This is a genomic window from Mycobacterium celatum, assembly GCF_002101595.1.
GTDB lineage: Bacteria > Actinomycetota > Actinomycetes > Mycobacteriales > Mycobacteriaceae > Mycobacterium > Mycobacterium celatum.
On sequence record NZ_LQOM01000022.1, the window covers coordinates 1 to 57501 of the forward strand.

Here is a 57501-nt window from a genome sequence, read left to right on the forward strand (position 1 = left end):
CTCATCACCATCCAGCGTCGCCAACCCCGCCGCCCGCTCGACGCCCTCACGACCCACCGTCCCGGCAAAACCCAACGGCCCGGCACCCTGCTCCGAGGCCACGGTCGGCCCGTCCCAGTCGGGGTCCAGCTCGACATTCATGTCCATGAACTTGTCGCCGCCCTCGGCCTGCTTCGCGCGCCGACGACGACGAGCCCGCGCCTGCTCACGCGACGCCGCCGCCGCGGCCGCCGCCGCGGAATCGGGCTCCGGCGCCTTGCGTTTCGCGCTGGAGCTGGCATTGGTGCTCATCCCCGAGCCGACCCCGATCCCGGGAGGTCCCACCACGTAGGGAGGGAGAAAACCCGTACCGCCGGCGGGCGGCAGTGATCCCGGCAGCGGCGCTGAACTGGCGACGGTGCTCGCCGTGGGTGCCGGCGCGGGTGCCGGCGCGGTCGCCGGGGCGGCGGCAGGTGCGGCCACCGTCGGCGCTATTGCGACCGCCGGCAGTACATTCGGCGCAGCCGCGACGGGCGCCGGCACCGGCGCCGCAGGAGGTTGGGGCAGGCCGGCCAGCCCCGCTAGCCCGGCGAAGCCGCCCACCGCCCCGATCGGGGCGATCGCCAGGCCGACGGCGGCCGCCATCAAGAGCGGTGATTGGCTTAGTGAGCTTGCGATCTCGGCGATGTGTGTCGGCCAGTCGAACAACGCGAGTTGCACAAGGTATTGAAATGCTGCGCCCGGATTGGTCAGCAGGTCTACGCCGAACTGCTGAAAATCCTCGAACAGTTCGAGTGCGCGAACCACCCACCAGATCGGTTGGCTCGCATCCGTATACGAGTCGTACGGGAGACCGTTCACCGTTCCGTTGGCGGGGTTCCAATTCACTCCGAAGTTCTTCAGGATGTTCGCAATGAGGTCATCCAGCGGGTTGTCGACCGTGGGATCGGTGCCATTCCCGGAGTGTTGCACCGAGGCGTCGGACTTCTGAATCTGAGGCGCCGCGGTGGTGTGTGGCGTCGACGCCACCGCAGTGCCGGAGACCGCATGATAGGTGCTCATCGTGGTGGCCGCCTGCACCCACATCCGCGCATAGTCGGCCTCGTTCAACGCGATCGGAATCGTGTTGATACCAAAGAAATTCGTCGCCACCAACACCGCATGCATCGCGTGATTGGCAGCCAGCTCGGCCAACGTCGGCATAGTGGCCAGGGCGGTGGTGTATGCGCCGGCAATGGTCTCGTGCTGGGCGGCCGCCGCGGCGCTGTCGGCGCTGGCTTGCGTCAGCCAAGCCAGGTACGGCGTGTGAGCCATCACGTACGCCTCGGCGGTCGGACCCTCCCACGCCCCGCCTTGTACCGAGGCCAAGAGTGCGCTGAGTTCATCTGCGACAGAAGCGTATTCAGCACTCAGCGACGACCACGTTCCTGCCGCCGCCAGCAGCGGGCCCGGTCCCGGACCGGTGCTCAGCAGCGCCGAATGCACCTCCGGCGGCGACGCCATCCACACAGGTGCCGTCACGATCAGCCGCCGGCGATTCCGTACGACGCCGCAGCGGCCGCGTCGCCGGCGACATAGCCGGCACCGGATTCACCGACACCAAAGCCGGCACGCCCCAACTCCTGCACACCGCCCACCACCACCGCGGAATGCTCGCTGCCCCGCACGCTGAGTTCGGCAGCGCTCTGCAGCGACACCGGGTCAGCGGCAGGAGGCACCACCGCCGAGATCACCGGGGCCGCGCCGGCGTGCGCGGCCGCCAACCGGGCGGTCAACGCTTCGACCGCCGCACTGGCAGCGGCCAGGCCTTCAGGCACCACACGCAACGCCATCCCGGCAACTCCTCCCGGCAACTAATGAACATGATTTTCATTATCTGGTATTGAATACGAAGCCGGCCGCTATTTCAAGCCCAACTCGCCGGGGGTGAGGCTGGTGGAGCCGAGTACTCAGGAGGTAGGCCTTAGGGGCCTTCGCGCCGTTCGTTCGTCTGGTCGCCCTGCTCGGACGCCCAACTGCCCGGCAGCAGCGGCAGGGTCGGGCCGCTGCCGAACCCGTCGCCGGCGAGCGTGGCCAGTCCTGCCGCCGCCGCAGCCGTATCCGTGCGTATCGCGCCCGCAAAACCGACCGGCCCGGCACCTCGATCCGAGGCAACCGTCGACGCGGGCCCGGCCCAGTCCGGCTCGACCTCGATATTCATGTCCATGAACTCGTCGCCGTGCCCGCGCAACCCGGCTTGGCGGCGCCGCCTCGCCCGCCTCTGCTCCCGCGCGGCTCTCGCGGAGGCCGGCGCGACGTCGGGCTCCGGGGCCCTCCTCTTGGCGCCGGCCCTGTCGCTGGCGCTCATCCCGGAATCGAATCCGATGCCGGGAGGGCCGACGACGTAGGGAGCGGCGAAACCAGCGTCGACCGGGACCGGCGGCGCCGCCGGCGAACCGGCCGCGGTGACCGAGCCGGGCGCCGGCGTCGATGCGGTGGTGGTCGCGGACGCCGACACGGTCGGCGCCACCGACGGCGAGAGCCCAGCGGCCGGCAATGCCTTCGACGGAGCCGGCGCGGACACCGCCTCCGGGACAGGCGCCGCGGAGGGTTGAGGCAGACCCGCCAGCCCCGCCAACGCGGCGAAACCCCCTGCGAATCCCGAGTTGGCGGCGGTGAGACCGACTGTGGCCGCGATCAGTTCGGGTTGGAACGCATTGATGAACTCACCCAGGTGACCGAACTCGTCGGCGATAAGGCCCCCGATGTCGCTCCAGAGCTGTGGTATCCCCTGGGACGGGTTGGACAGGATTTCGGGAAAATCTCTGCCGAGGGTGTCGGTGATTTCCGTGACCCGGTTGACGTACCAGCTCGGGTCGTACGGGTTGCCGCTGTCGTTGTCGATGATGTCCTGAGTACCGCCGTCGTTGGTGCTGTCAGATTTCTGGATCTGCGGCGCCGGCGCGGTACTGGGTGTCGACGCCACCGCAGTACCTGCGACGGCCTGGTAGGTGGTCATCGTGGCGGCGGCCTGGACCCACATCCGGGCATAGTCGGCCTCGTTGAGCGCGATCGGAATCGTGTTGATACCAAAGAAATTCGTCGCCACCAATACCGCGTGCATCGCGTGGTTGGCCGCCAACTCGGCCAGGGTCGGCATCGCGGCCAGCGCGGCGGTGTAGGCCGCCGCCGCGGTCTCGTGCTGGGCGGCCGCTGCTGCGCTGTCGGTGCTGGCCTGCGTCAGCCACGCCACGTACGGCACATGGGCTGCCACGTACGATTCCGCGCTGGGCCCCTGCCACGCTGCGGCCTGCACATCGGCGAGCACCGCGGTGAGTTCGTCGGCAACCGAGGCGTACTCAGTACTCAGCGACGACCACGCGGCGGCGGCCGCCAACAACGACCCCGGTCCGGGACCGCTGCTCAGCAAGGCCGAATACACCTCCGGCGGAAAAGCCATCCACACGGGCGCCGTCATACCAAGCCCTCCCCCGGGCACGAATACCTGAGCACTGGTCGGCCGACGGCGGGGAAAAGTTCCGTCCGACGTTCTACAGCAGGGTCGGCAACGCGATCGCCGAGTCCAGCGCCAGCGCGCAGAACACCACGGCCAGGTAGTTGTTCGACTGCAGGAACAACCGCAGCGGCTTGACCGGCTCCCCGCGGCAGACCCCGGCGTAGAGCTGGTGCGCCATCGCCAGGAACCACACCCCTGCCACGACCGCCACCGCCGTGTAGAGCCATCCGGCGGCCAGCGCCAGCACCAGTGTCGCGGCCACGGTCAACCAGGTGTAGACCAGGATCTGCTTGGTGACCTGGCGCTCGGTTGCCACTGCGGGCAGCATCGGCACACCGGCCGCCTGGTAGTCCTCCTTGTAGCGCATGGCCAGCGCCCAGGTGTGCGGTGGCGTCCAGAAGAAGATGATCGCGAACATCACCATGGCGGGCCAGCCGATGGTGCCGGTGACCGCCGACCAGCCGATCATCACCGGCATGCAACCGGCGGCCCCGCCCCACACCACGTTCTGCGAGGTCCGGCGCTTGAGCAGCAACGTGTAGACGAACACATAGAACGCGATCGTGGCGACCGCCAGCAGTCCCGACAACAAGTTCGTCGTCCACCACAGCCAGCAGAACGAGCCGACGCTGCAGGCCAGACCGAACACCAGGGCGTTGCGGGTCGGCACGCTGGCCCGGGCCAGTGGGCGTCGCGCGGTGCGCTTCATCACCTTGTCGATGTCGGCGTCGGCGACGCAGTTCAGGGTGTTGGCGCCGCCGGCGGCCAGCATCCCGCCGATCAGCGTGTTACCGATCAGCAGTGGGTTCACCGTGCCGCGGTCGGCCAGCAGCATCGCCGGTATTGCGGTAACCAGCAACAGCTCGATGACCCGCGGCTTGGTCAGCGCCAGGTACGCCAGCACCGTGGTGCGTACTCTGCTCGGCGCGACGCGCCCGCGAACGCTCACGCAATAACTCCTCGGGTCGCAGCAGCGCGCAGCTTCTACTACAGACGATGGTAGACCGCGCCCTCGCCCCGCCCACACCGCAGGGTCGATTTAGCGCGCCGGTTTACCCTGCGACCGAAAGTGGTACGTCGAAATCTTCACCTGCGTCGACGCAGGATCCCGCACTAGGGTGGGAATGAATTAGCTGCCGACCCGAGGACTTGAGTCGTGACGACATTGGAAGACATCTCTGCGCTCACCCGACCGCACCATCCCGATGACTGGACCGAGCTCGACTCGGCCGCCGTCGACACCATCCGAGTACTGGCTGCCGACGCGGTGCAGAAAGTCGGCAACGGCCATCCCGGCACCGCGATGAGCCTTGCCCCGCTGGCATACACGCTGTTCCAGCGGACCATGCGGCACGATCCCAGCGACACCACCTGGCTGGGCCGCGACCGGTTCGTCCTGTCGTGCGGGCATTCCAGCCTGACCCTCTACATCCAGCTCTACCTCGGCGGTTTCGGCCTCGAGCTCTCCGACATCGAGTCGCTGCGCACTTGGGGATCGAAAACCCCCGGGCATCCCGAGTTCCGGCACACCAAGGGGGTGGAGATCACCACCGGCCCCCTGGGCCAGGGTCTGGCGTCGGCGGTCGGCATGGCGATGGCATCGCGCTACGAGCGCGGCCTGTTCGACCCGGACGCCGCCCCGGGAACCAGTCCGTTCGACCACTACATCTACGTGATCGCCTCCGACGGCGACATCGAAGAGGGCGTGACGTCGGAGGCGTCGTCGCTGGCCGCGGTGCAGCAGCTGGGCAACCTCATCGTGTTCTACGACCACAACCAGATCTCGATCGAGGACGACACCAACATCGCGCTCTGCGAGGACACCGCCGCACGGTATGAGGCCTACGGCTGGCATGTGCAGCGAGTCGAGGGTGGCGAGAACGTGGTCGGCATCGAGGAGGCCATCGCCAACGCGCAGGCGGTCACCGACCGGCCGTCGTTCATCGAGTTGCGCACCATCATCGGCTACCCGGCGCCGAACAAGATGAACACCGGTGATGCCCATGGCGCGGCGCTGGGCGACGACGAGGTGGCCGAGGTCAAGAGGGTTCTCGGCTTCGACCCCGACAAGAAGTTCGAGGTCCGCGACGAGGTGCTGGCGCACACGCGCAAGCTGGTGGACCGCGGCAGGGAAGCGCACCAGAAGTGGCAGCCGGAGTTCGACGCGTGGGCGCAGCGTGAACCGGAACGCAAGGGCCTGCTGGACCGGTTGACCGCCGAAAAGCTGCCCGACGGTTGGGACGCGGACATCCCGAAATGGGAACCCGGGTCCAAGGAGGTGGCCACCCGCAAAGCCTCGGGCGACGTGCTTGCCGCGGTGGGAGCCAAGCTGCCCGAGTTGTGGGGCGGTTCGGCCGACTTGGCCGGCAGCAACAACACCACCATCGAAGGCGCGGATTCCTTTGGGCCGCCGTCGATTTCGACGAAGAAGTTCACCGCCCACTGGTATGGCCGCACGCTGCACTTCGGTGTTCGCGAGCACGCGATGGCCGCGATCCTGTCCGGCATCGTGCTGCACGGCCCCACCCGCGCCTACGGCGGCACGTTCCTGCAGTTCTCCGACTACATGCGCCCGGCGGTGCGGCTGGCGTCGTTGATGGACATCGACACCATCTATGTGTGGACGCACGACTCGATCGGTCTGGGCGAAGACGGGCCGACCCATCAGCCGATCGAGCATCTCTCGGCGCTGCGCGCGATTCCGGGGTTGTCGGTGGTGCGGCCGGCCGACGCCAACGAGACCGCCTACGCGTGGCGCACCATCCTCGCCCGGGGCAACGGCAGCGGTCCGGTCGGGCTCTGCCTGACCCGCCAGGGCGTGCCGGTGCTGGAGGGCACCAGCTATGAGGGTGTCGCCAGGGGCGGCTACATCCTGGGCGACGGGGGCGGCGACCAGCCCGACGTGGTGCTGATCGCCACCGGTTCAGAAGTGCAGATCGCGGTGGCAGCTCAGAAAGAGTTGGCGGACAAGGGTATTGCAGCGCGCGTGGTGTCGATGCCGTGCCTGGAGTGGTTCGAGTCGCAGCCCTACGACTACCGCGACAAGGTGCTGCCGCCGAGCGTGTCGGCCCGGGTCGCCGTCGAAGCGGGTGTCGCGCAATGCTGGCACAAGCTGGTCGGCGACACCGGACAGATCGTCTCGATCGAGCACTACGGCGAATCCGCCGACTACAAGACCCTGTTCCGCGAGTTCGGTTTCACCCACGAAGCCGTCGTCGCCGCCGCTGAACGGGCACTGGACAACTAAAGGAGGAAGTCCAAATGACTCAGAATCCCAACCTTGCCGCGCTGACCGCGGCCGGCGTATCCGTTTGGCTGGACGACTTGTCGCGAGAGCGGTTGCGCTCGGGCAACTTACAGGAACTGATCGACACCAAGTGCGTCGTCGGGGTCACCACCAACCCGACGATCTTCCAGAAAGCGCTCGCGGAGAGCGACGTCTACGACGACCAGGTGGCCGAGCTCGCCGAGCGCGGTGCCGACGTGGACGCCACGGTGCGCACCGTCACCACCGACGATGTGCGCGACGCCTGCGACGTCCTCACGCCCCAGTGGGAGGCCTCCGACGGGGTCGACGGCCGCGTCTCGATCGAGGTCGACCCGCGGCTGGCCCACGACACCGACAAGACCATCGCCCAGGCCGTCGAGCTGTGGAAGATCGTCGACCGGCCGAACCTGTTCATCAAGATCCCGGCCACCGAAGCCGGTCTGCCGGCCATCACTGCCGTACTGGCGGAAGGCATTTCGGTCAACGTCACGCTGATCTTCTCCGTCGAGCGGCACCGGGCGGTGATGGACGCCTACCTGAAGGGGCTGGAGGCGGCCAAGAAGGCAGGGCACGACCTGTCCAAGATCCATTCGGTGGCATCGTTTTTCGTGTCTCGGGTGGACACCGAGATCGACAAGCGGCTGGAAAAGATCGGCACCGAGGGAGCTTTGGCGCTGCGCGGACAGGCTGGTGTGGCCAACGCCCGGCTGGCCTACGCCGCCTACCAGGAGGTGTTCATCGGCGGGGAGGCCTACGAGAAGCTCAAGGCCGACGGCGCGCGGGTGCAGCGGCCGCTGTGGGCGTCGACCGGGGTCAAGAACCCCGACTACTCCGACACCCTCTACGTCACCGAGCTGGTTGCCCCCAACACGGTGAACACCATGCCGGAGAAGACGATCGAGGCCGTCGCCGACCACGGCGTCATCACCGGTGACACCGTCACCGGCACCGCGTCGGCGGCCCAGGAGGTGTTCGACAAGCTCGAAGCGGTCGGCGTCGACCTGACCGACGTGTTCGTGGTGCTGGAGAACGAAGGCGTGCAGAAGTTCGAGGAGTCCTGGAACGAGCTGCTAAAGGAAACCAGAGCCCAGCTCGAGTCCACCGGCAAGTGAGCCCGGCCGGTGCCCGGACCGTCGCCGGGCAGTGGCAAAACCACCGTGGCGATCGCAAGCGCGGCGAAGCCGGGCGCTGGGGGTCGCCACAAAACCCGTTGCGGGACAAGCGCGACAAACGGCTGCCCCGGATCGCCCCATCGTGCGCCTTGGTGATCTTCGGCGTCACCGGTGACCTGGCCCGCAAAAAGGTGATGCCAGCCGTCTACGACCTGGCCAACCGCGGCCTGCTTCCGCCGACCTTCGCGCTGGTCGGGTTCGCCCGCCGGGACTGGGAGGACCAGGACTTCAGCCAGCAGGTGTACGAGGCCGTCAAGGAGCATGCCCGCACACCGTTCCGCCAGGCGATCTGGGATCGGCTGGCCGAGGGAATCCGGTTCGTGCAAGGCACTTTCGACGACGACGCCGCGTTCGCCCGGCTGGCCGAGCGCCTGGACAAGCTCGACGCCGGACGCGGCACCGGCGGCAATCACGCCTTCTATCTGGCCATCCCGCCCAAGTCGTTCCCGACGGTCTGCGAGCAGCTCGACCGGTCCGGGCTGGCCCGGCCGCACAACGGCCGATGGAGCCGGGTGGTGATCGAGAAGCCGTTCGGCCACGACCTGGATAGTGCACGCGAGCTCAACAAGGTGGTCAACAGTGTCTTCCCGGAGGAGTCGGTGTTTCGCATCGACCACTACCTGGGCAAGGAGACCGTGCAGAACATCTTGGCCTTGCGGTTCGCCAACCAGCTGTTCGACCCGATCTGGAACGCGCACTACGTCGACCATGTGCAGATCACCATGGCCGAAGACATCGGTCTGGGCGGGCGCGCCGGATACTACGACGGAATCGGTGCCGCGCGCGACGTGATCCAGAACCACCTGATGCAGCTGCTGGCCCTGACCGCGATGGAGGAGCCGGTGAGCTTCCAGCCCACCGAACTGCAGACCGAGAAGATCAAGGTGCTCTCGGCCACGCAGCTCGCACAGCCGCTGGACGAGACCACCAGCCGCGGCCAGTACACCGCCGGCTGGCAGGGCGGGCAGAAGGTGGTCGGTCTGCTCGACGAGGAGGGGTTTTCCAAGGACTCGGTCACCGAGACGTTCGCCGCCATCACGCTGGAGGTCGACACGCGACGCTGGGCCGGGGTGCCGTTCTACCTGCGCACGGGAAAACGGCTGGGCCGCAGGGTGACTGAGATCGCGTTGGTGTTCAAACGCGCTCCGCATCTGCCGTTCGACGCCACCATGACCGACGAGCTGGGCGCCAATGCCCTGGTGATCCGGGTGCAGCCCGACGAAGGCGTCACGCTGCGGTTCGGGTCCAAGGTGCCGGGCACCGCGATGGAGGTACGCGACGTCAACATGGATTTCTCCTACGGCTCAGCTTTCGCCGAGGATTCGCCCGAGGCGTACGAGCGGTTGATCCTCGACGTGCTGCTCGGCGAGCCGTCGCTGTTTCCGGTCAACGAAGAAGTCGAATTGGCTTGGGAGATACTCGATCCGGTTCTGGACAATTGGGCCGCTCACGGGAAGCCCGAGCCGTATGAAGCCGGCACCTGGGGTCCGGCGTCGTCGTTCGAGATGCTGCGCCGGACCGGCCGGGAATGGCGGCGGCCGTGATTATCGATATGCCGGACACCAGCACCACCGCCATCAACAAGAAGCTCGACGAGTTGCGGGAAAGAGTCGGCGCGGTAACGATGGGCCGGGTTTTGACGTTGGTCATTGCGCCGGATAGTGAAGCGGTACTTGAAGATTCGATCGAGGCGGCCAATGCCGCCAGCCACGAGCATCCCAGCCGGATCATCGTGGTGCGCAACCGCGACGCCGACGCCCCGCAGGCACGGTTGGATGCCCAGCTGCGGGTCGGCGGTGACAGCGGCGCCGGCGAGGTGGTGGTGCTGTGGCTGTCGGGTCCGCTGGCCGGCCACTCCGCCAGCGTCGTCGTGCCGTTCCTGTTGCCCGACATCCCGGTGGTGGCGTGGTGGCCGGACATCGCGCCCGCGGTGCCGGCTCAGGATCCCTTGGGCAAGTTGGCGATTCGGCGCATCACCGACGCCACTAACGGTGTCGACCCGCTGTCGGCGATCAAAAGCCGACTGCCCGGATACACGCCCGGCGACACCGACCTGGCCTGGAGCCGCATCACCTACTGGCGGGCGCTGCTCGCGTCGGCGGTGGATCAGCCGCCGCACGAACCGATCACCTCGGCGCTGGTGTCCGGCCTGAAGACCGAGCCGGCGCTGGACGTGATTGCCGGCTGGCTTGCCAGCCGGATCGACGGTCCGGTGCGCCGCGCTGTCGGCGAGCTCAAAGTCGAGCTGGTGCGCACCACCGAGACGATCACATTGAGCCGCCCGCAGGAGGGAACGACGGCGACATTGAGTCGCACCGCCAAGCCGGACGCGTTGGTTCCGTTGCCGCGCAGAGAAACTCGTGAATGTTTGGCAGAGGACCTGCGGAGGCTGGACCCGGACGTGATCTACCGTTCTGCGCTTGAAGGCATCGATCGGGTGGAGTACATATGAGCACCAGCATTGAGACATTCCCCGACAGCGACGCGCTGGTCGCCGCGGCAGGAGAGCGACTGATCGGTGTCATCGACGCGGCGCTGGCGGCGCGGGGCCGCGCGCTGATCGTGCTGACCGGCGGCGGCAACGGCAACCGGCTGCTGAAATATCTCAAATCCCAGCAGCAGCGCATCGACTGGGCAGGAGTGCACCTGTTCTGGGGGGACGAGCGCTACGTGCCCGAAGACGACGACGAGCGCAACGAGAAGCAGGCGCGGGCGGCCTTGCTCGATCACATCGACATCCCGGCCCGCAACGTGCATGCGATGCCGGCTCGCGACGGCGAATTCGACAGCGACCTGGCGGCCGCGGCGCTCGCTTACGAGCAGGTCCTGGCGGCCAACGCCGAACCAGGCCAGCCCGCACCCGATTTCGACGTCCATTTCCTGGGCGTGGGCCCCGAGGGGCACGTCAATTCGTTGTTCCCCGACACATCCGCCGTGCGGGAAACCACCCGGCTGGTGGTCGCTGTCGACGATTCGCCGAAACCGCCGCCGGAGCGCATCACGTTGACGCTGCCCGCGGTCCGGCGGGCCCGCGAAGTCTGGATGATGGTGTCGGGCGCGGAGAAGGCCGACGCCGTGGCGGCCGCGGTCGGCGGCGCCGACCCGGTGTCGTGCCCGGCCGCCGGCGCCGTCGGGCGGGAGAACACGGTCTGGTTCCTCGACAGCGAAGCGGCCGCCAAGCTGCCGAGTAGCTAGCCTCGCTGCTCGGCCTGACGGTCGGCGTAGCCGGCGGCATACTCCTCGAGTCGCCGGGCGGTGTCGCGTTCCGCGGCGCTGGGCGTCACGAAGTGGCGCCGATCCCCCTCACAGTGTCGCTGGTACATACCGATCAGATGCACTGTCGGCGGCGGCGGTTCCGCAGGGGGCAATAATGAGCGCCATGGCTGACAAAACCGAACGCGCCCCCCGGGAGCGGATCAAGACCCTAGCGCAGGCGGCGATGAACGCCGACGTCACGGTGGCGCAACTCGAGTCGTTGCTGACAGGTCTCGGACCGACCCTGAATGACCTCAACGAGTCGCTGTCGGTTTTGAATGCCACCGTCGAGCGCCTCGACAACGGCCTGGACCACTTTGAAGGCACCCTGACCGGCCTGGACGATCTGGCGCGCCGGCTGGTTGCGCTGATCGAGCCGGTGGAGGCCATCGTCGAGCGGATCGACTACATCCTGAGCGTCGGCGAGACGGTGATGTCGCCGTTGTCAGTGACCGAGCACGCGGTGCGCGGCGTGCTCAACGCGTTGCGGAATCGGACCGTGCGCTGACGTCAGCGGAACTTGATCAGCAGGGCCATCGCGACGATCGACACCAGCCAGATGCCGGTGACGAACAGCGTCAGCCGGTCGAGGTTTTTCTCCACCACGGTCGACCCCGACAGGCTGGACTGCACGCCGCCACCGAACAGCGTGGACAGACCGCCACCCTTGGCGCGGTGTAGCAGGACCAGGAGCACCACCAGCACGCTGGTGACCACCAGGATGATCTGCAAGGCCAATTGCATGGCCGCCACCTTACCGGCTGGTGCTCGGCCGCCCGAACTGGATACGGTCCAGCGCCGCCTGCGCCGCCGCGGGGAAGCGTGGGTCGGGCTGGAGCGCGTTCTCCCTGGCGCAGGCTTCGGTGAACTTGATCACGTGCTCGTCGCCGTTCTCCGCCGCCCGACCGAACAGGTCCTGCCACGACGGCAACCCGTCGCGGGACGCGATCTCGAGGCTCTGCTGTTCGCCGCCGGCGTCGCGGGTGAACCTCGCCAGCAGCGCGACGTGTACACGCCACATGGCGGCCACCGACGGTTGGTGCAACTCGCCGGGTAGCTGGGCCAGCCCGATCCGCATGGCGGCCGGCGCCGTCACGGCGTGAATCATCGGCACCGGCGGCTCGTCCGGGTGAGCGAGGTAGACACCACGTCACGCCACGGCCGCTCGGCGAGTTCCGGCGGAACAACTCCTCCCAATCCCCCGCCCGCGCGAAGCGTCCCAACGCCTCACGCCAGGATTGCTCGTCCGACGGGTCGATCCGGAATCTGGACTCGGGTGGATCATGATGGTCCATCCGACGTTTGTAGTGTTCGACCCAGGACGCCACCTCGTCGCCAAAGCCCAAGGTGCACAACGCTTCAGCGGCCATTGGGCCGTGGTTGGCGAAGTCGTTCTCGCCGCGCTCATAGCCGAGCCCGTCGAGACGCTCGTACGCCTCGGCCATCGCATCGGAATACACGTTGCTGGAGGTCGTCGTCCGCATGGCCCCACGCTATGACCTCAAACGCAGTTGAGGTCAACCGCAGCGCTCTACGGAATTGGGCCGCCCGCGGCGATCGCGCACAACGTCGCGAACTGCTCGCCGTCCAGCGACGCCCCGCCCACGAGGGCGCCGTCGACGTCGTCGCAGGCGATGATGTCGCCGATGTTTTTCGCGGTCACCGAGCCGCCGTAGAGCACTCGCACCGTCTCGGCGACCTGCGGCGACGCCAGCGAGCCCAGCTCCTTGCGGATCGCCGCGCACACCTCCTGCGCGTCGCTGGCGCTGGCGACCCGCCCGGTGCCGATGGCCCACACCGGCTCGTAGGCGATCACCACGCGGCCGATCTGCTCGGCGGACAGCCCGGCCAGCGAGCCCCGCAGCTGCTCGACGTTGTGGCTCACGTGGCCACCGGCTTCACGGACCTCGAGGTGCTCGCCGATGCAGACGATCGGGATCAGGTCGTGCTTGAGCGCAGCGGCGGCCTTGGCGGCCACCAGCGCATCGTCCTCGTTGTGATACGTGCGCCGCTCGGAGTGCCCGACGACGGCGTAGGTGCAGCCCAGCTTGGCGAGGAAGGCCCCGCTGATGTCGCCGGTGTACGCGCCCGAGTCGTGGGGCGACAGGTCCTGGGCGCCGTACGTCAGCCGCAGCTTGTCGCCGTCGACCAGGGTTTGCACGCTGCGCAGGTCGGTGAACGGCGGGATCACCGCCACGTCGACCTTGTCGTAGTACTTGTCCGGCAACGAAAATGCGATCTTCTGCACCAGCGCGATCGCCTCGAAATGGTTGAGGTTCATCTTCCAGTTGCCGGCGATCAGCGGCTTACGGCTCATCGGGATCCTTACCTCAGCTGCTCAATACTTCTAGGCCGGGCAACGCTTTGCCCTCAAGGTATTCCAGCGACGCGCCGCCGCCGGTGGAAATATGCGAGAAGCCGTCCTCGGGCAGCCCGAGCGCGCGCACCGCCGCCGCGGAGTCACCGCCGCCGACCACGCTGAACGCCCCCTTGGTGGTCGCCGCGGCGATCGCCTCGGCGACCCCATTGGTGCCGGCGGCGAAGGCGGGGAACTCGAAGACACCCATCGGGCCGTTCCAGAAGATCGTCTTCGCGTTGGACAGCAAGGTGGTGAACCGCTGCACCGACCCCGGCCCGATATCCAGGCCCATTTTTCCCTCGGGAATTGCGTCCGCCGCGACCACGTCCGGCGTCGCATCGGGGGCGAACTTGTCGGCCACGACGATGTCCACCGGCAGTCGCAGCACGTCGGCGTAGGTGTCCAGCAGCCGTCGGCAGGTGTCGACCATCTCACTCTCGAGCAGCGATGTGCCGACCGAGAGGCCTTGCGCGGCAAGGAATGTGAAGCACATGCCACCGCCGATCACGATGCTGTCGGCCTTGGTCGCCAGTTTCTCGATGACGCCCAGCTTGTCGGAGACCTTCGAGCCACCGAGCACCACGGCATACGGCCGCTCGGTTGAACTGGTCAGGCGCTCAAGGACTTTCACCTCGTCGGCGACCAGTGTTCCGGCGTAGTGCGGCAGCAGGGTGGCGACGTCGTACACCGAGGCCTGTTTGCGGTGCACCACCCCGAACCCGTCGGAGACAAAAGCCCCGTCATCACCGACGAGTTCGGCCAGTTGCCTGGCCATCGCCAGCCGCTCGGCGTCGTCCTTGCTGGTCTCGCGCGGGTCGAAGCGAATGTTCTCCAGCAGCAGGACGTCTCCGTCGGTGAGGCCCTCGGCGCGGGCCAGCGCGTCGCTGCCGACGACATCGCCGGCAAGTTGCACGTGCTGACCGAGTTGCTCGCTCAGCGCGGCGGCGACCGGTGCCAGCGACAGCTTCGGGTCGAGACCGCCCTTCGGGCGGCCCAGATGCGCCGTCACCACCACTTTGGCGCCGGCGTCGACCAGCGCCTTCAGCGTCGGCACCGACGCGCTGATGCGACCGGGGTCGGTGATTGCCCCGTCGTCGTCGAGCGGGACGTTGAGGTCGGAGCGCACCAGCACGCCCCGCCCCGAAACCCCTTGTGCAAGAAGGTCGTCGAGTGTCTGAATGCTCACGGCTTACAGCGACTTACCGACCAGCGCGACGAGGTCGACGAGGCGGTTGGAGTAGCCCCACTCGTTGTCGTACCAGGACACCACCTTGGCCTGGTTGTCGATCACCTTGGTCAGGCCCGCGTCGAAAATCGAGCTGTGCGGGTCGGTGACGATGTCGCTGGAGACGATAGGGACGTCGTAGTACTTGAGGATGCCTTTGAGCCTGCCCTCGGCCGCCGCCTTGAACGCCCCGTTGATCTCCTCGACGCTGGCGGGCTTGGCGAGGTCGGCGGTCAGGTCGGTGACCGAGCCGGTGGGAATCGGGACCCGCAGCGCGTAGCCGTCGAGCTTGCCCTTCAGCTCGGGCAGCACCAGGCCGATCGCCTTGGCCGCGCCCGTGGAGGTCGGGACGATGTTGAGGCCGGCGGCGCGGGCGCGACGCAGATCCTTGTGCGGCCCGTCCTGCAGGTTCTGGTCCTGGGTGTAGGCGTGGATGGTGGTCATCAGACCCTTGACGATCCCGAACTCGTCATTGAGCACCTTGGCCAGCGGGCCCAGGCAGTTCGTCGTACACGATGCGTTGGAGATGATGTTCTGGCTGCCGTCGTACTTGTCGTCGTTGACGCCGAGCACGATGGTGATGTCCTCGTCGGTGGCCGGCGCGGAGATGATCACCTTCTTGGCACCGGCGCTCAGGTGACCCTTGGCCTTGGCGGCGTTGGTGAAAAGACCGGTGGATTCGACGACGACGTCGACGCCAAGGTCGCCCCACGGCATGGCGGCCGGGCCTTCCCTGACCTCCAACGCTTTGATCTTGGCGCTGCCGACGACGATGGTGTCCTCGCCTTCGAGGCTGACGTCTTGGGGCAGCCGGCCCAGGATCGAGTCGAATTTGAGCAGGTGAGCGAGCGTGGCGTTGTCGGTGATGTCGTTGACGGCCACCACCTCGACGTCGGTGATGCCCTGCTCTTGCTGCGCCAGTAGGGCCCGGTAGAAGTTTCGCCCGATTCGACCGAAGCCGTTGATGCCTACCCGGACCGTCACGTCTCTCGTCTCCTTAGTTGCTGGTGTGATCCACCGGCCAGCCTAGTGGTGGTCGCAAGCGCGGCGAAGCCGGGCGTCAGGACGCGGCGAGCGCATCCGCTGCCGAGATCGACGTATTGCAGACAAAGATCGAGTAAGTGCCCGCACAACGTCGATCTCAACGCGCCATCACGTGGTCGGGCGACGGCCAGTTAGGCGTCCTCGAGCAAATCGGGCGTCACCGCCGATTCGGTGTCGGGAATGCCGTCCTGTTTGGCTTTGCGGTCGGCCATCGACAGCAGCCGCCGAATACGCCCCGCCACAGCATCTTTCGTCATCGGCGGATCGGCCAGCCGGCCCAGCTCCTCCAAGGAGGCTTGCCGGTGCTCGACGCGCAGCTTGCCGGCCGCGGCCAGATGGTCGGGCACGGTATCGCCGAGGATTTCCAGCGCACGCTCCACCCGGGCGGCCGCCGCCACCGCTGCGCGCGCCGAGCGCCGCAGGTTGGCATCGTCGAAGTTGGCCAACCGGTTGGCCGTCGCCCGCACCTCGCGGCGCATCCGGCGCTCCTCCCAGATCAGCCGGGTGTCCTGGGCGCCCATCCGGGTCAGCAGCGCGCCGATGGCCTCGCCGTCGCGCACCACGACGCGGTCGGCGCCGCGCACCTCACGCGCCTTGGCGCTGATCCCGAGCCGGCGCGCCGCGCCGACCAGCGCCAGAGCGGCCTCCGGGCCGGGGCAGCTGACCTCCAGGGCCGACGAGCGGCCCGGTTCGGTCAGCGATCCGTGCGCCAGGAAGGCGCCCCGCCACGCGGCCTCGGCGTCGGCGACGCTGCCGCCGACCACCTGGGCCGGCAGCCCCCGCACCGGGCGGCCTCGCAGGTCCAGCAAGCCGGTCTGGCGGGCCAGCGCCTCGCCGTCGTTGGCGACCCGGATCACATACCGGGTCTGCTTGCGAATTCCGCTGGCGGACAACACATGTACCACCGCGTTGTAGCCGTAGAGATCGAAGATGTCCTTGCGCAGCCGCCGGGCGATGCTGCCCAGGTCCACTTCGGCTTCGACAACCACCCGGCCGCCGACGATGTGCAGCCCCCCGGCGAACCGCAGCAGCGAGGTGACCTCGGCACGCCGCGCGCTCACCGAGTTCACCACCAGGCGGCTCAACTCGTCTTTGACTTCGGCCGTCATTGCCACGCGTCGTCACCTCTCGGTCCGTCTGCGCCGGGTTGCTGACGTTCACCTTCGATCGGCATCGGGGCTGTCACCGGGGACGCTGCCTGACCAGTGTCGCGCATGCCCACTCCGTCCAGCGCCGCGGCCAGCTTGCCCGGGTCATGTAAAGGTGTACCAGCCCGCGAGACGTCCGCGAACTGAACCTCGGCGTCCAGCAACTTTGCGGTGCGCCGCAGTTGGTCACGTTCGCGCTCACTGGGCACCCGCTCGGCGTCGATGATGACGTCGTGCACGCTGAAGTCCGGTGCGTGCTGGGCGAGCACGTGCAAGTGGCGTTCCACCGAGAACCCGGCCGTCTCCCCCGGCTCGGCGACCAGGTTGAGCACCAGCGCGCGCCGCGCCGTGGTGGCCCGCAGTGCGGCGGCCAGCCCCGGCACCAGCACGTGCGGGATGACGCTGGTGAACCAGGACCCGGGCCCCAGCACCACCAGGTCGGCGGCCATGATCGCGTCGACGGCCTGCCGGGTGGCCGGCGGGTTGGCGGGCAGCAGCCGCACCCGGCGAACCTTGCCCGGCGTGGTCGCGATCGCCACCTGACCGCGGATCACCCTGAACATCCGCGGGTCGGCCTCCAGGCCGGAGACGTCGGCCTCGATCTGCAGCGCGATCGGGCACATCGGCAACACCCGGCCCTTGACACCGAGGACGCGGCCCATCTCGTCGAGCGCGGCGACCGGGTCGGCCAGCATCTCCGACAGGCCGGCCAGCAGCAGGTTTCCGATCGGATGCCCGGCCAGCGCGCCGCTGCCGCCGAACCGGTGCTGCAGGACGGTCGCCCACAGCCGACCGTGTGGGCTGTCGGATGCCAACGCCGCCAACGCCATTCGCAGGTCACCCGGCGGCACCACATCGAGTTCGCTGCGCAGCCGGCCCGAGGATCCGCCGTCGTCGGCGACGGTGACGACGGCGGTGACGTGCGGGGTCAGCCGCCGGGCCGCGGACAGCGTCGCGTACAGGCCGTGTCCGCCGCCCAGGGCGACAATGCGCAAACTCATTCGCGGCCCAGATCCCGGTGCAACACCCGCACCGACAGTTGGCTATCCGGTTCCAGCAGCCGCGCCAGCGCTTCGGCGATGGCCACACTGCGATGCTTGCCGCCGGTGCAACCGATGGCGACGGTCATGTAGCGCTTCCCCTCCCTGCGATAGCCGTCGACAACCAGGGACAGCAATCGATGGTAGGTGTCGAGGAACTCTGCCGCGCCGGTCTGGCCGAGCACGTAGTCACGAACCATCGGATGTTGTCCGGTGTGCGGCCGCAGTTCGTCGACCCAGTGCGGGTTGGGCAGGAATCGCACGTCCATCACCATGTCGGCGTCCATCGGCAGGCCGTATTTGTAGCCGAAGGATTCGACGGTCACGCTGGTATGCGCGACGGCCTCACCACCGAAGGCGCGTTCGATGCTTTCCCGCAGGCCACGCACCGACAGCGTGGACGTGTCGATGATCAGGTCGGCGGTGGCGCGCACCGGCGCCAGCATCTCGCGCTCGGCGGCGATGCCCTCGGCCAGTGTTTGCTCGCCCTGCAGCGGGTGGCTGCGGCGATTCTGCTCGTAACGCCGCACCAGCATGTCGTCGGAGGCCTCCATGAACAACACCCGCGGGGTGATGTTGCGAGTGGCCAGGTCGTTGCGTACCCAATCCAGGTCGCCGGTGAACCCGCGGGACCGCACGTCCATCACCACCGCCAGCTGGGTGATCCGCGAGCCCGCCGCCAGACCGAAGTCCACCATCCGGGTGATCAGCTGCGGCGGCAGGTTGTCGGCGACATACCAGCCGAGGTCCTCGAGCACCTTGGCCGCGGTGCCGCGCCCAGCCCCGGACAGCCCGGTTACCAGAACGACGTCGATGCCGGATTCGGTTGCGCTGTTGACGTTTTCGGAGCTCGGCATGCTGGTCATCCGGACGCCTGTTCGACGGGTTGTGCATCGCCGCGCAGCGCGTCGCGCACCGCGGTGGCGGTCGCCACACCGATGCCGGGCACCGCGGTGATCTCCTCGACGGTGGCCTGCCGCAGCCGCGCCACCGACCCGAAATGGGTGACCAGCGCCTTGCGCCGGTGCTCACCGAGCCCCGGCACCGCGTCCAGCGCGGACGCCGTCATGCGCTTGGACCGCTTGCTGCGGTGATAGCTGATCGCGAAGCGGTGCGCCTCGTCGCGGATGCGCTGTAGCAGATAGAGGCCTTCGCTGTTGCGCGGCAAGATGATCGGGTCCGGCTCACTGGGCACCCACACCTCCTCGAGCCGCTTGGCCAGCCCGATCACCGCCACGTCGGTGATGCCGAGTTCGTCGAGCACCGCGCTGGCCGCGTTGACCTGTGGCGCGCCGCCGTCGACGACGTACAGATTCGGCGGATAGGCGAACTTACGTGACTTCCCTTCCGGTGCAAGGGTATTCGCCTCCTGCAGGTGGCGGGCGAAGCGGCGCCGCGTCACCTCGGCAATCGAGGCGACGTCGTCGGAGCGGCCCTGTCCGGCGGCTTCCCGGATGGCGAAGTGACGGTAGTCCGACTTGCGCGGCAGACCGTCTTCGAACACCACCAGCGAGCCCACCACGTCGGTGCCCTGCACGTGGCTGATGTCTACGCATTCGATGCGCAGCGGCGCCTCGGCCAGGCCGAGCGACTCCTGAATATTCTGCAGCGCAGCAGATCTGGCGGTGAAGTCGCCGGCCCGCTTCAGTTTGTGTTGTTGCAGCGCCTCTTTGGCGTTTCGCTGCACGGTTTCGGCGAGCGCACGCTTGTCGCCGCGCCGCGGGACGCGCAGCGCCACCCGCGAGCCGCGCAGGTTCGACAGCCAGCTGGCCAGCTCGTCGGAGTTGGGCGGCAGACACGGGACCAGCACCTCGCGAGGCACCGGGTTGCTGGATTCGTCGGCGGCGCCGTCGAGTTCGGCCTGCTCGCCGTAGAACTGGGTGAGGAACTGCTCGACCAGCTGCGCCTCGCCGGAATCCCCTGGATCGCCCGGCTTTTCGACGATCCAGCCGCGCTGGCCTCTCACGCGCCCGCCACGGACATGGAATACCTGCACCGCGGCCTCCAGCTCGTCGTCGGCGAACGCCACCACGTCGGCGTCGGTGCCGTCGCCGAGCACCACGGCCTGCTTCTCCAGTGCCCGCTTCAACGCCGACAGGTCGTCACGCAGCCGCGCTGCCCGTTCGAAGTCGAGATGCTGGGCGGCGGTGTTCATCTGCTGTTCCAGGCTGCGCGCGTACCGGTCGGTTTTGCCGGACAGGAAGTCGCAGAAATCCAACACGATCTGACGATGCTGCTCGGCGGTGACCCGCCCGATGCACGGCGCCGAGCATTTGTCGATGTAGCCGAGCAGGCAGGGCCGGTCGATTTGCTTGTGCCGCTTGAACACTCCGGCCGAGCAGGTACGTGCCGGGAACACCCGGGTCAGCAGGTCGAGGGTTTCCCGGATGGCCCAGGCGTGCGAGTACGGCCCGAAATAGCGCACGCCCTTCTTGCGGGGACCGCGGTAGACCATCAGCCGTGGGAATTCCTCGCCCAGGGTGACGGCCAGCACCGGATAGGACTTGTCGTCGCGGTAGCGGACGTTGAACCGCGGGTCGAACTCCTTGATCCAGTTGTATTCCAGCTGCAGCGCCTCGACCTCGGTCTTCACCACCGTCCACTCGACTTTCGCGGCGGTGGTCACCATCTGGCGGGTGCGCGGGTGCAGGCTCGCGACGTCGGCGAAGTACGACGTCAGCCGGCTGCGCAGGCTTTTGGCTTTGCCCACGTAGATGACGCGCCCGTGCTGGTCCCGGAACCGGTACACGCCCGGCTCGACCGGGATGGACCCGGGCGCGGGGCGATACGTGGCGGGGTCAGGCACGGTTTCCAGGCTAGTCTGCCGCCGCGACAAGACGCAGAATCGCACTGGGACGGCGTCGCGGATGCGACTCTACGTCTGCTCGCGCTGGGTGTAGCGCGCCATCAGTGTCCGCACGGTCTCCATGGCGTCCACCGCGCGGTCCTTGTCGACAGCCTGGATCGCCATCAGCGGGATGTACTCGTCGTCCGGCAGGTCGATGCGCGCCCAGCGGGCACCCACCGGAAACGACACCCCCACGACGTCCGACCAGGGCACCAGCCGGTAGCCCAGCAGGTTGCGCACCGAGAGCCCGGCCGGCCCGATGCGCAGCCGCGGCCGCGCGAACAGCAGCACGAACCCGGCGATGACGAGCCCCAGCGCTGCGATCGCAACCTGGTCGGCGGTCTGGAAGATCACCCCGCTGGAGCGGATCTTGAGCATCAGGCCCACCACGATGTGCGCCGCCGCGATCACGAACGCCGCGCTGTAGGCGAAATACGGTGTCAGGTGCGGACGAATTTCGGCGTCCCAGTCGGGCTGTGAGGTCACGGCTTTGCGCGCAGATCGCGCAGGGTCAGCGCGGTGCTCAGCGCCGCCGCGGTCGCCTGAGCACCCTTGTCCTCGGCAGAATCCGGCAGCCCGGCCCGGTCCAGTGCCTGCTCCTCGGTGTTGGTGGTCAGCACACCGTTGGCGACCGGCGTAGACGCGTCCAGCGACACCCGGGTCAGCCCCTGAGTCACCGCGTCACAGACGTAGTCGAAATGCGGTGTCTGGCCGCGGATCACCACACCCAGTGCGACGACGGCGTCGTGCTCGCGCGCGAGCGCCTGTGCCACCACCGGGATCTCGATTGCGCCGAGCACCCGCACCACCGTGGGGTCGTCCACTCCCCACTCGGCGGCCGTCTTACGAGCACCGCCCAGCAGCGCATCACAGATCGTGGTGTGCCAGGTGCTGGCTACGATCGCCAGCTTCACTGAAGACGCGTCGAGTGCCGGCATGTCCGGCACACCGGCGGCTGGACTCACTGGCGCCGCTCCTCCTCATCGCTCCGCTCTGCATCGTCGCCGGCGCGACTCACAGAGCCCCGCCGAATTCGCCGGGCAGGTGGGCGGATTCGTGATAATCGTCCAGGCCGATCAGGTCGTGACCCATCCTGTCGCGTTTGGTCATCAGGTAGCGGATGTTCTCGGCGTTGGCCCGCACCGGCAGCGGTACCCGCTCGATGATGTGCAGTCCGTAGCCGTCGAGCCCGACCCGCTTGGCCGGATTGTTGGTCAGCAGCCGCATCGACCGGACGCCGAGGTCGACGAGTATCTGCGCGCCGATGCCGTAATCGCGTGCGTCGGCGGGCAATCCGAGTTTGAGGTTGGCGTCGACGGTATCCGCGCCGGCGTCTTGTAACTGGTAGGCCTGCAGTTTGTGCATCAGCCCGATGCCGCGGCCTTCGTGCCCGCGCATGTAGAGCACCACCCCGCGTCCCTCGCGGGCGACCATCGCCATCGCCGCATCGAGCTGCGGGCCGCAGTCGCAGCGGCGCGAACCGAACACGTCACCGGTCAGGCACTCCGAGTGCACCCGGACCAGCACGTCGTGCCCGTCGTAGTTGGGCCCGGCAATCTCACCGCGGACCAGCGCCACGTGTTCGACGTCCTCGTAGATGCTGGTGTAGCCGACCGCGCGGAACTCGCCGTGCCGGGTCGGGATGCGGGCCTCGGCGACGCGCTCGATGTGCTTCTCATGCTTGCGCCGGTACTCGATCAGGTCGGCGATCGCGATCATCGCCAGGTCGTGCTCGTCGGCGAAGACCCGCAGCTCGTCGGTCTGCGCCATCGCGCCTTCGTCCTTTTGGCTGACGATCTCGCAGATTGCGCCCGCGGGTTGCAGCCCGGCCAGCCGGGCCAGGTCGACCGCGGCTTCGGTGTGGCCGGTGCGGCGCAACACGCCACCGTCCTTGGCGCGCAACGGAACAACGTGGCCGGGCCGGGTGAAGTCATCGGCGACGCTGGCCGGATCGGCCAGCAGCCGCATCGTGGTTGCGCGGTCGGAGGCCGAAATCCCGGTCCCGACACCGTTTTTCGCGTCGACGGTGACAGTGTAGGCGGTGCCGTGCTTGTCCTGGTTGACCGCGTACATCGGCAACAGGCCCAGGCGGTCGCAGATGGCGCCGTCGAGCGGGACGCACAGGTAGCCGGAGGTGTAGCGCACCATGAAGGCCACCAATTCGGGGGTGGCCATTTCGGCGGCGAAGATCAGGTCGCCCTCGTTCTCGCGGTTCTCATCGTCGATGACGACAACGGCCTTGCCCGCCGCGATGTCGGCAACCGCCCGCTCGACGGAGTCCAACCGCGTCATCTTTGCCACCTAGTCTCGGACGAGCCCCGTCGCAGGGCTCATGCGTTGCATTCAGTATGAACCACGAGGATGGCGCGGATATTGCGGTGGCCTAATCAGCGGGACGCAGGACCAGCCGTTCGACATATTTGGCCACGACGTCGACCTCGAGGTTTACCGGTGTGCCCACCGCCGCACGGCCCAGCGTGGTCAGCTCCCGAGTGGTCGGGATCAGCGACACCTCAAACCAATCCTCCCCCAGCCCGGAGACGGTCAGCGAGATGCCATCGACCGTGACAGAGCCCTTTTCCACGACGTAGCGGGCCAGCGCGGCAGGCAGCTCGATGCGCACCACCTCCCAATGTTCGGCCGGGGTGCGCGCCAGGATGTGTCCCGTCCCGTCGACGTGGCCCTGCACGATGTGCCCGCCCAGCCGGCTGCCCAGGGCCGCGGCGCGCTCCAGGTTGACCGGACTGCCGACCGTGAGCCGGCCCAGGCTGGACCGGTCGAGTGTCTCGCCCATCACATCGGCGGTGAACTGCCCGCCCGGCAGCACCTCGACCACGGTCAGGCACACGCCGTTGACGGCGATCGAATCGCCGTGGCCGGCATCGGCGGTCACGACCGGGCCGCGGATCGTGAGCCGCGCAGAATCGCCCAGGTCATCCTTGTCGACAACCTCGCCCAACTCTTCAACGATCCCGGTGAACACCGCCTCAGATTAGTGACTCACGCTTCTGCGCGCGACGCCGCCGCTGCGGGCACCCTCTACGATGCAACGTATGCAGACGCCGCGGAAAACCAGCCGCCTCATCGCCATCCTTGCCGCCCTCAGTTTCGCCGCCGCACTGGTCGCCGGCTGCTCGTCGGCGTCCAAGAAGAACAGCAGCCCGCTGCCGGATGCGGCCACGCTGGTCAAGCAGTCCAGCCAGACCACAAAGAACGTCAGGAGCGTGCACGTTGTGCTGTCGACGAGCGGAAAGGTGAAGGGGCTGCCCATCAAAACGCTGACCGGTGACCTCACCACCGCACCCAGCACGGCCGCCAAGGGCAACGCCAAGGTCGTCGTGGGCGGGTCTGACATCGATGCCGACTTCGTGGTGTACGACTCGAACTTGTACGCGACGCTCACCCCGAACGTGTGGACGGACCTCGGTCCGGCCGCCGATATCTACGACGTCTCCACGATCCTGAATCCCGACAACGGGCTGGCAAACGTGCTAGCCAATTTCACCGACGCCAAGGCCGACGGCCGCGAAACGATCGGTGGCCAAGACACTGTCCGCATCACCGGAAAGGTCGCCCCCGACGCGCTGAACAAGCTCGCGCCGTCGGTGAATGCAACCCAACCGCTGCCGGCCACCGTCTGGATCCAGGAGAACGGCGATCACCAGCTGGTGCAGGCCAAGATGGAACCCAGCTCGGGCAACACCATCCAAATGACGCTGTCGAACTGGGGTGAGCAGGTCCAGGTCACGAAACCGCAGGTGAGCTGAGTTCATGCAGGCTGGACGCAGAATCGCGATCAGCGCCGGCAGCCTCGCCGTGCTGCTCGGCGCGTTGGACACGTATGTCGTCGTCACGATCATGCGCGACATCATCAGTACGGTCGGCATCCCGGTTAACCAGCTGCAGCGGATCACCCCGATCATCACCTGGTACCTGCTCGGCTACATCGCCGCGATGCCGCTGCTGGGGCGCGCTTCGGACCGGTTCGGCCGCAAACTCATGCTGCAAGCCAGCCTGGCCGCGTTCGCCGTCGGCTCGGTGGTCACCGCGCTGTCCGGCAACCTGCATATGTTGGTGGTCGGCCGAACCATTCAGGGTCTGGCTGCGGGCGCGTTGCTGCCGATCACCCTGGCGCTCGGCGCCGACCTGTGGTCGCAGCGCAACCGGGCCGGGGTGCTCGGCGGTATCGGTGCATCTCAGGAGCTCGGCAGCGTGCTGGGGCCGCTGTACGGAATTTTCATCGTCTGGCTGACCAGCCGCTGGCAGGACGTGTTCTGGATCAACGTGCCGCTGGCTGGGGTCGCGATGGTGATGATCCACTTCAGCCTGCCGTCGCGGAACCGCACCGCCGAGCCGGAAAAGATCGACCTGGTCGGTGGGGTGCTGCTGGCAATCACGTTGGGCCTGGCTGTGATTGGGCTCTACAACCCGAACCCCAACGGCCACGACGCGCTGCCCAGCTACGGCTGGCCGCTGGTGATCGGGGCGATTGTCGCCGCGGCGGTGTTCGCGGTGTGGGAACGTTTCGCGCGCACCAGGCTGATCGAGCCGGCCGGGGTGCACTTCCGCCCGTTTCTGGCCGCCCTGGGTGCCTCGGGAGCGGCCGGCGCGGCTCTGATGGTGACGCTGGTCGACGTGGAGCTGTTCGCCCAGGGCGTGCTCGGCAAGGACCAGGACGAGGCGGCGATCATGCTGCTGTGGTTCTTCGCCGCATTGCCCATCGGCGCGGTGGTCGGTGGATGGATCGCGACCAAGATCGGCGACCGTGCGATGACGTTCATCGGGCTGCTCATGGCGGCTGGCGGGTATGTGCTGATCTCGCACTGGCGGCTCGACCTGTTGACCGACCGGCACAACATCTTCGGGTTGTTCTCGCTGCCGGCGCTGGACACAGATCTGTTCATCGCCGGGATCGGGCTGGGCCTGGTGATCGGGCCGCTCTCGTCGGCCAGCTTGCGGGTGGTCCCGTCGGCCCAGCACGGCATCGCCGCGGCCCTGGTGGTGGTCGCGCGGATGACCGGCATGCTGATCGGTGTGGCGGCGCTCAGCGCCTGGGGTTTCTACCGGTTCAACGAGATCGTCGCGACCAAGTCAGCGCAGGTTCCGGCCAACGCCAGCCTGGTGGTTCGACTGGCCCTGCAAGGCCGGCTGTATCGGGAGTCGTTCGCGGAGATGTACGGCGGGATCTTCACGGCCACCGCGTTCGTCTGCGTGGTGGGCGCGCTGCTCGGTCTGCTGCTGTCCAGCCGCAGTGTCCACGCCGAGGAGCCGGAGCTGCCGGAGCATGAGGCCGTCGACGCGTAAGGGCTAGCGGGGCACCAGGCTGAGCAGCAGATCCGGGCCGACGCGCTCCACCCCGTCGAAGCGCCACCGCAGCGCCCGCGCGATGCTGGGCACTCCGACGTCGTCGACCGCGGTGATCGGCCCGCCCAGCAGGATCGGCGCGACATAAGCCAGAATCCGGTCGATCGCCCCGGCCCGCAGGAACGCGCCGGCCAGCGTCGGACCGCCCTCGAGCAGGACGTCGGTGCGATCCGACAGCGCCTTGAGCACTTCCGCCGGGTCGTGCGTGCGGATCACCATGGTGTGCGAGTCGTCGTTGAGAACGTTTGCCTCCGAAGGGATTTCGCGCTTTCCGACCACCACGCGCAGCGGCTGCCGATCAGCCAGCGTGCCGTCGGCCAGCCGGGCGGTCAGGGTCGGGTCGTCGGCGAGCACGGTTCCGGTGCCCACCACGATCGCGTCGGCGGCGGCGCGGCGGCGGTGCAGGTCGGCGCGCGCGGCCTCGCTGGTGATCCACTGGCTCGAGCCGTCCGCGGCCGCGCTGCGCCCGTCGATGCTGGTGGCGTACTTCCACGTCACGTGTGGCAGGCCGGTGCGCTGCTTGTGCAGCCACTCGCGCAGCGGTCCCGTGGCTACCAGATCGGCCTCGACGTCGCTGAAAACGCGCACACCGGCTGCCGCGAGCCGGGCCGCGCCGCCGGCGGCCAGTGGGTTGGGATCGGCGACGGCGTAGACCACCGACGCGATGCCGGCGTCGAGCAGGGCGTCGACGCACGGCGGGGTCTTGCCGTGGTGGTTGCACGGCTCGAGGGTGACGACGGCGGTGCCGCCGGCGGCCAGGTTGCCGGCTCTTCGCAGCGCCACCACTTCGGCGTGCGCGCTGCCGGCCGGGCCGGTGCCGCCCACGCCGACGACTCGGCCCCCACGATCCAGAATGACCGCTCCGACAGGAGGATTCGGGTAGGTCGCGCCCTTGACCAGGTCGGCGTGTTCGACGGCGAGGCGCATGGCGGCGTCGTGGCTGATGGCCGCCTGGGCGCTCATCGGCGGAGATGCGGAGCCGCGGCCGCGGCCTGTCGCCGCAGCGCCTCGACCGCGGCCTCCGGGTCGTCGGCGCTGTAGACGGCCGACCCGGCGACGAAGCAGTCGACACCGGCCTCGGCGGCCTGCTCGATGGTGTCGGCGTTGATGCCGCCGTCGATCTCGACCAGGATCCTCAGTTCGCCGGAGTCGACCATCTTGCGCACCGTGCGCACCTTGCTCAAGACCTCGGGGATGAACTCCTGGCCGCCGAACCCGGGCTCGACCGACATGACCAGAAACGTGTCGAAGTCCTTGAGTATCTCCAGATATGGCTCCAGCGGAGTCCCGGGCTTGATGGAGAGGCCGGCCTTGGCGCCGGCGGCCCGGATGTCGCGGGCCACGCCGACCGGGTTGTCGGTGGCCTCGGCGTGGAAGGTGACGTTGTGGGCGCCGGCTTCGGCGTACGGCGGCGCCCAGCGGTCCGGGTCCTCGATCATCAGATGGCAGTCCATCGGGATGTCGGTGTGCTTGAGCAGGCTTTCCACCACCGGCAGCCCGATGGTCAGGTTGGGCACAAAGTGGTTGTCCATCACGTCGACGTGCAGCCAGTCCGCGCCATCGACAGCGGCGGCCTCGTCGGCCAGCCGGGCGAAATCGGCGGCCAGAATCGACGGCGCAATCAGGGGTCGTGCCACGCTGGTCAGCTTACTTGTAGCGCGGCGGCGAACATGGCGTCGGTGCCGTGCCGGTGCGGCCACAGCTGCACATACGGCCCGTCCCCCAGCCCGTCGACGGGGTCGAACAGCGGCCGAGTGTCCAACGCGGACACCGGGTGCCGTCGCAGCGCGTCGGCGACGACGCCGACCGTCTCCGCCAGGTGCGGCGAGCAGGTTGCGTACAGCACCACACCGCCGGGTCGGGTCAGCGCGATCGCGGCGCTCAGCAGTTCGCGTTGCAGCTTTGTGAGTGCCGGAATGTCGGCGGGCTGACGCCGCCAGCGGGCCTCGGGGCGGCGCCGCAGCGCGCCGAGCCCGGTGCACGGCACGTCGACCAGCACCCGGTCGAAGCCGGGCTCCTGCCCTGTTTGGCGTCCGTCGACGCGCAGCACGTCGACCGGCAGCCCGCGGGTGTTCTGCGCGACCAGGTCCGCGCGGTGCGCCGACGGCTCCACGGCGGTCACCCGGGCGCCGGTTTCAGCCCCGATGGCGGCTAGCAGTGCGGTCTTGCCGCCCGGGCCGGCGCACAGGTCCAACCAGCGGCCGGTGTCGCCGTCGACGGGCGCCAGCGTGAGCGCGCGGGCCACCAGCTGGCTGCCCTCGTCCTGGACCAGGGCCTGCCCGTCGCGCACCGCGGGCAACTCCCCCGGGTCGCCGGCCGGCAGGTACACCGCGTACGGCGAATAGCGGCCGACCGTGCCGTGTACGGCCTCGGCCAGTTCCTCGGCGGTCAGCGCCCCCGGACGGGCGGCCAGGTGCACCTGTGGGCGTTCGTCGTCGCTGGCCAGCACCGCGTCGAGTTCGCCAGCGGCCGCGCCGAGCGCGTCGGCGAAGGCCTGCGCGATCCAGCGCGGGTGGGCATGTACGAAAGCGGCATGCCCTATCGCGTCGGCTTGCGGGTCGGGCGCCAGCTCGTCGACCCAGGCCTTTTCGTCGCGGCCGCTGATGGTTCGCAGCACGCCGTTGACGAAACCCGCACGCGCGGAATCGAATTCGATGGCAGCTTGCTCGACGGTGGTGGACACCGCGGCGTGCGCGTCGACCCGGGTGCGAAGTAATTGGTAGGTGCCGAGCCGCAGCAGGTCGAGCAGCACCGGGTCGATGGCCTCCGGTTTTCGTCCGGCGGCCGCGCCGATGACCGCGTCCAGCAGGCCGCGAGTACGGCACGTGCCGTAGGTGAGCTCGGTGGCGAAGGCGGCGTCGCGCCCGGTGATACCGCGTTCGCGTAGCAGCGCGGGCAGCGCCAGGTTGGGGTAGGCGTCGCGCTCGCTGACGGCGCGCAGCACGTCGAAGGCGGCCCGCCGGGCCGGATCCAGCGGTTTGCGTCGCGGCGGGCGGCGCGGCTTGGGGCTCATGTCGCGCGCGTCGCGGAGTCCAGCCGGGCACCGCGGGCCCAGTCGACGGCGTTCATGAATTTCTTTCCGGGCGGCTGGATTTCGCCGAGCTGCACCGGTTGTGAACCGGTACCGATCCGCACGCTACGACGATCGGCCTGAATTTCGCCGGGCTGCAGGGTGTTTGGTGCGTCGGCGTCGATCCGCACCGGGCCGAGTTTGATCCTCTGGTCGCCGATCATGGTCCAGGCGCCCGGATGCGGCGTGACGGCGCGGATGCGCCGTTCGACGACATGGGCCGGCAGGTCCCAGCGCACCCGGGCGTCGTCGACGGTGACCTTGGGCGCGAAGCTGACCCCGTCGGCCGGCTGCGGCACCGGCGTGAGCGTGCCGTCGGCGATGCCGTCGAGGGTGGTTTCCAGCAGCGCCGCACCCGAAACCGCAAGGCGCTCAAGCAGATCGCCAGCGGTGTCGGTGGGCTGGATCGTTTCGGTGACGACGCCGTAGACGGGTCCGGAGTCCAGGCTGGGCTCGATCCGGAAAGTGGTTGCGCCGGTGACCGTGTCGCCGGCGGCGATCGCGGCCTGTACCGGGGCGGCGCCGCGCCAGGCGGGCAGCAGCGAGAAGTGCAGGTTGATCCAGCCGTGCGGCGGCACCGCGAGCAGCTCGTCACGCAGCAGCGCGCCATAGGCCACCACCGGGCAGCAGTCCGGCGCCAGCTCGGACAGCTCGGCGACGAAGTCGGCGGTGTTGGGCCGCGGCGGGCGCAGCGCCGGGATGCCCTCGTCGAGCGCCAGGCGGGCCACCGGCGACGGCTGATGATGGCCGCGGCGGCCAGAGGCGGCGTCGGGCCGGGTGAGCACCGCGACAACCTCGTGGCGCGGCGACTCGATCAGCCGACGTAGAGCGGGTAGCGCGGGTTCTGGGGTGCCGGCGAAGACGAGACGCACCGACACAGTGTAGGGAGACGCCGACGCCTACGAGTCGACGTCGGGTTCGCCGCCGGCCGCCGTGAATGCAGTGAGCGCGCGTACCAGGCCGCGACGCTCCGGGGGCGGCATCTTCTCGACGATGCGGGCGATCTCGGCGCGCCGGTGCGCCGTGACTTGCCGGACGACCTGCCGGCCGCGGTCGGTGAGGTCGGCCAGCAGCTCCCGGCGCGAGCGCGGGTGCGGCAGACGGTCGATCAGCCCGGCGCCGACCAGGCGATCGACCATCCGGCCGGCCGCCGACGGCTTCACGTCCAGCAGGCCCGCCAGGGTGGCCAGGTTGACCGGACCACGATTGGACAAGATCACCAATGTCCGGAACTGCGGGATCGTGATGGTCTCGTTCACTTGGGCGATTGACCGCGCTGAGATGGCCACCAGCAACCGCGATGCCGTCAACAAGGCATCGGTGATCGTGTCGAGTGAATCGTCAGCCGCCGCGGCTTCTTCGGTCGATATGGCTGCTTACCTCCCCCCGTCGCGCACAGGTGATCCCCAGAAGTCTAACAGCCGATTACTATTGCTTATAGCAATTATTTCTTAATAGAACTGTAGCCAGTGGCACCCGCTATGGCTGCCCCGACATCGGCACAGGAGGTCTTGATGAGCATTGGCACACGCGATGCGTTGGCGAGCACGCCCCGGGCGGTGTGGGCGATGGGCGACTACGCGCTGATGGCCGAGCAGGTGATGGCCCCGCTCGGGCCGGTCCTGGTCGACTTCGCCGGGATTGTCGCGGGCGACAAGGTGCTTGACGTGGCCGCCGGATCCGGCAACATCTCGATCCCCGCCGCCGCGCGAGGGGCCAGCGTGGTTGCCAGCGACCTGACGCCCGAGTTGCTGCGGCGCGCTCAGCAGCGGGCTACCGAACACGGTGTGACGCTCGAATGTCGGGAAGCCAATGCCGAAAACCTGCCGTTCGCCGATGGCGAGTTCGACGTGGTGTTGTCGGCCATCGGGGTGATGTTCGCACCGCATCACCAGCGTGCCGCCGACGAACTGGCCCGGGTCTGCCGGACGCGGGGCACGATCGGTCTGATCAACTGGACACCCGAGGGATTCTTCGGCCAGATGCTCGCCGCCATCAGGCCGTATCGGCCGACGCTGGCGCCCGGTGTGCCGCCGGCGGCGTTGTGGGGACGCGCGGACTATATCGCCGGGTTGCTCGGCGACCGAGTAAGCGACATCGCCACCGAGCGGGCAGTGTTGCGACTGGACCGGTTTCGCAGCGCCGAAGAGTGCCACGAGTACTTCAAGAACAACTACGGCCCCACGATCAACGCCTACCGCCTGATCGGCAACAATCGCGTGCTGGCGACCGCCCTCGACGCCCAACTCGTCGACCTTGCCCGACGGCACCTGGCCGGCGGCGTAATGGAGTGGGAGTACTTGATGGTCACCGCGCGGAAGCGCTGAGCCACGGCCTATCCTTCCTCTTCTTCGGCTTCTGCGGCCAGCCGCGGAATCAATCCCCCGGCCAGCACGTCCTTGACCTGCCGCGGCGAAAGACGGTGCCGCACAGTGAAAGACGTGTTCTTCGTGACGTTGTCGACCTTCAGCGTGTCCCCGTCCGCAAGGGCCTCGCGCAGATTCTGCAGCCGCAGCGTGTCGTCCTGGTCGACGCCGTCGTAGTCGTCGGCTTTCTCGAACTCCAGCGCCAGCACCCCGAAGTTGGCGAGGTTCTGCCAGTGGATACGCGCGAACGACTTGGCGATCACCACCCGCAGCCCCAGGTAGCGCGGCGCGATCGCGGCATGCTCGCGCGACGAGCCCTGGCCGTAGTTCTCGCCGCCGACGATGATGTGACCGGCCTCGCCGGCTTCCTGCGCGCGTTCGGGGTACGACTCGTCGATCTGGGTGAAGCTGAACTCCGCCAGCTTGGGAATGTTGGAGCGGAAGGGCAGCGCCCGCGCACCGGCGGGTGAGATCTCGTCGGTGGAGATGTTGTCCTCGACCTTGAGCAGCACCGGCGCCTCGATCTCGTCGGGCAGCGGATCGAGCTCCGGCAGGTCGGAGACGTTGGGGCCCTTGACCGGCTCGACCTTCTTCGCCTCGTCTTCGGGTAACGGCGGCACAAGCATTGCCGTGTTGACCGAGCTGTTTTCGGGCAGGTTGAGCTTCGGATAGTCCATTTTCTCGTCGCGTGCCCACTCGCGCGGGTCGGTGATCACCCCCGTCAGCGCCGATGCGGCAGCGGTTTCCGGCGAGCACAGCCACACCGAGTCTTCTTTGGTGCCGGACCGGCCGGGGAAGTTGCGCGGCATGGTGCGCAGCGAGTTGCGGCCGACAGCGGGGGCCTGGCCCATGCCGATGCAGCCCATGCAACCCGCTTGATGGATACGCGCCCCGGCGATCACCAGTTCGGCCGTGGCGCCCATCTTGGTCAAATCGGTCAGGATCTGCCGCGAGGTCGGGTTGACGTCGAAGCTGACCTGCGGTGCCGTCTGCCGGCCTGCCACCATCGCCGCGGCGATCGCGAAATCACGCAGTCCGGGATTGGCGCTGGACCCGATCACCACCTGGGAGATCTCCTCGCCGGCGACCTCGCGGACCGGCACCACGTTGCCCGGCGACGACGGCTTGGCGATCAGCGGCTCAAGCTTCGACAGGTCGATGGTGTCCTCGACGTCGTAGTCGGCGCCGTCGTCGGCGAGCAGCTCTATCCAGTCATCCTCGCGGTCCTCGGCGCGGAGGAACTCCCGCACTGCGTTGTCGCTGGGGAAAACCGTTGTGGTGGCGCCGAGTTCGGCGCCCATGTTGGCGATCACGTGGCGGTCCATTGCGGTCAGGCTTTCCAGGCCAGGACCGTGGTACTCGATGATCCGGTTCACCCCTCCCTTGACGTCGTGGCGGCGCAGCATCTCCAGGATCACGTCCTTAGCCGAACACCATTGCGGCAGTTCGCCTTCCAGCCGCACACCCCACACCTCGGGCATGCGGATGTGCAGCGGTCGCCCGGTAATGGCGAGCGCTACCTCCAGCCCACCGACGCCGATGGCAAGCATCCCAAGCGAACCGGCAGCTGGCGTGTGAGAGTCGGAGCCCACCATCGTCTTTCCGGGAATGCCGAACCGCTGCATGTGGGTGGGATGCGACACCCCGTTGCCGGGCTTGGAGAACCACAGCCCGAATCGCTGTGCCGCGGTGCGCAAGTACTCGTGGTCCTCGGCGTTCTTCTCGTCGGTCTGCAGCAGGTTGTGGTCGACGTACTGCACGCTCACCTCGGTGCGGGCGCGATCGAGCCCGAGCGCCTCGAGTTCCTGCATCACCAGCGTGCCCGTCGCGTCCTGGGTCAACGTCTGATCGATGTGGATGGCGATCTCCTCGCCCGGCGTCATCTCGCCGGATTCCAGGTGCGACTCGATCAGCTTTTGCGTGACGTTGAGCGGCATGACGGAGTGCGTACCCCAATCGGCCGACACTCATGCGCTACGTGGTGATCTTTGCCTGTGCACGGCCGTGCGGCGCTAGGACCGCATTTACGCTGCCCAACGTGTCGTAGATACGTGTTTTCGCTGATGTTTTGGGGTTCGCGGTGGCCGCATGCTGGCTAGCATGAGCGAGATCGATCCACGCGCGGAGACGCCGCTGGTGGACTGGAGCGATCATGGCGTGAGCGCGCTGTTGCCGACGGGCACCGTGACGCTGCTGTTGGCAGACGTCGAGGGCTCCACGCGGCTATGGGAGACCCAGCCTGAGGAGATGACGGCTGCAATCGCGCGGCTGAACCGGGTCGCGTGCGATGTCATCGCCGCCCACGACGGCGTGCGCCCCGTCGAGCAGGGCGAGGGCGACAGTTTTGTGGCCGCGTTTGCCCGTGCCTCCGATGCCGTAGCGACGGCGTTGGAATTGCAGCGTGCCCCGCTGTCCCCGATCCGGCTGCGCATCGGTGTCCATACCGGAGAGATCCAGCTGCGCGACGAGGGCAACTACGCCGGCCCGACCATCAACCGGACGGCGCGCCTCCGGGATCTGGCGCACGGAGGCCAGACCGTGCTGTCGGGTGCGACCGAGGCATTGATCGTCGATCGGCTCCCGGACGGTGTGTGGTTGGCCGATCTGGGCATACACCCGCTTCGTGACCTACCCCGTCCGGAACGGGTGGTGCAGCTGTGCCATCCCGATTTGATCAACGAGTTCCCCCCGCTACGCGAATCGATAGCTGTTGTCTCCCAACGGCTTCCGGTGCCACTGACGAGCTTTGTGGGCCGCGACGCGGAGCTGACCCACCTGCGGCAGCTGCTGGCCGAGAACCGGTTGGTGACGGTGACCGGTGCCGGCGGGGTGGGCAAAACCCGGCTGGCCGTCCAGATCGCGGCCCTGCTGGCGGCCGAATACGCCAATGGCGTCTGGTATGTCGATCTGGCGCCGATCACCGATCCCGCGGTGGTGCCGATCACGGCGGCCCGAGCATTCGGACTGCCCGACCAGCCCGGCCGCTCGACAATGGACACGCTGACTCGTTTTGTCGCCGACCGTCAGATGCTGGTGGTGCTGGACAACTGCGAGCACCTCCTGGATGCCAGCGCCGCGCTGATGGTGGCACTGCTGGAAGCGTGTCCAGGATTGACATTCTTGGCGACCAGTCGTGAGCCGATCGGCGTCGCGGGCGAGGTGAGCTGGCGGGTGCCCTCACTGTCGCCGGACGACGAGGCCATCGAACTATTCGCCGACCGCGCTTGCCTGGCGCAGCCCGGCTTCACCATGACCGACGACAATGCCGCGGTGGTGGCCGACATCTGCCAGCGCCTGGACGGGATGCCGCTGGCGATCGAACTGGCCGCCGCGCGGGTGCGCGCCTTGTCGCTGGACGAGATCCTCGACAGCCTGCATGACCGCTTCCGCCTGTTGACCGGTGGCGCGCGCACCGCCGTGCGCCGCCAGCAGACCTTGCGCGCCTCGGTGGACTGGTCGCATGCGCTGTTGACCGAACCCGAGCGCGTGTTGTTCCGCCGGCTGGCCGCCTTCATGGGTGGCTTCGACCTGAAGGCCGCCCAAGCAGTCGGTGGCGATGGCGATGTGGAGCGCTTCCAGGTGCTCGACCTGCTCACCCTACTGGTGGACAAGTCCCTTGTCGCGGCTGAACATCCAAGTGGCGCAACCCGATACCGCTTGCTGGAAACGGTGCGCCAATACGCCCAAGAAAAACTGCTCGAGTCCGGCGAAGCCGATGGCGTGCGGACGCGTCACCGCGACCACTACACCGCGATAGCCGCCCCACTTGACGCGCCGGCCGGCACAGACTATGAGCAGCGCATCGAGCAGGCCGAAGCCGAGATCGACAACCTGCGCGCTGCCTTCGGATGGAGCCGGGAAAACTCCGACGTCGAGCGGGCGTTGGCGCTGGCGGCGTCGTTGCAGCCGCTGTGGCAAGCGCGAGGACGGCTCCGGGAAGGGCTGGCCTGGTTCGACACCGCGCTGGCCGACCTCGAAGCGCACCCCGGGGTGACGCCCGTGGTGCAGGCGCGGGCGCTCGCCGACAGCGCCGCGCTCGCTTTTTGGGTGGGTAGGGCCGGCTGTCTCGATCGGGCTCAGCAGGCCCTGGCGATCGCCCGCGAGGTCGATGACTCGACCCTGCTGGCCCGGGCGCTGACCGCCTGTGGGTTCATCGCCAGCTACTTCGACGCGGAGGGGGCCCGAGCGTACTTCGCGGAGGCGATCGAACTCGCCCGCGCAGTCGGCGATCGCTGGACGCTCAGCGAGATCCTCACCTGGCAGGCGGCCGCAGCGACGGCCGCCGGTGACCCGCTCGCTGTGCGCGCGGCCGGCGAAGAGGGACGCGACCTCGCCGACGCGATCGGTGACCAGTTCCACTTGCGCCCGTGCCGCGTCTGCCTCGGATGGGCACACATATTTCAGGGTGATCTGGCCGGTGCCGCCGCACAATTCGCCGAGCTGGTGGCCGAGGCCCGAGCCGCTCACGATGGGTTCATTGAGGCGACTAGCCTCGCGTACCAGAGCTTCGCGCTGGCGTACGGTGGCCACGCGGCTGCGGCGCGGGCAGCCGCCGACGCCGCTGTCGAGGCCGCCGCCGAGCTTGGCGGGCTTAGAGCGGGCGTCGCCTACTTGGCGTTGGTTACCGCGGCCTTGGCCGCCGGCGATGCTGCTGCAGCGCAGGACGCGACCGAGGCGGCCTGGCCACACCTGAGTGCCTTGCCCCAGCCGGCGGTGTTGGGGCGCGTCTACAAAGCCCAGGCCGCGCTGGCGGGCGGGGATCTGGTCGCGGCCCGCCGCTGGGCCGACGACGCCGTGACGACAACGACGGGTGTAATCCTGTCGGAGGCGCTGTCGACGCGTGCCCGGGCGGCGATCGCGCAAGGCGAGCCGGACCAGGGCGAACGCGACGCCCACGACGCCCTGACGTGTGCCGCGGACGTTGAGGCGCACCTGCTCATCCCCGACATCCTGGAATGCCTCGGCGATCTGGCCAGCGACGTCGGCAGCCACCGCGAAGCCGCCCGGCTCTTCGGCGCTGCACACAGCAGCCGGCAGCGCATGAGGGCGGTCCGCTTCAAGATCTGGGACGCCGACTACGAGGCTTCGGTGGCCGCAGTTCGTGACGCCTTGGGCGGCGACGACTTCGAAAGCGCTTGGTCGGAGGGCGCCGCCCTGAGCACCGAGGAGGCGATCGCCTACGCGCAACGCGGCCGCGGCGAACGCAAACGACCTGCCAGCGGCTGGGCCTCACTCACCCCCACCGAGCGCGACGTGGTCCGACTGGTCAGCGACGGGCTGGCCAATAAAGACATCGCCACAAGGCTTTTCGTCTCGCCACGCACAGTGGAAACCCACCTCTCCCACGTCTACGCCAAACTCGGCCTGAGCTCCCGCGTAGGGCTCGCGCAGGAAGCGGCCCGCCACTGAACGACGTTCGTCAGGGCGAGATCAGCTCGAGGCGCGGGAAGAACGACCGATAGCGCCGGGGATCGCGCGTCAGTAGCGCGCGGCCGGTCACTGCGGCGTGGGCACCAATGTAGAAATCTGGCAGTGGCGAGCGTTTCTGGCCTCCCCGCCGCCGATATTCGATGAAGCATTTGCCGGCCAGAAAGGCCGCTTCCCATGGCAGGGCCTCGCGCTCCAGCTCCGCTGGCAATGCCTGCTCGAGTTCTTCGATCCGCTCAAAGGCGATCGAGACCTCGGCGTACACGATCGGATTGATCAGCGTGGCCCCTCGGTCGAGGGCATCGGCAAGCCGCGCCTCAGACCACTCACACCAGCGGGGGTCCTCGGTGAAAAGGTCCAGCAGCACGTTTGAGTCAACGAGCGTACCGGCCACCGGCGAGCTATTCGTCGCCGCGGGTCAGCGCCATGATCTGCTCAGTACTCATCGCGACGGTGCCACGGCCCCGCATCCGACGAGCAATCGTCTTGCCCCGGGCGGTCTTGGTGCGCACCAGCCGGGCGCCGCGCGCGTCGAGTTCAAACTCGACCTCGGAGCCCGGCTCGATCCCGAGCTTGCGCCGCACCCCGAGCGGGATCGTTACCTGGCCTTTGCTCGTCACCCGCATACCAGCCAGCCTACCTAACGGTAATACCAGTTGGTAATACCAGATCGTGCGAGGCGCGGGCCGGGGTCACAAATCCGCGCTCTAGGGCAGAGTTCTACGCGTTTTCGCTGATGTTTGAGGCTCGTCTTCACCGCATGCTGGCTAGCATGAGCGAGATCGATCCACGCGCGGAGACGCCGCTGGTGGACTGGAGCGATCATGGCGTGAGCGCGCTTTTGCCGACGGGCACCGTGACGCTGCTGTTGGCAGACGTCGAGGGCTCCACGCGGCTATGGGAGACCCAGCCTGAGGAGATGACGGCTGCAATCGCGCGGCTGAACCGGGTCGCGTGCGATGTCATCGCCGCCCACGACGGCGTGCGCCCCGTCGAGCAGGGCGAGGGCGACAGTTTTGTGGCCGCGTTTGCCCGTGCCTCCGATGCCGTAGCGACGGCGTTGGAATTGCAGCGTGCCCCGCTGTCCCCGATCCGGCTGCGCATCGGTGTCCATACCGGAGAGATCCAGCTGCGCGACGAGGGCAACTACGCCGGCCCGACCATCAACCGGACCGCGCGACTCCGCGATCTCGCCCACGGAGGCCAAACCGTGTTGTCCGGAGCGACAGAACAATTGGTGGTCGATCGACTACCCGAGGGTGCGTGGCTGACCGATCTGGGCACTCATCCGCTGCGCGACTTGCCCCGTCCCGAGCGGGTGGTGCAGTTGTGCCATCCCGATCTTGTGAATGAATTCCCGCCATTGCGGGTCGCCACAGTGGTTGTCTCCCAGCGTCTTCCGGTTCAGTTGACCAAATTCGTGGGTCGCGATGCGGAGTTGGCCCAGGTGCGGGAGCTGTTGGCGCACAACCGGCTAGTCACCCTGACCGGCACCGGAGGAGCGGGCAAAACCCGGTTGGCGGTGCAGGTCGCGGCGCAGCTGACCGGTGAGTTCACCGACGGGGTGTGGTATGTGGATCTGGCGCCGATCACCACCCCCGACGTCGTGCCTATCGCCGTAGCCCGCGCATTCGAGCTGCCTGATCAACCGGGCCGCTCCACCATGGATTCCATCACCCGTTTCGTCGCTGACCGCCAGGTGCTACTGGTGCTGGACAACTGTGAGCATCTGCTGGATGCTAGCGCGGCACTGGTCGCCGCTCTGCTCGGCGCCGGTGCCAACCTGACGGTATTGGCGACCAGCCGTGAGGCGCTCGGGGTGACCGGTGAAGTGGGTTGGCGGATGCCGTCGTTGTCGCTGGCCGATGAAGCCATCGAGCTGTTTGAGGACCGGGCCCGCCACGCTCGGCCGGACTTCGTTGTCTCTGATGACAATGCCGCGGCAGTCAAGGAGATCTGTGCACGGCTCGACGGCTTGCCGCTGGCGATCGAGTTGGCCGCGGCGCGGGTGCGGGCGTTGTCGCTGGCCGAGATCCTCGATGGCCTGCATGACCGCTTCCGCCTGTTGACCGGTGGTTCGCGCACCACGGTGCGTCGCCAGCAGACCCTGCGCGCATCGGTCGACTGGTCGCATGCACTGTTGACCGACCCGGAGCAGGTCCTGTTTCGCCGGCTGGCGGTGTTTCTCGGTGGCTTCGATCTAGACGCCGCCCAATTCGTATGCGGTAGCACTGATGTGGAGCGCTACCAGGTTCTGGATCAGCTCACCCTGCTGGTGGACAAGTCGCTGGTGGTCGCCGACGACAGCGGAGGCCGAACCCGCTATCGGCTGTTGGAGACGGTGCGTCAGTACGCGCTCGAGAAGCTCGGGGAGTCCGGTGAGGCCGATGCCGTGCGGACGCGTCATCGCGACCACTACACCGCGATGGCGGCCCTGCTTGACGCGCCAGGAGGCGGTGATTATGAGCAGCGCCTCGAGCAGGCCGAGATCGAGATCGACAACCTGCGCGCCGCGTTCGGGTGGAGCCAGGAAAACTCTGATATAGAAATGGCTTTGGCGCTGGCGTCGTCGCTGCAGCCGCTGTGGTTCGCGCGGGGCCACGGCCGGGAACCGCTGGCCTGGTTCGACACCGCCCTCGCCGACCTCGACGCGCAGCGCCCCGAGGTAGCGGCCGCGGTACGGGCACGCGCCCTCGCCGACCAGGCCCTACTCGATTCGTTGGTCGGCGGCGCCGCGAGCCTGGATCAGGCTCAGCAGGCGCTGGCGATCGCGCGCGACATCGATGACCCGGCCCTGCTGGTCCGGGTGCTGACCGCGTGCTGTTTAATCGCCGTCTTCACCACTCCTGAGGTGGCCCGGCCGTACTTCGCTGAGGCGATTGGCCTGGCCCGTGCGTTAGACGATCGGTGGAGGCTGAGCGAGCTCCTCAGCTGGCAGGCGCTCGGGGCGGCAGTCGTGGCGGGTGACCCGATAGCGGGGCGCGCAGCTGCAGAAGAAGGACGCGACCTCGCTGAGGCGATCGGCGACCGGGTCCACTCGCGCCTGTGCCGCTTTTCCCTCGGAATTGCACAGCTATGTCGCGGCGATCTGCCCGGAGCCGTCACACAATTCGGCGTGGTGGCGGCCGAGGCCGAGGCAGCTCACGATGAGGTCCGCAGGGTGCACAGCCTCGCGTTCCAGGGCGTCGCACTCGCGTGGCAGGGCGAGGCCGGTGCGGCTCGGGCCGCCGCCGACGCGGCCGTCGAATCCGCTTTGGAGCTTGCCGCGATCTCGGCGGGCCTTGCCTACTCGGCGATGGCTGTCGCGACCCTGGCCGACGGTGATGCCGCGACGGCCCAGCAAGCGTACGAGGCGGAGCGCCAGCACGCGAGTGCCCTCCTCGCCGCCGCAGCGCTGGGACGCTCTTGCGGCGCGCAGGCCGCCCTGGCGGGCGGGGATCTAGTTGCGGCGCGCCGCTGGGCCGACGAGGCGGTATCGACTACGACCGGCATATTTCGGTCGGATGCGCTGACCACGCGCGCCCGCGTGGCGATCGCGCAGGGCGAGCCAGATCAGGCCGAGCGCGACGCCCACGACGCGCTCGCGATCGCCGCCAGCATTCAAGCGTATTTGGGTATTTCCGACACCCTGGAGTGTCTCGGCACTCTAGCCGGGGGCACCAGTAGTCACCGCGAAGCCGCCCGCCTGTTCGGTGCCGCACACGCAATGCGGCAGCGCATGGGCGTGGTGCGGTTCAAGGTATGGGACGCCGACTACGAGGCCTCAGTGGCTGCGCTGCGAGATGCAATGGGCGAGAAGGACTTTGACGCGGCCTGGGCCGAAGGTGCGGCCCTGACCACCGAGGAGGCTATCGCGTACGCCAAACGCGGCCGAGGCGAACGCAAACGCCCGACCAGCGGCTGGGCCTCGCTAACCCCAGCTGAACTCGACGTCGTGCGACTGGTCAGCGAAGGGCTGCCCAATAACGCAATCGCCACAAGGCTTTTCGTCTCACCGCGGACCGTGCAATCCCACCTCACCCACGTCTACACCAAACTCGGCCTGACGTCGCGGGTCCAACTCGTCCGAGAAGCAGCCCGCCACGCGCCCGCCTAGCGACATGTCTTTCCGTGGGCTCGCATTGTCGGAGCCAGCACTATGCCCCACACTGGTTTGGCGAAAGTGAAATTCTCAAAAGCGATGCCGTCCATGTCTTTTGCTCGGCGGCGTCCCTGCCCTGATGCAAATCAATGCTGTCAGCGCCTGGCCATGAGCACACGCGTAGTGCACTACTCGTTTTGACGGTGATTCGCTTCAGGCTCTGGGACCCGGGCATGCCGAGTGTGAATCCTGGGTTTCGACTGTGAACGTAGGGCGGGAATTCCGAGGACGGATTGTCGCCGTAAGTTAACGCTCGACGCCGTAGATGCACACTCGATTTCGCGTAGCGCGCCTAGCCGATGTGCAGCGGGTCGATCTGTACCCGGACCGGCTCGTGATCCTGGTGGGCGCTGAGCACACCCGTGGCGCGCCGCAGCGCCGCCGCCAAGGCCAAGCCCTGCTCACGCGCGACCCGCACCAGCATCCGGGTCACGGGCGCGTCCGCCGCGACACCGGCCGGCTGGCGCGCGCCCGACGGCAGGTCCACCGGGCCGAGCAAATCGGCGCCGTCGGGCAACTCGGCCTGTTCCAGCAATGCCGCCACCGCGTCGGCGGGACCGTCGAGTGCGGCGATGTGCACACTCGGCGGCAGGCCGACCTCTGCGCGGGCCGTCAACTCGGCTTCGGCGTGACCGACCGGATCCCATCGGACGAGCGACTGCACGGTCGGGATCGACGACTCGGCGACCACCGCCACCACCCCGCCGTCGCCGCGGGAGCGCACCAGCGCCGCCGCGGCCATCCACCGCCGCAGCGTGTCCTCGGCGGCGCGCAGATCCTGCCGGCCCAGCAGCGCCCAGCTGTCCAGTAGCAGCGCCGCGCCGTAGCTGGCGGGCGCCCGCGGTTCGGCGCCCGGAGTGGCAACCACCAACGCCGGACGGTCGGCGACCTCCTCCACGACCGCGTCGCCCCCGGAAGTGATCACGGTGATTCCGGGGAACGCCCGGCCGAGTTCCTCCGCAGTACGCCGGGCGCCGACGACGACGGCACGCACCGCGTCCGAGCCGCAGCGGGGACAGCGCAGCGCCGCATCGACACGGCCACACCAGCGGCAGACCGCGCCCGCGCCGCGGTCGGGCAGCGACAACGGCCCGGTGCAATGCCGGCACCGGGCGATCGCACGGCAGCGTCCGCAGGCCAGCGAGGGCACATAGCCGCGGCGCGGCACCTGTACCAGCACCGGTGCGCCGGCCTCGAGCGCGGCACGGGCGGCCCGCAACGCCACCGACGGCAGCCGTGCGCTGCGGGCGGCCGGGTCGCGTTCGTCGGCGTATCCGCTGTCGTCGAGCGCCACCACCCGCGGGGTGCGGGCACGCACCACCTGGCGGGTCGCGACGACGTCATGCGCCCATCCGCTGCGCACCAGGGCGTGCGCCTCGGCGGTGCGGGCGTACCCGCCGATCAGGGCGGCGCAGCGCATCTGGTGGGCGCGCAGCATTGCCACCTCCCGGGCGTGCGGATACGGCGCCCGCGGCTCGGCCAGCGTGTCGTCGCCGTCGTCCCACACAATCACCAGGCCCAGGTCGGTCACCGGCGCGAACACCGCGCTGCGGGTGCCGATCACCAGCCGCGCGCTCCCCCGCAGCGCCGCCAGCCAGCGCCGGTAGCGCGCGGCCGGCCCCAGCCCCGCCGACAACGCCACCACGCTGGTCTCGTCGAGCAGTGTTGTCGCGGCCCGCCATAGCGCGTCGACGTCACGCTGATCGGGCACGATCGCCAACACCCCCCGCCCGGTCTGCACGGTCTGCGCGGCCGCCTCGGCGAACCGGTCAGCCCACGGATCGCCGGGCAGCGCCTGCCACACCGCGCGGGCCGCCCGCGACTCGGCCAGCGCGGTCAGGAACTGCCCGCCGCGCCCGTAGGTCTCCCATCCGCTCCGGTCGATCGACGCGACGACGGGTTGGCTTGGGGCCGTTGGGGTTTCGCGTTCAACCCGGGCGTGGCGAGGCGGCACCGCCAGCCGCAGCACGTCGGCGCGGGTACCGGCGTAGCGCGCGGCCACCGCGTCGACCAGGCGGTGGATCTCGGGGGTGAGCACCGGCTCGGGCGACACGACCCGGTCGAGCCACGCGAGCTTGCCGACGTGCTCGGTGTCGGTGCGGCGTTCCAGGACGAATCCGTCGACCAGCCGCCCGTGGAACCGGACCCGCACCCGCACTCCGGGGTGGGCGTCGTCGGACTGTTCGGCGGCCACCAGATAGTCGAAGTCCCGGTCCAGATGCGGCACCGACAGCATCGGCAGCACCCGGGCGATCGGCTCATGCTCGGCGGGCTGCCTCGTTCCGCGAGCGTGCGTGTCCCCGGCCGGCACGCCGCGCTAATCCCCGGGTTTACGCACGCTCGCGCCGACGGCGACGTCCGCCCGGCCGAAGAAGAACCCGGCGGTGATCAGGATCTGGGCCGTCGCATAGGCCCACCAGATCGGCACCGCCAGCGCCTCGTTGCCCAGGACGAACCTGCCGATCCCGATCATCGCGTCGGAGACCGCGAAACACACCGCGCCGACGGCGGTCCAGATTGTGGGCAGCCGTGCGAGCAGCGCCGCGCACACCATGGCGCCCAGCACGACCATGTACACCACGACCGGCACGGTCAGCCCGTCGCGGGCGAGCCCCGGCCAGAACCACACCAGCAGCGCCACACACGCCACGCCGACGGCGACGACGGCGACCAGCCGCGGCCACGACCGTCGTGCCAGCGGGATCATCGCGCCCAGAAAACACAGGTGCGCCAGTTGGAACGCGGACAGCCCGAGCACGAACGACGCCGTCCACCACGGGATCGCCAGCAGCGCATCGCCGACCGCGGAGAACACCAACGCCAGCATCAGCCAGCGGCGCTCGCGAAGGATCGGGTGAGCCACGGCGGCGGCCGCCAGCAGAAGTGCCATCGACGCCTTGAGCAGCGGCTGGGCCATGAACCGGCCGGTCAGCTCCTCGCCCGGCGGGGACAGCAACACCGTCACGGTCAAGAACAGCCCGTAAACAACACCGGCCCAGCCGGCAGCCACCCAGCAACCGACCACCATGCGCGGTGCATAGGGTGTCTCCATGCCCGAGGACACCCGGCCCGCCATCGACCCCATTCTGCTGAAGGTACTGGATGCGGTGCCGTTCCAGCTGTCGCTGGAAGGCGGCGTCGAAGCCGCGCGGCAGCGGCTTCGGGATTTGCCGCGACGGCCAGTGCACCCGGAGGTCCGCGTCGAGAACCGAACGATCGACGGCCCGGCCGGGCTGCTTGCAATCCGAATCTATTGGCCCCCAACCGAAGACGCGCGACCGGTGGTGGTGTTCTTCCACGGCGGCGGTTTTGTGGTTGGTGACCTCGACACCCACGACGGCACCTGCCGGCAGCACGCCGCCGGCGCGGGTGCGGTGGTGGTGTCGGTCGACTACCGGCTGGCGCCCGAACACCCCTATCCCGCCGCGGTCGACGACGCCTGGGCCGCGACGCAGTGGGTGGCCGCGCACGGCGAGGAGATCGGCGCCGACACAAACCGGCTGGCGGTGGCCGGGGACTCGGCGGGCGGCACCATCGCCGCGGCCGTCGCGCAGCGGGCCCGCGACAACGGCGGCCCGCCGATCGCCTTCCAGCTGCTGTGGTACCCGTCCACGCTGTGGGACTCGTCGCTGGCGTCGTTCACCGAGAACGCCGACGCACCGATATTGGGCCGCGAAGCCGTCGCGCAGTTTTCCCGTTGGTACGCAGGCGAAATCGACTTGTCCGATCCGCCGCCCGGCATGGCGCCGGGGCGCGCGAAGAATCTGGCGGGCCTGCCGCCGGCCTACATCGCGGTCGCGGGGCACGACCCGTTGCGCGACGACGGCATCCGCTACGGTGAGCTGCTCGCGGCCGCCGGTGTTCCGGTCGAGGTGGATAACGCCGAGACGCTGGTGCACGGCTACGTCGGCTACGCCGGCGTGGTGCCCGCCGCCACCGAGGCCATGGACCGCGGACTGGCCGCGCTGCGCAAGGGCCTCAGCCGATGACCGCGCGCCCGGAGATCGACCCGTTGCTCAAGTCGCTGCTGGACGCGCTGCCGATGACGTTCAGTGCGGCCGACGGTGTCGAAGTGGCGCGGGCCAGAATCCGCGCGCTGCAGGCTCCGCCGGAGATGTTGCCGCAGTTGCGGATTGAGGACCGCACGATCGCGAGCGGCATCCCGGCTCGCGTCTACTGGCCGCCGGTGGTCTCGGACAACCTGCCGGTGGTGGTGTTCTACCACGGCGGCGGCTGGTCGATCGGCGACCTGAACACCCACGACGCGGTGGCTCGCGCCCACGCGGTGGGCGCCGAGGCCATCGTGGTCTCGGTCGACTATCGCCTGGCGCCGGAGCACCCGTTCCCGGCCGCGGTGGAGGACTGCTGGGCCGCGCTGCAGTGGGTCGGCGAGCATGCCGCCGAACTGGGCGGAGATCCCGGCCGGATCGCGGTCGCCGGCGACTCCGCGGGCGGCAACCTGTCGGCGGTCGTAGCGAGGCTGGCCCGCGACAACGGCGGCCCGGCCCTGGCGTTTCAATTGCTGTGGTACCCGTCGACCACCGGCGACCTGTCGCTGCCGTCGTTCATCGAGAACGCCGACGCGCCGATCCTGGACCGCGAGGTCATCGACGCGTTCCTGCAGTGGTACCTGCCCGACGTCGACATCAGCGATCCGTCCACGTTGCCCGTCACGCTAGCGCCGGCCAACGCGACCGACTTCTCCGGTCTGGCGCCGGCCTATATCGGCACCGCCGAGCACGACCCGCTGCGCGACGACGGCGCCCGCTACGCCGAGTTGCTGAGCGCCGCAGGGGTTCCCGTCGAACTGAGCAACGAGCCAACACTGGTGCACGGCTTCGTCAGCTTCGCGCTCCTGGTGCCCGCGGCGGCCGAGGCGACCAGCCGCGGCCTGGCCGCGCTGAAGAAGGCGCTGCAGCGCTAGCGGGTTACCGTTACGGGTATGACACCCGACTATCACAGCGTCGTGGTCGGCGCCGGCTTCTCCGGTATCGGGACCGCTATCAAGCTCGACCAGGCCGGCCTCGGCGACTACCTGCTGATCGAGGCCGGCGACGGCGTCGGTGGCACCTGGCACTGGAACACCTATCCCGGTATCGCCGTGGACATTCCGTCGTTCTCCTACCAGTTCTCGTTCGAACAACGGCCGGACTGGACGCGCACCTACGCGCCGGGAAACGAGCTGAAGGCCTATGCCGAGCACTGCGTGGACAAATACGGCATCCGCGCCAAGATCCGGTTCAACACCAAAGTCTTAGCCGCCGAGTTCGACGACGAGAACACCCTGTGGCGGGTGCAGACCGATCCGGGCGGCGTGGTCACCGCACGGTTCCTGGTCAACGCCAGCGGCGTGCTCACGGTGCCCAAGCTGCCCGACATCGACGGCGTCGACTCCTTCGACGGCGTCACCATGCACACCGCACGCTGGGACCACTCGCAGGACCTGACGGGTAAGCGGGTCGCGGTCATCGGCACCGGCGCCTCGGCCGTGCAGGTGATTCCCGAGATCGCGCCGATTGTCAAGCAGCTCACGGTTTTTCAGCGCACGCCGATCTGGTGTTTCCCCAAGCTCGATGTACCCCTGCCGGCGCCGGCGCGCTGGGCGATGCGACTACCGGGCGGTAAAGCGCTGCAGCGGCTGGCCAGCCAGGCTTTTGTCGAGGCGACGTTCCCGATTCCGGCGCAGTACTTCACGGTGTTCCCGATGGCCCGGTGGATGGAGCGGGCCGGGCGGGCGTACCTACGTCAGCAGGTCACCGACCCGGTGGTGCGTGAAAAGCTCACTCCGCGTTATGCGGTCGGCTGCAAACGGCCCGGCTTTCACAACAGTTACCTGTCCACGTTCAACCGCGACAACGTGATGCTGGTGACCGATCCGATCGACAAGATCACGCGGTCGGCCGTAGTCACCACCGACGGTGAAAGCCACGAGATCGACGTGCTGGTGCTGGCAACGGGTTTCAAGGTGATGGACACCGACAGCGTGCCGACGTTCGCGGTCACGGGCAGCGGCGGGAAGTCGCTGAGCGCGTTTTGGGACGAACACCGGCTGCAGGCCTACGAAGGCGTCAGCATTCCCGGTTTCCCCAATTTGTTCAGCGTGTTCGGGCCGTACGGCTATGTCGGGTCGTCGTATTTCGCGCTCATCGAGGCGCAGACCCACCACATTGTGCGGCTTCTGAAACGGGCCGGGCGCGACGGCGCCACCCGCGTCGAGGTCACCGAGGAGGCCAACGACCGCTACTTCGCCGAGATGATGCGCAAGCGCCATCGGCAGGTGTTCTGGCAGGACAGTTGCCGGCTGGCAAACAGCTACTACTTCGACAAGAACGGCGACGTGCCGCTGCGGCCCACCACCACGGTCGAGGCTTATTGGCGCAGTAGGCGTTTCAACCTCGACGACTACCGGTTCACCGCCTGACGCTTGCGTGCGGTGACCAGCAGGTACTCCCACTGCATCGCCGACGACCCGCGCAGTTGGCGATCGCCCAGTTCAGCCAGCTCCGCATCCAGCGCCGCGACCCGCTCCGGCTCGTCCGCGATGGCCTGATACGCCGAGATCGTCGGGCCGTAATGAGCTTTGAAGAAGTCGCGGAACGCCGCGCCGTCGGCAAATCGGTCCACCAGCAGCGTCCGGCGCTGCGCGCTGAACTCGTTGATCCGGTCGGCCAGCAGACCGCGGACGTAATCCGGGCTCCCCCACCTCGGTGCGGGCTGCGCACCGGCGGGCGGCGTCGGCAGGTACGGCTTGATCGTCGCGAACATCTGGCCGACGAACCCTTCGGGTGTCCAGCTGATCAGGCCGATCGTCCCGCCCGGGCGGCAGACCCGGACCAGCTCGTCGGCGGCGCGCTGGTGATGCGGGGCGAACATCACGCCGATGCAGGACAGCACCGCGTCGAACGCGTCGTCGTCGAACGGCAACGCTTCGGCGTTGGCCGCCCGCCACTGCAGGCGAACACCTTGTGACTGCGCGATCGCGCGGCCGCGCTCCAGCAGCTCCAGGCACAGGTCGCTGGCAACGACGTCCGCGCCGGCGCGCGCGGCGGGTATCGCCACATTGCCGGCGCCGGCGGCGACGTCGAGCACCCGGTCACCCGCCCGAATCCCGCTCGCTTGCACCAGCACTGGACCCAGCGGTGCCACCACTTCGGTTGCCACCGCGGCGTAGTCGCCCAGCGCCCACAGCGCGCGGTGCTTATTTTCGAGTTCGCGATCGGCGGTCACGACGTCGGTTCCTATGGTCATCTCACCCGTCCTCCCTGACGATCCAGACAATCGTCCCGCGCGCCGGTGAACCGCTTCCAGTGCCAGATCTGAAGCTGCGCTAGTTCAGGACTTGTACTAGCCAATTCCGCTGTTGGGGCGTGTACTGAGCAGATGTCGACATACGGCCAGTTCTGTCCGGTGGCCAGGGCGATGGAGCTGCTCGACGAGCGGTGGACCCTGCTCGTGGTGCGTGAGCTGTTGCTGGGCAGTAGGCATTTCAATGATCTTCGGCGTGGAGTGCCGAAGATGTCGCCCGCGCTGTTGTCCAAGCGACTGAAGTCACTGTGCAGGGCGGGAGTGGTCGAGCGCACCGAGATCGACGGTCGCACAACGTATTCGTTGACGCCATGCGGCGCCGAACTCGCCGGAGTGGTCCATGCGCTCGGCGAGTGGGGGGTGCGCTGGATGGGTGAACTCGGCGACAAGGACCTCGATGCGCACCTGCTGATGTGGGATATCCGTCGCAGCATTTCCATCGATGCCTGGCCACGGGCCCGCACGGTGGTGGCGTTCCGCCTGACCGGAGTCGACCCGAAGGCCTCACGCTGGTGGCTGACGGTGTCCGAGGGAACGGCCGACGTCTGCGATTTCGACCCGGGCTACGACGTGGCGGCGACGATCGAGGCCAGCCTGCGCGACCTGACCCGGATCTGGCTCGGCGAGCTGTCCTGGTCGCGGGCAATCCTCAACGGCACCGTGACCGTATCCGGAGCCGCCGACGTCCGCCAGGCAGTGCTGGACTGGATCGGCCAGTCGCACATGGCTGCGGTCCCCCGCCCGGCCTGACTGCTGCGCGGGTGCCTAGACGGCGCGCTTGAGGTCGTCGACCTTGTTGAGCTGCTCCCACGGCAGCTCGATGTCGGTGCGGCCGAAGTGGCCGTACGCGGCGGTCTGCGCGTAGATCGGACGCAGCAAATCCAGGTCGCGGATGATCGCGCCGGGCCGCAGATCGAACACATCGCCGATGGCCTTCTCGATCTTCACCGGGTCGACGGTCTCGGTGCCGAACGTCTCCACGAACAGCCCGACCGGGGCGGCCTTGCCGATCGCGTAAGCAACCTGCACCTCGACCCGCTCGGCCAGTCCGGCGGCGACCACGTTCTTGGCCACCCAGCGCATCGCGTACGCCGCCGAGCGGTCCACCTTGGACGGATCCTTGCCGGAGAAGGCGCCGCCGCCGTGACGGGCCCAGCCGCCGTAGGTGTCGACGATGATCTTGCGGCCGGTCAGGCCGGCGTCGCCCATGGGCCCGCCGAGCACGAACTTGCCGGTCGGGTTGACCAGCAGCCGCACCTCGGAGGCGTCCAGGGTGTCGTGCGCCAGGTCGTCGAGCACGGTGTTGAGTACCTTCTCCCGGATGTCGGGAGCCAGCATGCCCTCCAGGTCGACGTCCGGGGCGTGCTGGGTAGAGATGACGACGGTGTCCAGCCGAACCGGGGTGTTGCCCTCGTAGGCAATGGTGACCTGCGTTTTGCCATCCGGGCGCAGGTACGGCACCACGCCGCCCTTGCGGACCTCGGAGAGCCGCCGCGACAGCCGGTGGGCCAGCGCGATGGGCAGCGGCATCATCTCCGGGGTGTCGCTGATCGCGTACCCGAACATCAAGCCCTGGTCGCCGGCGCCCTGGGCGTCCAGCGGGTCCGCAGCGCCCTCGACGCGGGCTTCGTGAGCGGTGTCGACGCCTTGCGCGATGTCGGGCGACTGGGCGCCGATCGCGATGTTGACCCCGCACGACGCGCCGTCGAAGCCTTTGTCGGACGAGTCGTAGCCGATATCGAGGATGCGGCTGCGAACCGTGTCGGTGATCTCGGCGAACGCTTCCTTGGCGTTCGTCGTCACCTCCCCCGCGACGTGTACCTGACCGGTGGTGACCATCGTCTCGACCGCGACGCGCGAACGGGGGTCGTCGGCCAGGAGCGCGTCGAGCACGGAGTCGCTGATGGCGTCGCAGATCTTGTCGGGATGTCCCTCGGTCACCGACTCGCTGGTGAACAGCCGACCCTTTTCGCTCACACCCGGATCCTTCCCATCCTCGACAAAATGTTAGTTAGGCGAATTATATCGTCACGTCGTCCGCCGCTCCGGGCGCCCCGCGATGTGGAGTTACCCGCTGCCGCTGTGCAGAAAGGTGGCGATTGCGTCCACGATACGACTGGCCATCAGCGTCTTCGACCCGTGCTGCAGCGCCGACTCGGTGCCGTCGGAGGCCAGCAGCCAGCCGTCGTTGTTGTCCACCTCGAAGGCCTTGCCCTCCCCGACGGCGTTGACCACCAGCAGGTCGCAGCCCTTGCGGCGCAACTTGGCCCGGGCATGGAAGAGCACGTCGCCGTTGGCGTCGCCGGTCTCGGCGGCGAACCCGACGATCGCGCGCATGTTCGGCAGCTGCCCGTCGGCGCGGGCCCGCACCGCCGCGGCCAGCACGTCGTCGTTGCGGACCAGCTCGATGGTCGGCGCCGCGGTGTCTTCTGAGGCGCCCTTCTTGATCTTTGCGGTGGCCACCCGGGCCGGCCGGAAGTCGGCGACCGCGGCCGCCATCGCCAGCACATGGGCGTCGGGCGCGTGCTTGGACACCGCGTCGGCGAGCTGCTGGGCGGAGCTGACGTGCACGACGTCGACACCGGCGGGGTCGACGAGCCCGGCGGTGTGCCCGGCGATCAGCGTCACCTCGGCGCCGCGCTGGGCGGCGACCCGCGCAAGCGCGTACCCCTGCTTACCGGAGCTGCGGTTGCCGATGAAACGCACCGGATCGATCGGCTCGCGGGTGCCGCCGGCCGTGACCAGCATCTTGCAGCCGGCCAGGTCGTAGGGCATGGCGTCGTGGCGCTCCAGCAGCAACTGGGCGAACGTGGTGATCTCCTCGGCCTCGGGTAACCGGCCGGCGCCGCTGTCCGCGCCGGTGAGCCGCCCGGACGCCGGTTCCAGCACCACGGCGCCCCGGCGGCGCAGCGTGGCCACGTTGTCCTGGGTGGCGGGGTGCAGCCACATCTCGGTGTGCATCGCGGGCGCGAACAGCACCGGACATCGCGCGGTGAGCAGGGTGGCGGTCAGCAGGTCGTCGGCCCGGCCGGTGACGGCCCGGGCCAGCAGGTCGGCGGTAGCCGGCGCGACGACGACCAGGTCTGCGCCCTGGCCGAGGGCGACGTGCGCCACCTCGGGGACGTCGTCGAAGACCCTGGTGTGGACCGGTTCACCGGACAGCGCCTCGAAGGTGGCGGCGCCGACGAAACGCAGCGCCGATTCGGTGGGGATGACCCGGACCCGGTGGCCGGCCTCGGTGAGCTGGCGAACGACGGTCGCGGCCTTGTAGGCGGCGATGCCCCCGGAGACGCCGACGATGATCCGCTTGCGGTCCACAGCGCCCGGCCTGCCCGCTACTCGCCTTCGGTGTGCTCGAGCAGGTCGGCGTGGATCTCGCGCAGCGCGATCGACAGCGGCTTTTCCTGCAGGCCCGGCTCGACCAGGGGGCCGACGTATTCGAGGATGCCCTCGCCGAGCTGGTTGTAGTAATCGTTGATCTGCCGCGCCCGCTTGGCCGCGTAGATCACCAGGGCGTACTTGCTCGACACGCGGTCCAGCAGCTCGTCGATGGGCGGGTTGGTGATGCCCAGCGGCGTGTCGTAACCGACCGCGCCCGACGCCGGGTCGAATTGGTCGGGGACGGCGGCCAGTTGCGCGTCGGCTTGGGGAGTACTCACGTAAGTCTTTCTCCTGGCGGCGTAGAGGGCGAATCGCTGGTGGTGGATCGGATGAAGATGGCGGGTCACGCCGTGCCTGGGGCGGTTTCCACCAGCAACGATACCAATTCCGAGCAGGCAGTTTCCAATCGACTGTTCACCACGACGTGGTCGAAGTCGTCCTGAGCTGCGAGTTCGGCGCGGGCGGTCTCCAGTCTGCGGCGGATCACCTCGGGCGTCTCGGTCCCGCGGCCGACCAACCGGGATTCCAGGACCTGCCAGCTCGGCGGCGCCAGGAACACCGTGACCGCCTCCGGCATGGCTTGCTTGATCGCGCGGGCGCCGGCCAGGTCCACCTCGATGAGCACCGGATGCCCAGAGCCGGCGGCTTCGCGGACCGGCGCGGCCAGCGTCCCGGATCGGTGCAGGCCACCGTGGATTTCTGCCCACTCGAGCAGGGCGCCCGATTCGATCAGCTCCTGGAACTGCGCGGGGGTCACGAAGTGGTAGTCGACGCCGTCGACCTCGCCGGGCCTGGGTGCCCGGGTCGTGGCCGACACCGAAAAGTGCAGGTCAGGAATCCGCTCACGCAGACACCGGACCAGCGTCGACTTTCCGACCGCGGAGGGACCGGACAACACGACCACCCGTCCTTTCGGACGTTCGTCGCGCGCGCCGTCCGGTCCTCCGTCGGCGCTCAACGACTCCCCCGGACTAGGAGAAGTCGAACTTTTCCAGCAGTGCCTTGCGCTGACGATCGCCGAGCCCACGCAGGCGGCGGGTCGGTGCGATTTCGAGCTCGGTCATGATTTCCTGCGCCTTGACCTTGCCAACCTTCGGCAGGGCCTCCAGCAGCGCAGAAACCTTCATCTTGCCCAAAACCTCGTCGGTCTCGGCGTCCTTGAGCACCTGCTTGAGGTTGGTGCCGCCACGCTTCAGCCGGTCTTTGAGTTCGGCGCGTGCTCGACGTGCGGCAGCAGCCTTCTCCAACGCGGCCGCGCGCTGCTCGTCGGTCAACTGGGGAAGGGCCACGATTCCTCCGTCTCATCGATCTTGATTTGTCTCAGCCGGGGTAGTCCCAGCCAGCGCAGACGACCGTACCCACGCTGTCTGACGAAATCTAACCCGCCCCCCGGCTTGAAGCCACAAAGCCGCAGCGTGCGGGGCTGTCAGAGGGTACGACGGCGTCGCCGGCGGCGATCCGGCCCGGCGCTCTCCGCCCAGGCCCGGTGGCGCGCAACCCGCCCCGAACATGCTGTCTAGCAGGGCTTTTGGGTTCCCATCGAGACAAGCGGCCCGCCCGTCGCCGGTCGCGGCGACCGGGCGGACTGCCCCGATATGGCCAAAAGAGGCCGATTGCGCACGTCACGGCGTGTCGGGCGTGTCGCGCGGGAGGTCGGGCATGGTGCGACGTGTGTCGCACAACCGCTGAACGGGCCAACGACGCAACGTAGTAGAGGGCCGGCGCGGGCCGAAATCGCCCGCCCAGGCCGGCGTCCTCGACGGCAACGCCACCGTACGATCGAGTGATGGCCATGATGCGGATCCGCGAGGCGGCTGAGCTGCTGGGGGTCAGCGACGACACCGTGCGGCGATGGATCGACCAAGGCGCCTTGCCGGTCAGCCAGGACCAGTCCGGCCGCAAGGTGATCGCCGGCGACGCCCTGGCCGAATTTTCCCGCACCAATGCGCCCGCCCTGCCACCGAATCCGCTCGGCGTCGGCAGCTCCGCCCGCAACCGTTTCGTCGGCCTGGTCACCAGACTGGTCAGCGACAAGGTGATGACCCAGGTCGAAATGCAGTGTGGTCCGTTCACCGTGGTGTCGCTGATGAGCACCGAGGCCGCTCGCGAACTGAAACTCGAACCCGGCAGTGTCGCGGTGGCGGTCGTGAAAGCCACCACGGTCATCGTCGAGACACCGCAGGACGGTACCCGCGGCGCGGGGTAGCCGGCAGATTCGCGGTAACACTACGCTTTTGGGTGCCGCAGCGGTGCGTTGGCAGCGAAATCACAACTAGCCGTACGCAATCCCCAAAGTTGTTATCAGTTCCTTCACAAAGTCGGTTCAGCCTTTCAACGGCTTTGGCACATAACGTCATCCGGGTAGGGCAAAGCACCGCAACGTGAGAAAGGGATGGATCTGATGGACGCAAAACGCATGCTGTGCGCCTCGTCGATCGCGGCGGGCGTCGGTCTTGCCGGGCTCTTCGGCACCGGGATTGCTACGGCGAACGCCGCTCCGGCGCCGGGCAATTCGCCGATCGCCACCGTCAAGGGCACACCCACGCCAGCGCCTGACCCCAGCATCAAGCTCGACCATCACGACCGCAAAAAGGTTCTCAAGCAAGACAAGAAGGAACTCAAGCACCACCCGGCGCAGGTCACCCCGACGTCGGGTCACAGCTGACCACACTGCACGAGCGGCGGCCGGCCGTGTGCGTTACAGGCTGGTCGCCGCGTCGCGCATCCGCTCCGCCGCGGCGCGCAGTGCGGCGACGTCAGGTCCGGCCTGCAGGACCTCGCGTGAGACGGCGGGCACCAGCTGGTCGCGCTGCGCTCCGCCGAACCCCTTCAGCGCCGACATCTGACCGCCTTGTGCGCCGATCCCTGGCACCAGCACCGGACCGTTCAGACTCCCCAGGTCGGGCACCACGGCGGTGGTGGCGCCGACGACGACGCCCACGGCGCCCGGTTGCCGCGCACTGTTCCAGCTGGCGACGTCGTCGACCACGGCCTGGGCGACGCTGCGCCCGCCACTGGTCGCGCCCTGTACCGTCGCGCCTTCGGGGTTGGAGGTCGCCGCCAGCACGAAAACCCCTCTGCCCCGGGCGGCAGCGGTATCCAGGAGCGGCTGAAGCGAGCCGAAGCCCAGATATGGTGAGGCCGTGACGGCGTCGGCGGCCAGCGGCGAGTCACCCACCCAGGCTTGGGCGTAGGCGGCCATCGTCGACCCGATGTCGCCGCGTTTGGCGTCGGCCAGCACCAGCACGCCGGCCTCGCGCAGGGCGGCGATGGTGCGTTCCAGCACCGCGAATCCGGCGGCGCCGTAAGCCTCGAAGAACGCCACCTGCGGTTTGACGACGGCGAAGTCGGCGTACGCGGCCACGCACGTATCGCAGAACGCAGCCAGGCCGTCCCGACTCTCCGGTAAGTTCCACGCCCGCAACAACTCCGGGTGCGGGTCGATGCCCAGGCACAGCGAACCCCGGCGCGACATCGCGTCCGCCAGCCGGGTGCCGAACCCCGGCATCGCTAGCGGCCGCCGTTGTTCAGCGCGCTGTGCAGCTCCTGCAGCGAGCGCACTCCGATCACGCCGCGGATCCCGGCTTCGATTCCCTGCACGGCTGCCGAGGCGCCTTGCACCGTCGTCACGCACGGGATGTTCATTGCGACTGCAGCCGAACGGATTTCGTAGCCGTCGATGCGGGGACCGGAGTTGCCGTAGGGCGTGTTGATCACCATGTCGACGTCACCGGCACGAATCGCGTCGACCGCGGACAATGCCGGGCGGTCGGAGCGCGGCTCCTGGAAATGCTTGCGGACCACGTCGCACGGAATGCCGTTGCGGCGCAGCATTTCCGCTGTCCCTTCGGTGGCGAGCACCCGAAAGCCCAAGTCGGCCAGACGTTTGACCGGGAAGACCAGGGATCGCTTGTCCCGGTTGGCCACCGACACGAAGACCGTGCCCTGTGTCGGCAGCGACCCGTACGCGGCGGTCTGGCTCTTCGCGAAGGCGCTGCCGAAGTCGCGGTCGATACCCATCACCTCGCCGGTGGACTTCATCTCCGGGCCCAGCAGCGAGTCGATGCCCGCGCCGTCGACGGTCCGGAACCGGTGGAACGGCAACACGGCTTCCTTCACCGCGATGGGCGCATCCGGCGGCACACTGGCGCCGTCGCCGGATGCGGCCAATATTCCTTCGTCACGAAGTTGAGCAATGGTGGCGCCCAACATGATCCGCGCACACGCCTTGGCCAGCGGTATCGCGGTGGCTTTGGAGACGAACGGCACAGTGCGGCTGGCGCGCGGGTTGGCCTCCAGCACGTAGAGCACATCGTCTTTCAGCGCGAACTGCACGTTGAGAAGCCCCACCACCCCGATCCCGTGGGCGATGGCCTCGGTGGCGCGCCGCACGTTGTCGATGTCGGTGCGGCCCAAGGTTACCGGTGGCAGCGCGCACGCCGAGTCGCCGGAGTGGATCCCGGCCTCCTCGATGTGCTCCATGATCCCGCCGATATAGACCTCGGCGCCGTCGCACAGTGCGTCGACGTCGATCTCGATGGCGTCCTCGAGGAAGCGGTCGACGAGCACCGGGTGCTCGGGCGACAGCTCGGTCGCGCGGGTGATGTAACCGCGCAGCGTTTCCTCGTCGTAGACGATCTCCATCCCGCGCCCGCCCAGCACGTAGGACGGCCGCACCAGCACCGGGTAGCCGATCTCGGCCGCGATCCGGCGAGCCTGCTCGAAGGTGGTGGCGGTGCCGTAGCGCGGGGCAGGCAATCCGGCGCCGGTCAGCACGTCGCCGAATGCGCCGCGGTCCTCGGCCAAATCGATGGCCTCCGGCGGTGTTCCGACGATCGGCACCCCGGCGTCGGCAAGCCGCTGCGCCAGCCCGAGCGGGGTTTGTCCGCCCAACTGCACGATGACGCCGACCACGCCCGGTCCTCCGGTCCCCGATTGGGATTCGGCGTAGAAAACCTCCAGGACGTCTTCGAAGGTCAGCGGCTCGAAGTACAGCCGGTCGGCGGTGTCGTAGTCGGTGGACACCGTTTCCGGGTTGCAATTGACCATCACGGTCTCAAACCCAGCCTGGCTCAAGGTAGTTGCCGCGTGTACGCAGCTGTAGTCGAATTCGATACCCTGCCCGATCCGGTTGGGCCCGGACCCGAGGATAAGCACCTTGGGCTTCTCGGTCTGCGGCGCCACCTCGGTCTCGGCGGCCGGGTCGAGCTCGTAACTGCTGTAGTGGTACGGGGTCTTGGCCTCGAATTCCGCCGCACAGGTGTCGACGGTCTTGTACACCGGGTGGATGCCGAGCCGCCCGCGCAGCGAGCGCACGCCGTTCTCGCCCGCCAGTTCCGGTCGCAGCGCGGCGATCTGACGGTCCGACAGCCCGCTGTATTTGGCGCGCCGCAGCAGATCGGCGTCGAGCACCGCGGCGTCGACCAGCTCGCGCCTCAGTGTGACCAGTTCGGCGATCTGCGCGACGAACCACGGGTCGACACCGGAGGCCTCCGACACCTTCTCGACAGTGGCGCCCAGCCGCAGCGCCAGCTCGATGTCGTAGAGCCGGCCCTCGGTCGGTGTTTGCAGACGGTTGAGGATGTCTTCGGCGAAGGCCTGCGGGTCAGGTGA

52 protein-coding genes (1 of these 52 only partly in view) are annotated in these 57501 nt (G+C 68.4%); 17 read left to right on the forward strand and 35 right to left on the reverse strand.

What is annotated here, in order from left to right; translation table 11 throughout:
- The 4 genes from AWB95_RS06995 to AWB95_RS07010 all read right to left on the reverse strand — a co-directional run.
- A partial coding sequence (locus AWB95_RS06995; RefSeq protein ID WP_085167942.1) for a PPE family protein occupies positions 1-1500 on the reverse strand: 1500 nt, incomplete at its 3' end.
- A gap of 2 nt (positions 1501-1502) precedes the next feature.
- Complete coding sequence (locus tag AWB95_RS07000; RefSeq protein WP_062539548.1) at positions 1503-1811, reverse strand: PE family protein; 309 nt, start codon at positions 1809-1811, stop codon at positions 1503-1505.
- A gap of 131 nt (positions 1812-1942) precedes the next feature.
- Entirely contained in the window at positions 1943-3436 is a 1494-nt protein-coding gene (locus AWB95_RS07005; protein ID WP_085167865.1) for a PPE family protein, read from the reverse strand.
- A gap of 73 nt (positions 3437-3509) precedes the next feature.
- Positions 3510-4424: a heme o synthase gene (locus AWB95_RS07010; RefSeq protein WP_062538605.1), complete on the reverse strand. Its 915-nt coding sequence runs from the start codon at positions 4422-4424 to the stop codon at positions 3510-3512.
- A gap of 207 nt (positions 4425-4631) precedes the next feature.
- On the opposite strand from AWB95_RS07010, the gene tkt reads away from it, so the two are divergent.
- The 6 genes from tkt (at position 4632) to AWB95_RS07040 (ending at position 11678) form a co-directional block, all read left to right on the forward strand.
- Complete coding sequence (gene tkt / locus AWB95_RS07015; RefSeq protein WP_062538606.1) at positions 4632-6722, forward strand: transketolase; 2091 nt, start codon at positions 4632-4634, stop codon at positions 6720-6722.
- 14 nt (positions 6723-6736) lie between these two features.
- Positions 6737-7855, forward strand: coding sequence for a transaldolase (tal, locus tag AWB95_RS07020; RefSeq protein WP_062538607.1), 1119 nt, complete (start codon positions 6737-6739; stop codon positions 7853-7855).
- 98 nt (positions 7856-7953) lie between these two features.
- Positions 7954-9459, forward strand: coding sequence for a glucose-6-phosphate dehydrogenase (zwf, locus tag AWB95_RS07025; RefSeq protein ID WP_062538609.1), 1506 nt, complete (start codon positions 7954-7956; stop codon positions 9457-9459).
- A complete protein-coding gene (gene opcA, locus AWB95_RS07030; RefSeq protein ID WP_062538610.1) occupies positions 9456-10367 on the forward strand; it encodes a glucose-6-phosphate dehydrogenase assembly protein OpcA in 912 nt (303 codons plus the stop codon). Before zwf ends, opcA begins: the two co-directional genes overlap by 4 nt.
- A complete protein-coding gene (gene pgl / locus AWB95_RS07035; RefSeq protein ID WP_085167867.1) occupies positions 10364-11110 on the forward strand; it encodes a 6-phosphogluconolactonase in 747 nt (248 codons plus the stop codon). The genes opcA and pgl overlap by 4 nt, the downstream gene beginning before the upstream one ends.
- A 175-nt stretch (positions 11111-11285) precedes the next feature.
- On the forward strand, positions 11286-11678 hold the full coding sequence (locus AWB95_RS07040) for a hypothetical protein (protein ID WP_062541669.1): 393 nt from the start codon (positions 11286-11288) through the stop codon (positions 11676-11678).
- Positions 11679-11680: 2 nt separating this feature from the next.
- Here AWB95_RS07040 and secG read toward each other — a convergent pair whose 3' ends face one another.
- The 13 genes from secG to AWB95_RS07105 form a co-directional block, all read right to left on the reverse strand.
- Positions 11681-11914 (reverse strand): preprotein translocase subunit SecG, encoded by a 234-nt coding sequence (gene secG, locus AWB95_RS07045; protein ID WP_045377679.1) that lies wholly within the window; start codon positions 11912-11914, stop codon positions 11681-11683.
- 10 nt (positions 11915-11924) lie between these two features.
- Positions 11925-12284: a hypothetical protein gene (locus AWB95_RS23465; protein ID WP_198157867.1), complete on the reverse strand. Its 360-nt coding sequence runs from the start codon at positions 12282-12284 to the stop codon at positions 11925-11927.
- A gap of 417 nt (positions 12285-12701) precedes the next feature.
- Positions 12702-13487: a triose-phosphate isomerase gene (tpiA, locus tag AWB95_RS07055; protein WP_062541667.1), complete on the reverse strand. Its 786-nt coding sequence runs from the start codon at positions 13485-13487 to the stop codon at positions 12702-12704.
- A gap of 13 nt (positions 13488-13500) precedes the next feature.
- Complete coding sequence (locus AWB95_RS07060) at positions 13501-14715, reverse strand: phosphoglycerate kinase (protein WP_062541666.1); 1215 nt, start codon at positions 14713-14715, stop codon at positions 13501-13503.
- Positions 14716-14718: 3 nt separating this feature from the next.
- On the reverse strand, positions 14719-15738 hold the full coding sequence (gene gap / locus AWB95_RS07065; RefSeq protein WP_062541665.1) for a type I glyceraldehyde-3-phosphate dehydrogenase: 1020 nt from the start codon (positions 15736-15738) through the stop codon (positions 14719-14721).
- Positions 15739-15929: 191 nt separating this feature from the next.
- Positions 15930-16907, reverse strand: a complete 978-nt coding sequence (whiA, locus tag AWB95_RS07070) for a DNA-binding protein WhiA (RefSeq protein WP_045377626.1) — start codon at positions 16905-16907, stop codon at positions 15930-15932.
- Positions 16904-17947 carry a uridine diphosphate-N-acetylglucosamine-binding protein YvcK gene (yvcK, locus tag AWB95_RS07075; protein ID WP_062538757.1) on the reverse strand — a complete coding sequence of 348 codons (1044 nt, stop codon included), beginning with the start codon at positions 17945-17947 and terminating at the stop codon, positions 16904-16906. The genes whiA and yvcK overlap by 4 nt, the downstream gene beginning before the upstream one ends.
- The gene (gene rapZ / locus AWB95_RS07080) at positions 17944-18843 is read right to left on the reverse strand and encodes an RNase adapter RapZ (protein WP_099539782.1); all 900 of its coding nucleotides are present in this window, start codon (positions 18841-18843) and stop codon (positions 17944-17946) included. The genes yvcK and rapZ overlap by 4 nt, the downstream gene beginning before the upstream one ends.
- 5 nt (positions 18844-18848) lie before the next feature.
- Positions 18849-20792 carry an excinuclease ABC subunit UvrC gene (uvrC, locus tag AWB95_RS07085; RefSeq protein ID WP_062538758.1) on the reverse strand — a complete coding sequence of 648 codons (1944 nt, stop codon included), beginning with the start codon at positions 20790-20792 and terminating at the stop codon, positions 18849-18851.
- 69 nt (positions 20793-20861) lie between these two features.
- Positions 20862-21320: a PH domain-containing protein gene (locus AWB95_RS07090; RefSeq protein WP_062538755.1), complete on the reverse strand. Its 459-nt coding sequence runs from the start codon at positions 21318-21320 to the stop codon at positions 20862-20864.
- On the reverse strand, positions 21317-21799 hold the full coding sequence (ribH, locus tag AWB95_RS07095) for a 6,7-dimethyl-8-ribityllumazine synthase (RefSeq protein WP_062538754.1): 483 nt from the start codon (positions 21797-21799) through the stop codon (positions 21317-21319). The genes AWB95_RS07090 and ribH overlap by 4 nt, the downstream gene beginning before the upstream one ends.
- A 49-nt stretch (positions 21800-21848) precedes the next feature.
- The gene (locus tag AWB95_RS07100) at positions 21849-23126 is read right to left on the reverse strand and encodes a bifunctional 3,4-dihydroxy-2-butanone-4-phosphate synthase/GTP cyclohydrolase II (RefSeq protein WP_062538753.1); all 1278 of its coding nucleotides are present in this window, start codon (positions 23124-23126) and stop codon (positions 21849-21851) included.
- A gap of 91 nt (positions 23127-23217) precedes the next feature.
- On the reverse strand, positions 23218-23817 hold the full coding sequence (locus AWB95_RS07105) for a riboflavin synthase (protein WP_062538752.1): 600 nt from the start codon (positions 23815-23817) through the stop codon (positions 23218-23220).
- A 70-nt stretch (positions 23818-23887) separates the two neighbouring features.
- Here AWB95_RS07105 and AWB95_RS07110 point away from each other — a divergent pair, with 70 nt between their 5' ends.
- The gene (locus AWB95_RS07110) at positions 23888-24601 is read left to right on the forward strand and encodes an LppX_LprAFG lipoprotein (protein WP_062538751.1); all 714 of its coding nucleotides are present in this window, start codon (positions 23888-23890) and stop codon (positions 24599-24601) included.
- Between the two features lie 4 nt (positions 24602-24605).
- Positions 24606-26138, forward strand: coding sequence for an MFS transporter (locus AWB95_RS07115; RefSeq protein ID WP_062538750.1), 1533 nt, complete (start codon positions 24606-24608; stop codon positions 26136-26138).
- A gap of 3 nt (positions 26139-26141) precedes the next feature.
- Here the strand turns inward: AWB95_RS07115 and ribD are convergent, their stop codons facing one another.
- Genes ribD through AWB95_RS07140 form a run of 5 tightly spaced genes read right to left on the reverse strand, consistent with a single transcriptional unit; the run spans position 26142 to position 30638 of the window.
- On the reverse strand, positions 26142-27161 hold the full coding sequence (gene ribD / locus AWB95_RS07120; protein ID WP_085167869.1) for a bifunctional diaminohydroxyphosphoribosylaminopyrimidine deaminase/5-amino-6-(5-phosphoribosylamino)uracil reductase RibD: 1020 nt from the start codon (positions 27159-27161) through the stop codon (positions 26142-26144).
- The gene (gene rpe / locus AWB95_RS07125; RefSeq protein ID WP_099539781.1) at positions 27158-27844 is read right to left on the reverse strand and encodes a ribulose-phosphate 3-epimerase; all 687 of its coding nucleotides are present in this window, start codon (positions 27842-27844) and stop codon (positions 27158-27160) included. Before rpe ends, ribD begins: the two co-directional genes overlap by 4 nt.
- Positions 27841-29211 (reverse strand): RsmB/NOP family class I SAM-dependent RNA methyltransferase, encoded by a 1371-nt coding sequence (locus AWB95_RS07130; protein WP_085167871.1) that lies wholly within the window; start codon positions 29209-29211, stop codon positions 27841-27843. The genes rpe and AWB95_RS07130 overlap by 4 nt, the downstream gene beginning before the upstream one ends.
- On the reverse strand, positions 29208-30140 hold the full coding sequence (gene fmt, locus AWB95_RS07135) for a methionyl-tRNA formyltransferase (RefSeq protein WP_085167944.1): 933 nt from the start codon (positions 30138-30140) through the stop codon (positions 29208-29210). The genes AWB95_RS07130 and fmt overlap by 4 nt, the downstream gene beginning before the upstream one ends.
- 27 nt (positions 30141-30167) lie before the next feature.
- Positions 30168-30638, reverse strand: coding sequence for a MarR family transcriptional regulator (locus AWB95_RS07140; RefSeq protein WP_085167873.1), 471 nt, complete (start codon positions 30636-30638; stop codon positions 30168-30170).
- Between the two features lie 144 nt (positions 30639-30782).
- Between AWB95_RS07140 and AWB95_RS07145 the strand changes: the two genes are divergently transcribed.
- A complete protein-coding gene (locus tag AWB95_RS07145; RefSeq protein ID WP_062538167.1) occupies positions 30783-31595 on the forward strand; it encodes a class I SAM-dependent methyltransferase in 813 nt (270 codons plus the stop codon).
- An 8-nt stretch (positions 31596-31603) separates the two neighbouring features.
- Here the strand turns inward: AWB95_RS07145 and AWB95_RS07150 are convergent, their stop codons facing one another.
- On the reverse strand, positions 31604-33571 hold the full coding sequence (locus tag AWB95_RS07150; RefSeq protein WP_062538166.1) for an aconitate hydratase: 1968 nt from the start codon (positions 33569-33571) through the stop codon (positions 31604-31606).
- A 220-nt stretch (positions 33572-33791) separates the two neighbouring features.
- Here AWB95_RS07150 and AWB95_RS07155 point away from each other — a divergent pair, with 220 nt between their 5' ends.
- Positions 33792-37043 carry a helix-turn-helix transcriptional regulator gene (locus AWB95_RS07155; RefSeq protein ID WP_238600952.1) on the forward strand — a complete coding sequence of 1084 codons (3252 nt, stop codon included), beginning with the start codon at positions 33792-33794 and terminating at the stop codon, positions 37041-37043.
- 10 nt (positions 37044-37053) lie between these two features.
- Here the strand turns inward: AWB95_RS07155 and AWB95_RS07160 are convergent, their stop codons facing one another.
- Positions 37054-37455, reverse strand: coding sequence for a type II toxin-antitoxin system VapC family toxin (locus AWB95_RS07160; protein WP_062541369.1), 402 nt, complete (start codon positions 37453-37455; stop codon positions 37054-37056).
- 7 nt (positions 37456-37462) lie between these two features.
- Positions 37463-37687, reverse strand: coding sequence for an AbrB/MazE/SpoVT family DNA-binding domain-containing protein (locus tag AWB95_RS07165; protein ID WP_062541368.1), 225 nt, complete (start codon positions 37685-37687; stop codon positions 37463-37465).
- Positions 37688-37890: 203 nt separating this feature from the next.
- On the opposite strand from AWB95_RS07165, the gene AWB95_RS07170 reads away from it, so the two are divergent.
- On the forward strand, positions 37891-41157 hold the full coding sequence (locus AWB95_RS07170; RefSeq protein ID WP_249025632.1) for a helix-turn-helix transcriptional regulator: 3267 nt from the start codon (positions 37891-37893) through the stop codon (positions 41155-41157).
- 337 nt (positions 41158-41494) lie between these two features.
- On the opposite strand, the gene AWB95_RS07175 is transcribed toward AWB95_RS07170, so the two are convergent.
- Both AWB95_RS07175 and AWB95_RS07180 read right to left on the reverse strand, forming a co-directional pair.
- Complete coding sequence (locus AWB95_RS07175; protein WP_085167946.1) at positions 41495-43438, reverse strand: primosomal protein N'; 1944 nt, start codon at positions 43436-43438, stop codon at positions 41495-41497.
- Between the two features lie 81 nt (positions 43439-43519).
- Positions 43520-44254: a lysoplasmalogenase gene (locus AWB95_RS07180; RefSeq protein WP_062541807.1), complete on the reverse strand. Its 735-nt coding sequence runs from the start codon at positions 44252-44254 to the stop codon at positions 43520-43522.
- Here AWB95_RS07180 and AWB95_RS07185 point away from each other — a divergent pair.
- The 3 genes from AWB95_RS07185 to AWB95_RS07195 are packed head-to-tail and all read left to right on the forward strand — an operon-like array spanning position 44253 to position 47623.
- Entirely contained in the window at positions 44253-45191 is a 939-nt protein-coding gene (locus AWB95_RS07185) for an alpha/beta hydrolase (protein WP_085167879.1), read from the forward strand. The genes AWB95_RS07180 and AWB95_RS07185 overlap by 2 nt on opposite strands.
- Positions 45188-46126 (forward strand): alpha/beta hydrolase, encoded by a 939-nt coding sequence (locus tag AWB95_RS07190; RefSeq protein ID WP_062539853.1) that lies wholly within the window; start codon positions 45188-45190, stop codon positions 46124-46126. The genes AWB95_RS07185 and AWB95_RS07190 overlap by 4 nt, the downstream gene beginning before the upstream one ends.
- Positions 46127-46144: 18 nt before the next feature.
- Positions 46145-47623 carry a flavin-containing monooxygenase gene (locus tag AWB95_RS07195; RefSeq protein ID WP_062539854.1) on the forward strand — a complete coding sequence of 493 codons (1479 nt, stop codon included), beginning with the start codon at positions 46145-46147 and terminating at the stop codon, positions 47621-47623.
- Here the strand turns inward: AWB95_RS07195 and AWB95_RS07200 are convergent.
- Positions 47605-48450, reverse strand: coding sequence for a class I SAM-dependent methyltransferase (locus AWB95_RS07200; RefSeq protein WP_062539855.1), 846 nt, complete (start codon positions 48448-48450; stop codon positions 47605-47607). The genes AWB95_RS07195 and AWB95_RS07200 overlap by 19 nt on opposite strands.
- Before the next feature lie 132 nt (positions 48451-48582).
- On the opposite strand from AWB95_RS07200, the gene AWB95_RS07205 reads away from it, so the two are divergent.
- Positions 48583-49257: a winged helix-turn-helix transcriptional regulator gene (locus AWB95_RS07205; protein WP_085167880.1), complete on the forward strand. Its 675-nt coding sequence runs from the start codon at positions 48583-48585 to the stop codon at positions 49255-49257.
- Between the two features lie 15 nt (positions 49258-49272).
- On the opposite strand, the gene metK is transcribed toward AWB95_RS07205, so the two are convergent.
- The 5 genes from metK to mihF all read right to left on the reverse strand — a co-directional run bounded on the left by metK (position 49273) and on the right by mihF (position 53177).
- Complete coding sequence (metK, locus tag AWB95_RS07210; RefSeq protein WP_062539856.1) at positions 49273-50484, reverse strand: methionine adenosyltransferase; 1212 nt, start codon at positions 50482-50484, stop codon at positions 49273-49275.
- Between the two features lie 90 nt (positions 50485-50574).
- Complete coding sequence (gene coaBC / locus AWB95_RS07215; protein WP_085167882.1) at positions 50575-51825, reverse strand: bifunctional phosphopantothenoylcysteine decarboxylase/phosphopantothenate--cysteine ligase CoaBC; 1251 nt, start codon at positions 51823-51825, stop codon at positions 50575-50577.
- 17 nt (positions 51826-51842) lie between these two features.
- A complete protein-coding gene (rpoZ, locus tag AWB95_RS07220; RefSeq protein WP_062538747.1) occupies positions 51843-52166 on the reverse strand; it encodes a DNA-directed RNA polymerase subunit omega in 324 nt (107 codons plus the stop codon).
- 65 nt (positions 52167-52231) lie between these two features.
- Positions 52232-52846 carry a guanylate kinase gene (gmk, locus tag AWB95_RS07225; protein ID WP_099539734.1) on the reverse strand — a complete coding sequence of 205 codons (615 nt, stop codon included), beginning with the start codon at positions 52844-52846 and terminating at the stop codon, positions 52232-52234.
- A gap of 13 nt (positions 52847-52859) precedes the next feature.
- Positions 52860-53177 carry an integration host factor, actinobacterial type gene (gene mihF / locus AWB95_RS07230; RefSeq protein WP_003932123.1) on the reverse strand — a complete coding sequence of 106 codons (318 nt, stop codon included), beginning with the start codon at positions 53175-53177 and terminating at the stop codon, positions 52860-52862.
- A gap of 497 nt (positions 53178-53674) precedes the next feature.
- Between mihF and AWB95_RS07235 the strand changes: the two genes are divergently transcribed.
- Complete coding sequence (locus AWB95_RS07235; RefSeq protein ID WP_062538724.1) at positions 53675-54094, forward strand: TOBE domain-containing protein; 420 nt, start codon at positions 53675-53677, stop codon at positions 54092-54094.
- 195 nt (positions 54095-54289) lie between these two features.
- Entirely contained in the window at positions 54290-54553 is a 264-nt protein-coding gene (locus tag AWB95_RS07240; protein ID WP_139818467.1) for a hypothetical protein, read from the forward strand.
- A 33-nt stretch (positions 54554-54586) separates the two neighbouring features.
- On the opposite strand, the gene pyrF is transcribed toward AWB95_RS07240, so the two are convergent.
- Both pyrF and carB read right to left on the reverse strand, forming a co-directional pair.
- Positions 54587-55396 carry an orotidine-5'-phosphate decarboxylase gene (gene pyrF / locus AWB95_RS07245; RefSeq protein ID WP_062538726.1) on the reverse strand — a complete coding sequence of 270 codons (810 nt, stop codon included), beginning with the start codon at positions 55394-55396 and terminating at the stop codon, positions 54587-54589.
- A 2-nt stretch (positions 55397-55398) separates the two neighbouring features.
- Positions 55399-57501 carry the 3' portion of a carbamoyl-phosphate synthase large subunit gene (carB, locus tag AWB95_RS07250; RefSeq protein ID WP_062538727.1) on the reverse strand. Its footprint extends 1245 nt past the window's final position, so the window shows 2103 of its 3348 coding nt (coding positions 1246-3348); the start codon falls outside the window, past its right edge; it ends in the stop codon at positions 55399-55401.

Excerpts from the sequence above, each read along its gene's own strand:
- AWB95_RS07180 (WP_062541807.1), bottom strand. The coding sequence starts at position 44,254 with ATGGAGACACCCTATGCACCGCGCATGGTGGTCGGTTGCTGGGTGGCT.
- AWB95_RS07000 (WP_062539548.1), bottom strand. The coding sequence starts at position 1,811 with ATGGCGTTGCGTGTGGTGCCTGAAGGCCTGGCCGCTGCCAGTGCGGCG.
- tpiA (WP_062541667.1), bottom strand. The coding sequence starts at position 13,487 with ATGAGCCGTAAGCCGCTGATCGCCGGCAACTGGAAGATGAACCTCAAC.
- rapZ (WP_099539782.1), bottom strand. The coding sequence starts at position 18,843 with ATGCCGAGCTCCGAAAACGTCAACAGCGCAACCGAATCCGGCATCGAC.
- AWB95_RS07205 (WP_085167880.1), top strand. The coding sequence starts at position 48,583 with ATGTCGACATACGGCCAGTTCTGTCCGGTGGCCAGGGCGATGGAGCTG.
- AWB95_RS07130 (WP_085167871.1), bottom strand. The coding sequence starts at position 29,211 with ATGAGCCCCAAGCCGCGCCGCCCGCCGCGACGCAAACCGCTGGATCCG.
- whiA (WP_045377626.1), bottom strand. The coding sequence starts at position 16,907 with ATGACGGCCGAAGTCAAAGACGAGTTGAGCCGCCTGGTGGTGAACTCG.
- AWB95_RS07145 (WP_062538167.1), top strand. The coding sequence starts at position 30,783 with ATGAGCATTGGCACACGCGATGCGTTGGCGAGCACGCCCCGGGCGGTG.
- AWB95_RS07175 (WP_085167946.1), bottom strand. The coding sequence starts at position 43,438 with ATGCTGTCGGTGCCGCATCTGGACCGGGACTTCGACTATCTGGTGGCC.
- secG (WP_045377679.1), bottom strand. The coding sequence starts at position 11,914 with ATGCAATTGGCCTTGCAGATCATCCTGGTGGTCACCAGCGTGCTGGTG.
- ribD (WP_085167869.1), bottom strand. The coding sequence starts at position 27,161 with ATGAGCGCCCAGGCGGCCATCAGCCACGACGCCGCCATGCGCCTCGCC.
- AWB95_RS07185 (WP_085167879.1), top strand. The coding sequence starts at position 44,253 with ATGCCCGAGGACACCCGGCCCGCCATCGACCCCATTCTGCTGAAGGTA.
- AWB95_RS07150 (WP_062538166.1), bottom strand. The coding sequence starts at position 33,571 with ATGCCGCTCAACGTCACGCAAAAGCTGATCGAGTCGCACCTGGAATCC.
- tal (WP_062538607.1), top strand. The coding sequence starts at position 6,737 with ATGACTCAGAATCCCAACCTTGCCGCGCTGACCGCGGCCGGCGTATCC.
- AWB95_RS07195 (WP_062539854.1), top strand. The coding sequence starts at position 46,145 with ATGACACCCGACTATCACAGCGTCGTGGTCGGCGCCGGCTTCTCCGGT.
- pyrF (WP_062538726.1), bottom strand. The coding sequence starts at position 55,396 with ATGCCGGGGTTCGGCACCCGGCTGGCGGACGCGATGTCGCGCCGGGGT.
- AWB95_RS07235 (WP_062538724.1), top strand. The coding sequence starts at position 53,675 with ATGGCCATGATGCGGATCCGCGAGGCGGCTGAGCTGCTGGGGGTCAGC.
- yvcK (WP_062538757.1), bottom strand. The coding sequence starts at position 17,947 with ATGAGTTTGCGCATTGTCGCCCTGGGCGGCGGACACGGCCTGTACGCG.
- AWB95_RS07040 (WP_062541669.1), top strand. The coding sequence starts at position 11,286 with ATGAGCGCCATGGCTGACAAAACCGAACGCGCCCCCCGGGAGCGGATC.
- AWB95_RS07110 (WP_062538751.1), top strand. The coding sequence starts at position 23,888 with ATGCAGACGCCGCGGAAAACCAGCCGCCTCATCGCCATCCTTGCCGCC.
- AWB95_RS07115 (WP_062538750.1), top strand. The coding sequence starts at position 24,606 with ATGCAGGCTGGACGCAGAATCGCGATCAGCGCCGGCAGCCTCGCCGTG.
- AWB95_RS07005 (WP_085167865.1), bottom strand. The coding sequence starts at position 3,436 with ATGACGGCGCCCGTGTGGATGGCTTTTCCGCCGGAGGTGTATTCGGCC.
- AWB95_RS07240 (WP_139818467.1), top strand. The coding sequence starts at position 54,290 with ATGGACGCAAAACGCATGCTGTGCGCCTCGTCGATCGCGGCGGGCGTC.
- AWB95_RS07190 (WP_062539853.1), top strand. The coding sequence starts at position 45,188 with ATGACCGCGCGCCCGGAGATCGACCCGTTGCTCAAGTCGCTGCTGGAC.
- pgl (WP_085167867.1), top strand. The coding sequence starts at position 10,364 with ATGAGCACCAGCATTGAGACATTCCCCGACAGCGACGCGCTGGTCGCC.
- AWB95_RS07100 (WP_062538753.1), bottom strand. The coding sequence starts at position 23,126 with ATGACGCGGTTGGACTCCGTCGAGCGGGCGGTTGCCGACATCGCGGCG.
- AWB95_RS07200 (WP_062539855.1), bottom strand. The coding sequence starts at position 48,450 with ATGACCATAGGAACCGACGTCGTGACCGCCGATCGCGAACTCGAAAAT.
- AWB95_RS07165 (WP_062541368.1), bottom strand. The coding sequence starts at position 37,687 with ATGCGGGTGACGAGCAAAGGCCAGGTAACGATCCCGCTCGGGGTGCGG.